Origin of the sequence: Candidatus Limnocylindrus sp. (assembly GCF_040397215.1) — a bacterium.
Taxonomy (GTDB): domain Bacteria; phylum Chloroflexota; class Limnocylindria; order Limnocylindrales; family Limnocylindraceae; genus Limnocylindrus.
The window spans coordinates 57,672-111,769 of record NZ_JBBAWK010000001.1 but is presented as its reverse complement, the minus strand read 5'-3'; the positions used below and the strand labels follow the sequence as shown (position 1 = coordinate 111,769).

Here is a 54,098-nt window from a genome sequence, read left to right as displayed (position 1 = left end):
CCACCGGCGAAGTCGAAGAGCTCGGCCGCCGTGGGGAGCCCAGGGGTGAGGCTGGTCGAGATCGGGGGGAGGGCGGGGGCGATGGGTACGAGGGTCTCGCTCATGGCCCCATCCTAGCCGAGGGGCGGGCGTAGACTGAGCGCATGAGCAGTAGCGCACCACTCTTCCAGAGCAGCACCCCGGGCCGCCCCCTAAAGGAGGCCTGGATCGTTGAGGCGCTGCGCACCCCCTTCGGTCGCTACGGCGGCGCGCTCGCTGGCGTTCGCCCCGACGACCTTGCCGCTACCGTCCTCGAGGCGCTCGTTGCCCGCAGCGGCATCAACGCCGCCGACATCGATGATGTGATCTTGGGCTGCGCCAACCAGGCCGGCGAAGACAATCGTAACGTGGCGCGCATGGCGCTCCTTGTTGCCGGATACCCCGTTGAGGTTCCAGGGCAAACGGTAAATCGACTCTGCGGCTCCGGCTTGCAGGCACTCGCCGCCGCAGCGAACGCCATTGCCGTTGGCGATGCTGAGGTGGTGGTGGCAGGCGGCGTAGAGAGCATGAGCCGTGCGCCACTCGTCACCCTGAAGCCTGAGAGTGGCCTTGAGCGCGGCAATCGTGAGCTCGTCGACACCACCATCGGTTGGCGCTTTGTGAATCCGCGACTCCATGCCAAGTATCCAGCGATCTCACTTGGCGAAACGGCGGAGCGGGTTGCCGCTCAGTGGCACGTTTCGCGCGAGGCGCAAGACGAACTCGCCCTCGCATCACAGCAGCGCGCCGCAGCCGCCGCCGCGAGCGGCATCTTTGCAGAAGAGATCGTGCCCGTCTCCATCCCACAGCGCTCCGGCGCGCCGATCGTTGTTGATCGCGATGAGCATCCGCGACCCGATAGCAGTGCCGCCGCACTCGCAAAGCTGAAGCCCGCCTTCGCCGCCGATGGCACCGTAACCGCAGGGAATGCCTCCGGCATCAATGATGGCGCTGCAGCACTCCTCGTTGTGGAGTCGGAGCGCGCGCGAGCCCTCGGCTTGAAGCCGTACGCGCGCATCGTTGCAACGGCGGTTGCCGGCGTGGATCCGTCGGTGATGGGCGCAGGGCCGATCCCAGCGATCCGCAAGCTGCTCGAGCGCACCGGGCTCACCGTCGCCGACATCGACCGCGTGGAGCTCAATGAGGCGTTCGCCAGCCAGGCGGTCGCCTGTATCACCGAACTCGGGCTCGACCCGGCAAAGACCAATGTGCACGGCGGCGCTATCGCCCTCGGGCACCCCCTCGGCGCCTCTGGGGCCCGAATGGCCACAACCCTGGTCCGCGAGCTGCGCCGCAGCGGTGGTCGCTACGGGATCGCCGCCATGTGCGTGGGGGTGGGTCAGGGGATCGCCATGCTGGTTGAGCGCGTAGAGGCGTAGGCGCGCTAGAATCTGGATCAGAGCAGCGGCAGATGCCGAAGGAGGAGCGATGTTGAACCAGGAGCCACAGGTCGCCAACGAGGCGCCAGCCGGAGCACCCGTTCTCGCCCTCACCGACACCGCCGCCGCCAAGGTTGTTGAGCTCGCTAAGGGCGAGACGAACCCACTAATCGGCCTGCGCGTCTATATCGTTTCGGGCGGCTGCAGCGGCTATCGCTACGGCATGATGCTCGACGATGTCGAGAACCCAGGCGACAGCGTCTTCATGGCGAACGGCGTGCGCGTCTACGTTGACGAGAAGGCCGTGCCGCTAATTCAAGGCTCAACTGTTGACTACGTTGACGCGATGATGGGCGCCGGCTTCGTCGTGGAGAATCCGAACTCTGTTGGCGGCTGCGGCTGCGGCTCCAGCTTCCGCACGGCGGATTCGGCGGGACAGGCCTCGGCCTGCAGCCACTGACCTGGAGCAGAACGGCGACGCGCCGAAACTGATCCCGCTCTTCCCGCTACAACTCGTTCTCTTCCCTGGCGTTGCCCTACCGCTGCATATCTTTGAACCGCGCTATCGCCTGATGGTGAAGCGCTGCCTTGAACTCAACCAGCCATTCGGGGTGATTCGCTCCGGAAACGACGGCCTCTCTGAGATCGGCACCCTCGCCGAGATTCGCGAGGCGACGCGCTACATCGATGGGCGCTGGGACATCGTGGGGCTCGGCACGCAGCGCTTCCGCGTTACGAACTTTGATCGCAGTGCCCCATATCTACAGGCCGAGATCGAGCTCCTCGACGAGGCGGTGGGCGAATCGGCTGAGCGCGTGCGCGCCACGGCGGAGCGCGTCTCTGATTTGTTCATTGACTATCTTGAGCTGCTGCGCGGCGTCGATGAGGGGGAGCACGATCACGACCATGACGACGACGATCAAGAGGAGGAGGGCGAATTCATCGAGGACGATGAGGTAACCCCCGAAGCGATTACCGAGGCGCTCGAAGAGGAGCAGGGTGCGGCACTCAGCCAAGAGGTGGTCTCTGAGATCGAGCGTCTCCTTGTGGCGTCAAACACTGCAGTTGGGCCGACCAAGATCACCGAATACAACACTGGCGATGACGAGTCTCCCGACGACGAGGGTGACCCTGATGGCGAACTACTTGCTACGGCCATCGATCGACTCTCAGGGAGCGACGATCCGGTCGGCCTCTCGCACGTGGTTGGCGGTGTTGTGCAGCTGAGCCTTGAGCAGCGCCAAGCGCTCCTCGAAGCCCCTGATGCGCTGGCACGCCTCACCCTGCTCGCCGCACATCTCGATCGCGAGAATCTGCTCCTCGCCGAGGGGATTCGACCGTGGCAGGCCGACCCCGCCGCGCTTTCAGAACGCCGCAACTAATCCGTTCGAGCAGCAGATACGATGCGCGCATGAGCCCAACCCGCCGCATGTGGATCGATACCGATACTGCCTCAGATGACGTCGTGGCGATCGTCATGGCACTAAAGCATCCGAACACCGAAGTCGTTGGCATGTCGGTTGTGATCGGCAATGTTCCGGTGGAGCTCGGCGTGCAAAACGCCCTCTACACCGTTGAACTGTGCGGCAAGAGCATTCCCTTACATGCCGGTGCTGAGATGCCGCTCGTGCGGGCGTTTGCCACTGCGCAGCATGTGCACGGCGCCGACGGCATGGGTGACATCGGACTACCGCTGAAGGGCCGCAAAGCAACAAGTAACGACGCGGTACACGCCATGATCGACGCATTCCGCAAAGAGCCAGGCGAGCTAGAACTCGTCGCGCTCGGCCCGCTCACCAACCTTGCCATCGCCATTCGCATTGAACCAAAGTTCGCTAGCTGGGTGAAGCGCTGCGTGATCATGGGCGGCACGGGCGTGCTCCCTGGCAACATCACGCCGCTCGCCGAATTCAACTGGTGGGTCGACCCAGAGGCGGTGCACATCGTCTTAGAGTCCGGCATGAAGGTGGAGATGGTCGGCTGGGATGTCTCTGTGGCCGACGCGGTCATTGAGGATGATCTTGCTGCAGAGCTGCGCGCGCTCGGGCCGCTCGGCCAGTACAGCATCGACATTCAGCGCGCCTTGCGAAAGTTCTGCGAAGAGTCATCAAAGCTGAAGGGCTTTGACTGGCCAGATCCAATCGCCATGGCGGTGGCGCTTGAGCCCGACATCGCGACCAGCGAAGCGCACCTTCGTGTTGAGGTGTCGCTCGGCCTTGGACATGAGCGCGGACAAACCATCGTTGATCACCTGGGCAACACGAAGCGCGAGCCGAACTGCCGGGTGGTCTATCGCGTTGATCGCGAGCGATTCATTGAGATGACCCGAAAGGCGTTCCGCGCCTAGATTCGCTCTCTATGACGCGTCGGTTGCGAGGAGTCCCATCTGAATTTCGTCCCAGCGCCGTCCATCGCGCGTGATCGCATCGCGCATGCGCCCCTCTTCGGTGAAGCCCGCCTTGGTGTAGCAGCGCAGCGCCGCCTCGTTGAAGGCGAAGAGGGTGAGGCTGATGCGATGAAGACCAAGGGCCTCAAAGGCGAACTTGGTAACGAGTCGCGTCGCCTCGCTGCCAAGACCGCGTCCGCGGGCGGCAGGCTCGCCGATCATCAAGTGGAAGCTTGCAGCCCCGTTCTCAATATCGAGATTCGCCAGTGTGCAGCTGCCAATTAACTGCTCGGTAGCGCCGACACGTTCATAGAGGGCGAAGGCGAGCATCTGGGCGGTACTGAAGCGGTCGCGGACCATGCGCTCCACCTCATCTCCGGTGAGTGGCTCGTTGCGGTGACGGGCGAGGCGCACTAGCTCTGGATCGGCGTACCAACGCTTGAGCGCTGGGAGGGTATCGGCGGTGTGTGGGCGCAGCGCCACGTGCTCGCCCACGAGGATTGCCTCATGTCCGCCGATTGATCTGTAGGGCTGCGATCCGATCACGCGGTCACGGTATACGATCGCCTCGATGCTTAGTTGGATGCAGTTGGCACGCAAGATCGAGGGCGCCTCGCGCACCTCGGAGAAGGCACGCCTCTTTGCGGAGGCGCTCCGTGTCGCCGATGAGGTTGACCTTGAGGTGATCTGCCGACTCCTTGGGAGCCGGGGCACCGCGCAAGCGGGCGCCGTCTCATGGTCGGCACTCGCCAAGGCGGTCGAGGAGGTCGTGGTCGCACCGGCCGGTTCGCTCGCCAAGATCCTCGACGAGACCGGTGATATTGGCCTTGCCGTTGAGGAGCTCCTCGAGAGCGAGCGTCCCATTGCCGGTGAGGCTGCCGCCAGCGAGGAGCGCCACGCGCAGGTGCGCAGCAGCGCCATTGCCAGCGCCACAGGGATCTTGCCCGTGGCAGGAGCCAGCTCAGCACCGACCCTCCGCTCGCTCCCCGCTGCCTTCGCCGCAATTCGTGGCGCCAGTGGCCAGCGCCGTCACGATCTGCTGATGCAGCTCTTCTACGGCACCTCACCAATCGCAGGGAAGTACATCGTGCGCATGCTCTCTGGTGACGTGCAGATTGGCCTGCGCGACGGCCTCCTCGAAGGCGCGATCGCCGCAGCCTTCGGTGCGGATGTAAGCGCTGTGCGTTGGGCGATGACCCTTGAGGGGGACGCCGGCCGCGTGGCGCTTCTGGCGAAGCGCGGCGCCCTCGCCGAGGCGAAGCTCCGCTACTTTCATCCAATCCCAGCCATGCTCGCCGCTCCCGCCGCCAGTGCCGCCGATGCGGTGGAGCGACTGAGCGAGATCGCGGCTGGCGCTATTGCCGTGGAAGACAAGTACGACGGCATTCGCGCGCAACTGCATATCGCCGATGGACAGGTCGCACTCTACGGGCGAGACGCCAACGAGATCACAGTGGCGCTCCCCGAGATCGCCGCCGCAGCCGCGCAACTATCGGGGTCGCTGGTACTCGATGGCGAGATCATCGCCTTTGAAGGGGGACACCCTCTTCCAGTGAGTGCGGTGCAATCACGGCTGAGCGGTGCAGAGACCACGCTGCACGAGCGTGAGCGCACCGCCGTGCAATTCATTGCCTTCGACCTCATCGCCCAGAACGATCAACTCCTGATCGGCACGCCACTCCACGAGCGATATGCCGCCCTCTCTAGGATTGGCGTCACGGAGCAATGTGGCGGTGTGATTCATGTTGCACCACAGCGAATGGTTAGCGGTATTGAAGAGATTGAGGCGGAGTTCATTGCCGCGCGCATGCGTGGCTCTGAAGGGGTCGTACTGAAGTCCACCACCGCCGCATACGCCCCAGGTCGGCGCGGCTCAGCATGGCTCAAGTTGACGAATCCGATTGATAGCGTTGATTGCGTGGTGGTTGGCGTGGAGTACGGCGTGGGTCGTCGCCGAACGCTCTTGTCGGAGTTGACCTTCGCCGTGCGCGACGATCTCTCGGGGCGGCTCACAACCCTTGGGCGCGCCTCGGCACAGTTCGGCGAACACGAGATGAGCGAGATGGGGCGCTGGTTTGAAGAGCACACCGTTGCGCAGCTCGGCAACTATCGCAGCGTTGAGCCGCGCACCGTTGTAGAGGTTTCATTCGATGAGCTGCGCCGCAGTCATCGCAGCGGTTCGGGCTACACCCTCCGCGGCCCACGCATCGTGCGCTTCCGCACCGACCTCGGTCCCGATCAGATCGCCTCGCTCTCGGCGATCGAAGCGCGCTGCCGCGCCTCTAATGGATCGGCAGGGGAGACGGAATGAGCGAGCACGAGAAGGTCGCCGAGCTGCGCAAGATGATGCCCTCGACAGAGGCGAGCATCTACCTCAACGCTGGCAGCAACGGACCGGTGCCCGCGGAGGTCGACGCGGCGATGCGCGCAGTGCACGACCAAGAGCTACAGACCGGGCGCGCCACCGAACACGCCATGGATGACGTTGAGGAGCGCGCCAACGAGTTGCGCGGCGTCTTCGCCGGCGTGCTCGCCACTGATCTGGAACTTGTCGCCATTGGTCACAGCACCACCGAGTCGGTACTTCGACCGATCCTCGGCATGGAGTGGCGCGCCGGCGACCGCATCATTACGTTCGACGAAGAGTACCCGGCAATTCGCGGCAGCATCGCCGCACTTGCATCGCGCACCGGCGTTCTGATTCAGACGCTCTCACTCTGCAACGCCGACAGCCAACCGCTCAGTGACGATGAGATCGTGGCGAGCGTCCTTCCACTACTAAACGCGCCGACGAAGCTGCTCTTGCTCTCGCGCGTCTCATGGATCAGCGGCCGAGTGCTGCCAGTGGCGCCACTGCTCGCAGCAGCACGTGCCGCGGGCATCACCACCGTGCTCGACAGTGCTCAAGGGGTTGGCGCCCTGCGTGATGATGTCGACGCGCTGAACCCCGACCTGCTCGCCTTCCCCTCGCAGAAGTGGCTCCTCGGCGTCGAGGGGCTCGCTGGGGTTCGCCTCTCACCTCAGGCACTTGCCGCTGAAACCTTCCGACCTGTCATCGGGGGCTATATGGCGTTTGACGGGCAGCCACTGAATGGGGTGGGGACCCTCCGCTCCGATGCGCGCCGCTACCAGGTCTCAGGGTTCAGCCGTCCATCACTAGCGGGGGCTGCCCGAGCGGCGGGCTGGCTCTCAATGCAGGTTGGCCTGCCGTGGGCCACCGATCGTGCCCAGCGCCTCGCCGCCGAGTTCCATGCCGCCGTGCGCGACCTGCCAGGGGTACAGATGCTCGCCCCGGCTGGCGGGCACGCCACGATCGTCTCCCTCCGCGTGGCTGGCTGGAAGCCCGAACAGCTCGTGGAGGAGCTCACCCGACGCGCCTTCGCTATCACGCGCCGCGTGCCGAGCCTCCCAGCCATCGACGGCCGCCCAGGCTCTGCCGCCGCACTTCGCACCTCGTGGGGCTTCTGGAACACCGAGGCCGAGGTGGCGCGCATCGCCGAGCTGATCGCCCTCTTCGCCGCCCACACCCCGGAGACGTTGCCGAAGCGGCCAACCATAGAAATCTTGCATGGCTAAGGCACGCCAACCACGCGGCTTCATTGGCCGTCGCATCTACCAGCTGCTCCATGCGCCGAAGCCAGTCTTTCGCGCCGTCTTCTCGAACGTCTCTATCGCTGCAGTCCTGACGCTCGCGTACCTCCTCTACGACCTACAGGTGGAGCGCGCGCTGCGCAGCAGCGCTGACTTGAGCGGCGTCATCGGCGGACGAGACCTGCGCACCGAAGCGGCGGCACTCTTGGTGCTTGGCACGGTGATTCTTGGCAGCCTCATCACCTACCTGATCGTTCCACAACCGCGCGCAGACGGCAACGGTACTGAGCGGTCTGGGTGGTCAGCAGTGCTCGGTCTCTTCGCGAGTTTTCCCGTGGCATACATCGCTCTCGTCATCGAGAGCCAGTTCCTGAAACCGCTCTTCGCGTAGCGGTAGCGGAGCGTTACGCCTGGCGCGTGCCAATCAGGCGGTAGCCGATGCCGCGAACGCTCACCAAGATCTGTGGGCGACGTTGGTTTTCTTCAAACTTCTTGCGGATGCGATTCACGGCAACGCGGAGTGCCTCATCGCCACCGGCCCAGTTCTCGCCCCACACGTAATCTCGAATCTCTTGATGTGAGACCGCATCGCCGAGTCGCTCAATCAAGAGCGAGAGGAGTCGTAGCTCGGTGCCAGTGAGGGTGATGGTTCGCTCAGCAAGTCGCAACGCGCCACTGGCGCGATCGATCGCGATGGGCGTCGGCTCTACAAGTGGTACATCAGTCATGGGAGAGCGATAGTAGCGGGTCTGTAACAGTTCGTCTACGACACTCTGCCCAGGGCGATCGCAGCGGTTGCGATGCCCGCCAATCCAATTCCTAATCCTTGGCGAGCGGTCACCCGTTCGCCCAGTAGTAGGGCGGCAAAGATCACGGTGGTGATCGGCGCAATCGATGTGAAGACCGCCGCTACGGCCACGCCGCTCTCCTCTTTCGAGAGGAAGAAGAAGAGGTTCCCCGCGGTTTCGCATGTGCCTGCCACGGTAAGGAGCAGCAGCAGGCGCAGTCGTGGCAGTAGCCCTACAGGAACCGCGCCATCGCGAATCGGCTCATCGCCAGGTGGCCGACGGCCAACCAGGCGAGCCACAACGAAGACCAGTGCCAACGCGGAGACACTGGCAATTCGAAGGATGGTGATGAGCCACACGGTTGCGTCGGATTCAACACCGGCGAAGATCAGGCTGAATCCTGCAAAGCAGATACCGGCGGTGATGCCGTAGATCGCACCACCGCGAGCCGCCGCGCCACTCGATGCATCGGCGTGTGCCCCCGCCTCGCCAGCAACCGCATGCTCAACAGAGCTCGTCGAGACGATGATGATCGCAACAATGGCCGCCAAGAATCCAAAGAGTCGAAGCAGTGATGGAATCTCACCCTGCAGGATGCTGACCCCAACGGGAATCAGTGCAGAGAGTGTGCCGGCGATGCTGGCAACAATGGAGATACGCCCGTGTGCAAACCCGTGATAGAGCAAGAGCACACCAGTGCCACCAACGATGCCGGCGATCGCCGTGGTGAGCAGAGCAGAGCCAGTCGGCGGAACGCCCCCTGTGATGAGTGCCGCGGGGATAAGGAGCGCAAGCGTCGCCGTCTGACTTGCGGCGACAACGAGGAATGTTGGAAGACGACGGCTAGCGAGCCCGCCCAGGAAGTCGCCACCACCCCAGGAGAAGGCGGCGATCACGCCGAAGAGTGCGCCGATCATCGGGCAACCCAGCGCATGCGCTGGTGTGGGCCGACCTCGGGAAACTCAAAGCGTTCCCCCTCGGCGACAAAGCCGAGGCGCTGATAGAGGGTGATAGCGGCCACCCGTGCGTTGCACCAGAGGTCGCGCGGGGCGCTCTCGTCGGCCCACCAGGCGGCGATGGCGGCGCGCATCAGCGCCTCGCCAATCCCTTGGCTGCGCCAGTGGGGGGCGGTCGCCGCCCCTCGCAGCTGAGTGCTTGGCCCCTCTACGGCATAGAGCGAGACGCAGGAGGCGAGTTCGCCGCCGCTCCAGGCGCCCCAGTGCGCGCCAGCGCCAGCCTCATCACCCGGGTAGTGGGCACTCTCCAGCGGCCTCCCCGCGCGCAGCACTTCGTGGCGCAGGTTCAGGATCTCCTCGAAGGTCGCAGGTCGAATTTCCAGCATGCGCACAGGCTACCTGCTCCCCCCGCGCATGTATTACCGTTCTCACATGCCCGACCTATCCGCTCGCGAACAGCGCCCCGCCTATCCGCCGCTGCCGACCACCGACCCCCTGACGGGCGAGCCGTTCAGCATGGATCTGAAGGCGGTGAAAGATGCGGTCCAGCGCACCGCGGGGAAACTGCACATCACGCCAATCCTCTCCTCGGTCGGTGCCGCTGACGCAATTCGCCGCAGTGGGGGTCCGCTCCTTGGCGACGGACGCGTGCGATTTAAGTCCGAGCATCTGCAGCGCAGCGGCTCGTACAAGGTTCGCGGCATGTTGAATCGCGTCGCACGACTTGTTGAGTTCTTCGGCATCGACGAGGTGAAGCGCCGCGGGATCATCACATTTAGTGCGGGCAACGCCGCCGCCGCATATGCCTGGGCGGGCCGCGCCTACGGCATCCCTGTCGAGGTGGTCATGCCGGCGAAGGCTGTGCCCGCAAAGATTGCCGCCTGCAAAGCGTACGGTGCAACGGTGCACCTTGTTGAGGGCAACATGGGCACCGCTGGCGAGCTCAAGAGCAAGCTTGTCGCAGAGCGCGGTCTCATCGATGCTCACCCGTTTGATGATCCGTTTGTGATTGCCGGCCACGGCAGCATGGGCATTGAGATCCTTGAGCAGATTCCCGAAGTTGATGTGGTCATTGGCGGACTTGGTGGCGGCGGCATGCTCTGCGGCGCATCCGTTGCGCTTCGCGCACTCAAGCCCGAGATTCGCCTCTACGGCGTTGAGCCCGACGGCTCGTCTGCGGTGAAGCAAGCCGTGGATTCAGGCGGAATAGTTCCAGTAACCCCCGACACCATCGCTGACGGACTCGGCGCACCTTATGCGGGATCCTGGACCCTTCCAATCGCGTCGTCACATCTCGACGCTCTGATTACCCTCCCCGACGAAGAGATTCTCGGCGGCCTTAAATTCGCCATGGAGCGGCTCAAGCAGGTCATTGAGCCTGCCGGCGCCGCCGCACTTGCCGCACTCCTCTTTGGCCGCATCCCCGTGATCCCTGGCGACCGGGTTGTTGTGATTCTGAGTGGCGGAAACGTTGATCTCACACGCATCCCCGAGTTCCTCGAACGTGCAGCTCCCGTTCCGGGCGCGTAATTCACCACATCGGCTTCCCCGCTGTGCCAAACAGTCGGCACACTGATCAGGCAAGATGGCGGGCATGAACGATCTACTCGTCCCAATCGCCGCACTCTTCACCGGAGTTGCCGCCGTCGCATCGATCTATGCAGCGCTCCGCGCTGGGCGCCCAACTCCGCCCGACCAGAGTGCCGCCATTCAGGCCGCACAGCTCGCCGCCATGGTGCAGGGACTCGTCACGCAGTCCAATCGCGATCGAGAGAGCGTGCAGCAGGCGCTAGCGGCTGGCGCAAAGGGCACCACAGAGCAGCTTCAGCAGGTTGGCGAACGCCTCGGCATCATTGATCGGGCCCAGCAGCAGATCGAAGAGTTGAAGGGCCAGGTTGTCGACCTGGTCGGCATCCTCGGCAGCAACCAGGCGCGCGGCGCGTTTGGCGAGGTCCGCCTGGAGCAGATCGTTGAAGATGTGCTCCCCGCCGAGCTCTACGAATTCCAGGCAACCCTCTCAAATCGTGCCCGCGTTGACTGCCTCATCCGCTTCGGTGAGCGTGGCGGTGACCTCGCTGTTGATTCAAAGTTTCCACTTGACTCGTATCGCAGCATGCTCGCCGCTAGTGACGACGCCACGCGGATCGTTGCTGAGCGCCAGTTCAAGGTCGACGTAAAGAAGCATATTGACGACATCTCGTCGAAATACCTCATCAAGGGCGAAACGCGCGACCTCGCCCTGATGTTCATCCCGGCGGAGTCCATCTACGGCGAGCTGCTGCAGCACTTTGCCGATCTGGTGGAGTACGCGAGCAAGAAGCGCGTCTACCTCGCCAGCCCGAATACGATTCATGGTTGGCTGACCAATCTCCGCTCGGTCTACATCGACACCAAGATCGCCGCGCAGGCCTCCCTCATTCAGCGTGAGGTGCGCCTCATCCTCGACGACGTGGGCAGGCTCGGCGAGCGCGTAGAGAGCCTTGAAACGCACTTCGGGCAGGCGAGCAAGGACATCGAGCAGATCAAGATCTCCTCAAAGAAGGTGCTTGACCGAGGCGAGAGGATTGAGCGGGTAGAACTCAGCGCTGGCGACGATCCGGCAGCCCCAGCCCTTAACGATTGAGTTATATCGGTGAATCGGCTACCGTTTTCAGCAGGGCTGAAGTTCAGCTCAGACGTTAGGGAGGAAACATGGATTCGAAGAACCTGTACATCTTGGCTGCAGTAGCCAGCCTCGCACTTTCACTCGCGCACTATTTTGGTGTCGGCTTTGTCCAGAACACCCAGACCTCAATCTACATCGGCCTGTGGGTTCCAGCGATCCTTTCGCTCGGCACCCTGCTCGCCAAGAAGAGCAAGTGAACGACCCGATCGTCTTCGTGCTTGGTTTCTTGGTAAGTCTTCCAGTTCTCTGGGCGGCGTATAAGGATCTTCGCAGCTAACGCTGACGATCAGATAAGGGCGCCTCGTTGTGGCTTATGCCGCGGCGGGGCGTTTTTATTTGCCAATGTTCTCCGGGCCGAAGGAGTTAGGCAGGAGCAGATCGAACGGGTAGCGATTGATTCGCAGGATCCCGAGCCGCTCGTCAAGGTTGACGGCAACGATCGGAATTGAAAGCGACGCCGCGAACTCGCGAATTCTCTGGCGGCAGATGCCGCACGGCGCCGGCGCCTCCGCTGGTGATTGCACCGCAAACGCGAGAGCGACGGCACGTGCATCGGTGGCTAGGCGCATTGCATTCATCGTGTGCTGTTCAGCGTGCACCGTAAGGGTGTAGTCGACACCCTCCATGTTTGCACCAACGTGAATGCCGCCGTTCTCGTCGGCTGCGGCAGCGCCAACCGTGTAACCGGAGTACGGCGCGTATGCGCGCGGACGAATGGCACGCGCCGCGGCAACGAGCTTCACTTCAATCGGCGTGAGATCTGCTTCGGTGATTAACATCAGTTGCGAATCGTAGCGCGCAGCGCGAGAACGGTAATGACAGACACCAACATGCCGATGAGGAGGCTGCCTCGCCAGCGGCCCGCAGCACCGCCAGCGAACACGGCGACCGCTTCCGGACCGACGGCGAACGTACCGCCCTGCACAAACACTGATGCCGCAGCGATTGCGCCCAGCACCGCTGGGCCGATCAGCCGCAGGTACTCGAGAACGACGGGCGGCAGGCGATCAATGCCAGGGACCAGCATCGGCAGTGCGCGCGCGACATACGTGCCGAGCCCACCAAGGATCGCGAGTGGAACCAGGTCAGTGCTCAAGAGGTCGTTGTTCACGCGTGCCTCCGAAAGAGTGCGAGCCCTGCGAGTGGCCCAACCAGGCCACCGATCATGATTGCTGCACTCGGATCAATCACGAGCGCCGCAGCGACTGCGCTGACACAACCAACGAGCAGTGCAACAAGCGCAGCACGATCCTTCACAAGGCCGATGGCGAGCCCAGCCATCGCCGCGGGGAAGACCACATCGAGACCGATGGTGGCGGGATCAGGCAGTGCTGCACCGGCAAGCCATCCGGCGATTGTCGCGAGGTTCCAAGGGATGAAGATCGTGAACCCTGCATACCAGGCGCCTCTCACGTCAATACGCCCAAGGCGCGCAATGTGTGCCGTCGTGAGGGCGAACGCTTCGTCGGTGAGCAGATAGGCGAGCCCCGCCCGAAGCTTCAGCGAGAGCTTCGTGGTGTACGGAGCGACAGAGGCGGAGTAGAGGAGGTGCCGTGCATTGAGTAGCCACACCAGCAGCACGATCGATGGCCACGGCGTGTTGACGACCAGGAGCCCAACGGCGGCAAATTGCGACGCGCCAGCAAAGAGGATCGAACTAAAGGCGATTGCCTCAACGAGAGAGAGCCCACCCTGGCGCGCGGTAAAGCCGAAGATGCCGCCAACGATGATGGCGATGGCCCAGATGCCAAGCGAGTCAACTACGAGGCGCGTGCGCGCCGTGCTCAGTGCGGCAGCAGCCCCGCTCATTTAGGCGTTGGCTCAAGAATGACAACCGGAATCTCACGCGACGTCTTCCGCGCATACGCTGCATAAACGCCGTACGTCGCATCGTCCGTTGCGCGCAGGTAGCTCAGGCGTTCCTCGCCAACGGCAATGCGCGCGCGATACGGGCGTCGGAAGCGCTTGTAGATGATCGTCACGGTCGCCTCGGCCTCAATGTTGCGATACCAGGCGGGATGCCCTTTGCGACCGTAGTTGCTCGCGATCACCACAATGCGCTCACCGTCAGGGAGATAGGTCAGTACTACGCGACGTGGCGTACCGCTCCGTCGCCCGATCGTCTCCAAGATGATTCCCGGCCGTCCACCAAGGTTGGGTGACACCCAACCGTTGGTAGCAAGCGCCAGGCGTGCGTGGAACGGCGCAACGAGTCCAATCAGTCGACCGAGCCAGCGCTGTGCCCCCTTCAGCCACGAAGGGCGCCGTGCCGCCCAATCGTCGCCTGGCATTTAGCGCTCGGCGAAGAGGTAGCGAACGGAGAGCGCGGCGACGACCGCGCCGATGAGCGGCCCCACGATGTAGACGACGGCGGCCGATAGGTCGCCAAGCGCCAACGCAGGGCCGAACCAGCGCGCCGGGTTCATTGCCGCGCCGGTGAGCGGTCCGCCCACCATGATTTCGGCGATAATCACGCCGCCAATGAGGAGTGCACCGAGCTGTGGGGCGCGCTTATCAACGGCGGTTAGCAGTACGGCGTAGACCAACACGGCAGTGAGGACCGCCTCGATGGCGATCGCCGTGGCCTGGGTCAGGCCAGCAGCAACAGCGGGTGATCCGCCACCTGCAATCGACCAGGCGGTGTCACCCGACTCGAAGCCGCCAAAGGCGAGCTTGAGGGCGAACCCAGCGGCGACGGCGCCGACCAGTTGGGCCACGATGTAGCGAATCCCCTCAATGGTTCGGACCTTGCCAACCAGCCAGAGGGCCACGGTTACCACCGGGTTGAACTGCCCGCCACTGATGGGGGCGAAGGCGGTGCCAAGGGCGGCGAGGGCGAGGCCGTGGGCGAGGGCGATGCCGATCAGGCCGACCTCCCCGCCGGTCTGGGCATTCATGATCACCGCGCCCGCTCCGAGCACGAAGAAGAGGAAGGTGCCGATCGCCTCAGCGGCGAGTGCGGCGACGAGGGTTCGACTGGGCATTCGTAGGGACCTCCACGAGTCTTCGGGGGGCCAGCGGCACCCCGTTGGGCCTGATCATAGGGCAGCCCCTATGAGAGATGAGCGGGATGCCGTATGCTACGGAGGTTCCCCGGGCTTCGGTGGACATAAGCACGCACGCACGCGACCGAGATCAGTCAACCGTTCCCATCCAGGGCTCGCGAGACCAGCATCGGACCACGAGGCGAGCCAGCACTAGGAGTGAACGGAATGTACACAGACAAGAACTTGGTCTGCATGGATTGCAGCCAGGAATTCGTATTCACAGCGCGGGACCAGGAGTTCTACGCTGAGCGCGGCTTCACGGAGCCAAAGCGCTGCACACCATGCCGCAATGCCCGTAAGGCGCAGCGCGAGGGTGGTTCAGCGGGTGGCGGCTTCGGCGGCTACACCGGTGGCAGCTCTTACAGCGCCGGCGGCTACGGCGCCCCACGCGCACCTCGCGGACCACGCGAGTTGCACCCAGCAACCTGCTCGGATTGCGGCAAGGAGACCATGGTCCCCTTCCTGCCAACCAGCGGCAAGCCGGTTTACTGCGACAACTGCTTCTCGACCCGACGCCCAGCGCGCTGAGTCCAGTAGCTCTTTGAGCAACCCGGACGGCCGGGACCCTTCGGGGTCTCGGCCGTTCGATTTATCCCCGAGTTTCTAATTGAGCGAGTCGGTCAACGAGTAGTGCTGCATGCACCGTTGCGGCGCCGTAGTCAAAGAGCTTGAGCAGCGCGCCGCTGCTGAGTGCAGCGGCAATGCTGGCATCTGCCAGACACACTTCATGTAGCTGTCGGTTGCCATCGCGCGCGCTCGTCGCCGCAGCTTGCACAATTGAATAGGCGGCATCGCGCTGCATCCCCGCATCAACGAGTGCCGTGAGTAGCCGCGATGCGGCGTGCAGCCCGAGCCCAGCCGTAAGGTTCTCCTTCATCCGCTCGCGGCGAATCTCTGCGCCATCGATTACACCGTTGAGCGAATCCGCCATGAAGGCGAGGAGCGAGGTTGCATCGGGCAGAAGGATTCGCTCGGCGGAGCTGTGGCTGATGTCGCGCTCGTGCCAGAGTGGCTGGTTCTCCATTGCCGCTGCGGCGTAGCCACGCAGGAGGCGAGCGAGACCGGCTATCCGTTCGCTCTTGATCGGATTGCGCTTCTGCGGCATTGCTGAGCTACCAGCCTGACCAGTGCGGAACGGCTCGCGCATCTCATCCACCTCGGAACGCTGCAGATGGCGGATCTCGGTAGCGATTCGCTCAAGCGTGCCACCGGCGATGGCAATCGCACTCACGAAGGCGGCGTGTCGGTCGCGCTGCACAATCTGGGTGCTGGCCTGATCGGCGCGTAGGCCGAGCGTCGCCAATGCGATCTGCTCAATCTCAGGGTTGATCTGGCTGTAGGTGCCGACAGGCCCGGAGATCTTTCCCGTCGCCGCTTCGGCGGTCGCAAGCGTGATGCGCTCACGTGCCCGTGCAACTTCAAAGGCCCAGTTCGCCATCTTGGCGCCCATGGTGGTTGGCTCTGCGTGCATGCCGTGCGTGCGCCCAATGATGATCGTGTCGCTCTCCTCACGCGCACGGCGAATGATCGTTGCGAGTAGAGTTGCGAGACCTGCATCAATGAGCGCAGCGGCCTCACGCATCTGCAGTGCGAGCGCGGTGTCCACAACGTCGCTGCTGGTGAGGCCGTGGTGAATCCACCGCCCCTCTGGGCCAACGCTCTCCGCCAGCTGGTTCACGAAGGCGACGACGTCATGATCAGTAGTTCGCTCCAACTCGTTGATGCGTGCGACGTTAACCTTCGCCTTGGCACGAATCACTGCGACGGCTTCGGCTGGGACTTCACCCGATGCAGCCTGCGCGTCAAGCACCGCAAGTTCAACCTGTAGTGCTGCACTCCAGCGAGCCTCATCGCTCCAGACCGCCGTCATTGACGGCGTGGCGTAGCGGGGGATCATCGCTTGGCGTGGCGTAACGGGCGCCAGGCGCGCTCAATGGTTTGCGTGCGCTCGGGGCCAACAGAGAGGAGCACGATCGGCGCACTGGCAATCTCTTCAAGTGCCGTGACATAGCGACGGGCGGTCTCAGGGAGGTCGGCCATCGCGCGAACGCTGGTGATCTCCTGTTCCCAGCCAGGGAACGTTTCGTAGATTGGCTTCGCGCGTGCAAGCTCAGCACTCGACGTTGGCCAGCGCTCAACGCGCTTGCCGTCGATCTCATACGCAACGCAGAGCAGAATTTCAGGAATGCCCGAGAGCACGTCAAGCTTGTTCAACATGATGCTCGAGACGCCATTCAACTCAAAGGCGTAGCGGAGTGGAACGGCATCGTTCCAACCGACACGGCGACGGCGACCAGTGGTCGTGCCAACCTCATGACCAGTGACGGCGATGCGCTCGCCGATTGCGTCGGTGAGTTCGGTGACGAATGGGCCAGATCCGACACGTGTGGCGTATGCCTTCATGACGCCCATCACCTCATCAATCTGGAGTGGAGCGATGCCGCCTCCAGTGGTGGCGCCTCCCGCAATTGGATGCGACGAGGTGACGAATGGGTAGGAGCCGTGATCGAGGTCGAGCATCGCCCCCTGAGCGCCTTCAAAGAGGAGGTGCTCCTTACGGGCGTAGGCACGCTGCACCAGGTCGTTCGTGTCGGCGATGTGTGGACGGAGTCGCTCGCCCCAGGTGGTAATGAGCGCAGCAATCGCGTCGGCGTCAACCGCGTCGGCGTAGTCGACGACGCCGAGCGCGGCGAGGAGTGCGCGCTTCTCAGGGAGCACGCGTGAGAGGCGCGTCGCGGCTGAGGCTGGATCCAAGAGATCCTCAACGCGAAGGCCGAGTCGAGCGGCGCGATCCTCATAGGCAGGTCCGATGCCACGCTGGGTGGTGCCCACCTTGTCTCCAGCGAGCGCGCTCTCACGGGCTTTGTCGAGCGCCACGTGATACGGCAGGATCAGGTGTGCTGCGTGGCTGACGCGCACCTTCGAGATATCGATGCCACGACTGATCAGCCCATCAAACTCCCGAATTAGCGTGGCGGGGTTGACGACCACCCCTGGCCCGATGATCGGGGTGATGTGCCCATAGAGGACGCCCGAGGGGACCAGGTGCAGCCTGAAGGTGTCGCCGCCGATGACGATCGTGTGGCCAGCGTTATCGCCACCCTGATAGCGAACGACCGTCGAAACCTGCTCGGCGAGGAAGTCTGTGGTCTTCCCCTTCCCCTCGTCGCCCCACTGGAGTCCGACGATCACGCTCGCAGGCATAGCCCCCCGCTCTCGGTTGCTTGGATGCTGCCGGGCAACGCACGGCGGGGGGATCGTACCCCGTCACCGCCCCGAGAGGGAGCCCCGCGGCGCGGGTAAGGTGCGATGATCTACCGACGATGCCACACCCCCCAGTGATCCTTTGGTTCCGCCGAGACCTTCGCCTTGCCGATCACCCCGCACTGGTGGCGGCGGTGGCAGCAGCCAAGGAGCGGGGCGCACCCCTCTTGCCGATCTTCATCTGGGAACCCGGCCTCATTACTGGCAAGCTGTCGAGCGCCAACCGCACCTGGTTCCTGCGCGAGAGCGTCACAGAACTCGCCGCCAGCCTGCGCGCCATCGGCTCGGACCTCATTGAACTGCAGGGGCCAGCCACTACCGCACTCCCACTGTTGGTTAGCGAGTTGCGTGCCGCAGGCGGCACTGGAGAAATTGACCTCTTCATGACGCGCGACCACACTCCGTTCGCGCGAGAGCGCGATCACGCCGTTGCGGATCTGCTCACACCACTCGGCGTGAAACTGCATGCGAAGCGTGGCCTCGTTGTGGTGGAGCCAGAGGAGTTGCTGACCGGTGGCGGCACACCATACGGCGTCTACACGCCGTATTTCCGCCGATGGCTCGAGCAGGTTGACGCGAGCGCGCCACTCCCAGCGCCGAAGAAGCTTCCACCACTACCAACACCAACTCCAACTTCCACCGTTGATCGGACGCTCCTTGATGCGCATGCGGTGCCAACCGCGCAGATTGATCAACTCCCTGTGCCAGGTGAACGCGCTGCGCGCAAATACGCCGATGCGTGGCGCAAATCAATTGACAAGTATGCAGACCGGCGCAACACGTTGGCCGACAACTCTGGAACTAGCCGCCTCTCGGCGGCGCTGCATATTGGGCTCCTCTCCGCGCGTGAACTTGTTGTGCGACAACTTCCACTACCGCCAGTGCAAGAGGGTGAACGATCTGGTGAGCGAGTCTGGGTGAGCCAGATCGCCTGGCGTGACTTCTATACACAGGTGCTTTGGCACGCGCCGCATGCCGCGAGCAGCGCGTGGCGTCCAAGCTACGACGCAATCAAGTGGAGCAGCGATCAGCGCTTACTGGAGGCGTGGAAAAGCGGCAAGACCGGCTACCCCGTTGTTGATGCAGGGATGCGCCAACTCGCAGCGACCGGCTTCATGCACAACCGCGCGCGCATGATCACCGCATCATTCCTAACAAAAGACCTGCTGATTGATTGGCGTGAGGGGGAGGCGCACTTCTTGCGACATCTTGTCGACGGTGATATTGCCGCCAACAATGGTGGCTGGCAGTGGTGTGCGGGGAGTGGCACTGATGCGCAACCGTACTTCCGCATCTTCAATCCGGTGACGCAGGCGGGAAACTTTGATCCCGATGGTGAATATGTGCGCCGCTGGGTGCCAGAGCTTGCAGCTCTGCAAGCGCCCGCGATCCATGCGCCGTGGGCGCATCCAAAGGCGCTTGCAGAGGCCGGGATCACCCTCGGCGAACAGTATCCAGGGCCGATCGTCGATCACGCCGAGGCGCGTCAACGAACGCTTGCGGCGTACAGCGCGGCGCTGAAGCCAGAGAGTGGCCAATAGCTGTGGGCGGCGCACGACGTGAACCACGGCAGCCGCATCGACCGCCGAGCGAACGCCCAGAAAAGATTTGCGTGGTGTGCGGCCGACCGTTCCAGTGGCGCAAGCGCTGGGAGCGTGTTTGGGACGAGGTGAAGTATTGCAGTGACGCCTGTCGTCGCAGGCGGTCGTAGCGTGAACCACCTCGTAGTTCTAGGAGATCAGCTCACTGACCAGGTTGGCCCACTTCGCGCGTATCTTGATGGCAGCGCCAAGTTCGCCGATCCAATCCTCGTCTTAGAGATCACGGGCGTGCGGCACGAGGCACGACACGTGCAGGCCGTGGTGCTGCAGGTCGCGGCGCTACGAGGGTTTGCGGCAGAGCTTCAGGGGCGCGGGGCTCCAACCGAGGTCATCAAGGCTCCCACCCTGGGCGAGGCACTCGCCGCCGCCCAGGAGCGGTATCGGCCGTCCGGCGTCACCCTGATGGACCCTGCGCAGCCTCAGGACCTCGAGGCGATTCAGGCATGGTCCGCTGCGAGCGGTACGCCCGTGGAGGTCGTCGAAAATCAGCTCTGGCTCACCACCGTGGCTGAATGGGAGGCGTTCAAGTCGGGCCGAAAAGAGCTCCGCATGGAGTACTGGTATCGACGTGTGCGCAGTGCGCGTGGCTGGCTGATGGAGGAGAGCGCGGGGAAGAGCGAACCGATTGGCGGCACATGGAACCTCGACAAGGAGAATCGGAAGCGCCTCGTCCCTGGCACCGACGTGCCGACACCGCCGTATGCAGCAGTCACGCCACTCGTACAGTCGGTGATTGATGAAGTACTTAAGGAGTCCTCAACGCTCTTTGGCGAGTCAACCACACTGATCTGGCCGACAACCCGGCGTGAGGCACTCGCTGCACTCGACGCATTTTGTGACGATCGGCTGGCCAACTTTGGCCCATACGAAGATGCTATGTCGAAAGAGCATGAGCATCTCTTTCACTCGCTCCTGTCACCAGCGCTCAACCTTGGCCTGATCACTCCTGCCGAAGTCTGCGAGCGTGCAATACAAACGCATGCCGATCGGAAGAAAGAGATCCCCCTCTCGAGCATCGAAGGGTTCATCCGCCAGATCCTCGGTTGGCGCGAATTCATGCGCCACGCATATCGCGAGTATTGGCGAGAGTGGCAGACCGACAACGGCCTGAACGCCCATGAGGAGCTGCCTGAGCTCTACTGGTCGGGAGAGACGAAGATGGCCTGCATGTCGCGCATCGTCAAAACGCTGCAGCGAACGGGACACGTCCACCACATCGAGCGCCTCATGGTGCTCGGCAACTTTGCACTCCTCTTCGGCGTGCAACCGCAGCAGGTTGACTCTTGGTTCCTGGAGGCATTTGTCGATGCGCTGCCGTGGGTCGTTACGCCAAACGTCGTGGCCATGAGTCAGTTTGCGGATCTGGGTCGCATCACGAGTAAGCCGTACATCTGTGGCGGCGCATACATCTCGCGTATGGGCGACGACTGCAAATCGTGTTTCTACAACCCAACCGAATCGGTGGGCGAAACGGCCTGTCCGTTTACCACCATGTACTGGGAGTTCATTGATCGTCACTCGGCACGGTTCGCGAAGAATCCACGCATGGCAACACAGGTTCGCTCCTGGTCTGCGCGGCCAGCGGGTGTCCGCAAAGAGATCCTGGTACGCGCAGCCGACGTTCGTAGCCGTGCTAAGGCTGGTGATCTCTGATCCGAACCAGCACGATCCCGTGGCAGCGGATCGTCACCATCTACGTGCTGGTGCAATTCGCTGAGATCTTCGGCGTCGCCATGATCTATGCCTACCTTCCGCTCGCACTTGAAGGGGCTGGGGTACCACTGCGTGATATCGCGACAGTGTCGGGCGCAGCGACAGCGGGTATCTTTATCGTTGGTGCACCGCAGGTGCCGATCTGGCTGGCCATCGCCGAGTTGCGATCGCGTCGACTCGTCATCGTGCGCAGTGGACTGATTGCGCTGATCGCACTTATCGCCTTCGCCCTCGCGCAAGAGGCGTGGCAGTTGATCGCCGCAACGCTCGCCCTCGGCTTCTGGCTCGGCAACACCGGCGTCATGCTGGCGACGATTCGTGAGGTTTCGCCAGAGCACGCACGCACCAGGTCGATCGCTCTCTTTAGCGCCGCGGCACCGATGGGCTTCGCACTGGGGCCACTCCTCGCCGGCGCAATGATTGACGGCCTGGGCCTCTCGCTTGCGGCACCGATCATGGTCGCGGCGCTGCTCAATGCTGCACTCATCGTGGCCAACATCGTGGCAATCCCTGACGTACGACCGCACCACCCGCCGACGGGAGGCGTGCTCGAGGTGGCCCGCCGTGGCCTTCGCGAGGTCTTCGCCGACCGCAAGATTCGTGCGGGATACCTGGTGCTTGGCCTGGCTATCGCCGGGGAGCGCATGCTCCGCCCTGTCTTCCCGCTACGGATTGCCGAGGTGGTGATTGGCCCCTCGATTACGGGAATAGCCGAACCGCTCGCCGCCCCTGGCGTGGCGGGCGCCGTTGGCCTACTGACAGGACTCTCGGCGCTGGGGGGCGCCCTCGTTGCGCCGCTCCTCGCTACACGCCTGGTGCCGCGCATCGGCGCCCCGCGAGTGATGGCGCTCGGCTTCGCCGCCGCGGCGGTTGCCGCTGGCACAATGATCGTTGTCTCAACGGCGTTCGGCCTTGCCCTCTCGAATACGCTCCTTGCTGCGGCATCGGCGCTGCTGCAGGCGATGGTCTTCACCTGGCTGGCCAACTCCGTCACCGAGCGCCGTCGCACCGCCGCGCTGAGCCTCTCGCTCTTCCCCCTCTACGCCGGTGCCGTCGTTGGGCCACTGATCTCATCAGCCGCCGCGCTCATTGGCACGCCACGGCCGGGTGATGCGCTTGCACTCACCCCCATCTTTCTTGGGTCGGTGCTGCTTCTCGCGCTCGGGATCGTCGCCGTGCGCCGCCTCCCCGCGGGAGACCACAACGCACGCTAGTCTGCGCACATGAAGCAGGTAGAGAGCGTTCTTGGCCCCATCAGCTCCGCAGACCTCGGTCTGACGCTGACTCACGAACATCTTCTGAACGACGTCCTCTCCTGGTGGCATCCGCCACTCGACGATTCAGCGCGATCGCGCGAACTGGTCGACGAGAAGGTTTCCATCACCAACATCTGGGAGCTGAAGCACGACCCGTTCATCAATAAAGACAACTGCTCCATGCAAGACATTGAATTGGCCATCAAGGAGGTGCAGCGATTCGTTGATCAGGGCGGAAAAACGATCATCGAGACGAGCGCCGACGGCAACGGCCGTAGCCCCGAAGGGCTTGCCACGATCAGCAAACGAACCGGCCTCAACATCATCATGGGGACGGGCTACTACCTCGACGGATCGCAGCCAGAAGCGAACGACGCTAAGAGTGAGCATGACATTGCTAACGAGCTGATTCGCGACATTACCGAAGGGGCACGCGGCACAGGGATCAAGTCGGGGATCATTGGTGAGATTGGCGTCGGCAGTGAGTTCACCGCGCGTGAGCGCAAGTCACTCGCCGGTGCCTGCATCGCCCAGCGCGAGACGCATATCCCAATGCAGGTGCACATGCCCGCCTGGTTCCGCTACGGCGATGAGGTGCTCGATTTCTGCGCAGCCCACGGCGTGCCAATGGAGAGCATCGTGCTCTGCCACTCCAATCCGAGTGGTGACGATCACGAATACCAGACGCGTCTGCTGAAGCGTGGTGCCTATCTGCAGTACGACATGATCGGCATGCAGGTCTTCTACGCCGACCAACAGGCCTCGTGCACGAGTGACGAAGATGACGCGCGCAACATTGCACGCCTAGTGCGTGACGGCTTCGGTCAGAAGGTGCTGATGTCGCAAGACATCTTCCTCAAGAGCCTCCTGCGCTCCTACGGCGGCCCAGGCTACGGGCACATGGTTGAGTTCTTCCTGCCGCGACTCGCCCGACACGGCGTGCCACTGGAGCAGGGAATCGCGATGATGACCGCGAATCCGCGTCAACTCTTCGAATCGGCGAGCTAGCCGCCATGGTCAAGATCCGAACCGTCACCGGCGAGATAGATAGCGCCGACATGGGCCTCACCCTCACGCACGAGCACCTACTCGGCGACGTGACCTCCTGGTGGCACCCGCCATTCGACGATTCAGCGCGATCGCGCGAGCTTGTCGACGAGAAGGTCTCCATCAGCAACATCTGGGAGCTCAAGCACGACCCGTTCATCAATAAAGACAACCTCATTGTTCAAGACGTTGAACTTGCCATCAAAGAGGTGCAGCGGTTTGCAGACCAGGGCGGCAAGACGATCATCGAGACGAGTGGCTATAACGATGGTCGTAATCCTGAGGGGCTTGCCACGATCAGCACACGCACCGGACTCAACATCATCATGGGAACGGGTTACTACCTTGACGGGTCACAATCCGAAGCGAACGACGCCAAGAGCGAACGCGACATCGCCAACGATCTCATTCGCGACATTACGGAGGGTGCACCTGGCACCAAGGTGAAGTCGGGAATCATTGGTGAGATTGGTGTGGGTAGTGAGTTCACGGCACGAGAGCGCAAGTCACTTGCTGGTTCGTGCATTGCACAGCGCGAGACGCACCTACCGATGCAGATCCACATGCCCGCCTGGTTCCGCTTAGGCGACGAGGTGCTCGACCTCTGCGCGGCACACGGCGTGCCGATGGAGAGCATCGTGCTCTGCCACTCCAACCCGAGTGGCGACGACCATGAGTATCAGACGCGTCTGCTCAAGCGCGGCGCCTATCTGCAGTACGACATGATTGGCATGCAGGTCTTTTACGCGGATCAGCAGGCGTCGTGCAGCAGCGACGAAGACGATGCGCGCAACATTGCCCGCCTGGTGCGTGATGGGTTCGGCCAGAAGGTGCTGATGTCGCAAGACATCGGCTTGAAGACGCTGCTGCGCTCGTACGGCGGTCCAGGCTACGGCCATCTGGTCGAGTTCTTCCTGCCGCGACTCGCCCGGCACGGCGTGCCGCTCGAGCAGGGAATTAGCATGATGACCGCGAGCCCACGTCGGCTCTTTGAAGAGGCAAGCTAACCACATGGTCAAGATTCAAACGGTCACCGGTGAGATCGAGAGCGCCGAGATGGGGCTCACCCTCACGCACGAGCACCTCTTCAACATCGTCACGCCGTGGTGGCATCCGCCCTACGACGATTCTGCTCGCTCCATGGAGCTTGTCGACGAGAAGGTCTCCATCACCAACGTCTGGGAGCTGCGCCACGACCCATTCCTCAACAAGGACAACTGTGTGCTCGACGATATCGAGTCGGCAATCGTTGAGGTGAAGCGCTTCGCCGCCCAGGGTGGCCGCACGATCCTTGAGGCCTGCGCCGATAAGGGGAACGGTCGCGACCCCGAGGGGCTGGCACGCATCAGCCGCGAGTCGGGGTTGAACGTGGTGATGGGGAGCGGCATCTTCCTCGACCCCGTTCATGGCCCAGAACACCTCGACGGCAGCGTGCGTGAGATCGCCGATCGCATCGTGCGTGACCTCACCGTCGGCGCACAGGGAACCAACATCCGCGCCGGCTTCATCGGCGAGATCTTCGTTGGCCAGCCGTTCACCAATCGCGAGCGCAACTCGCTCGCCGGTGCCTGTCTGGCGCAGCGCGAGACGGGTGTGCCGATCCAGATCCACATGCCGGGCTGGTATCGCCTCGGCGACGAGGTGCTCGACTTCGTTGCGGCGCAGGGGGTGCCGATGCAGAGCGTGGTGCTCTGTCACTCCAACCCGAGCGGTGATGACTACGAGTACCAAACGCGCCTGCTGAAGCGCGGCATCTATCTGCAGTACGACATGATCGGCATGCAAGTCTTCTACGCCGACCAGCAGGCCGCCTGCACCAGCGACGAAGATGATGCGCGCAACATCGCACGGCTCGTTACGGATGGGTACGGCGATCGCGTGCTGATGTCGCAGGACATTTTCATGAAGATCCTGCTGCGCGCGAACGGTGGGCCAGGCTACGGGCACATCGTGGAGTTCTTCCTGCCACGGCTGGTGCGCCATGGCGTGTCGCTCAAGCAGGGAATTGCAATGATGACGGATAATCCGCGTCGGCTATTTGAGGAGGCGCGCTAGCGCCAGAAGGGGGAGCTCATGGGAAAGCGCGTTCTGCTCGTTGGGGAGTCGTGGGTATCTGAGGCAACGCACTACAAGGGGTTTGACTCCTTCACCAGCGTCACCTTCCACTCCGGTGCCGATTGGTACAACGGCGCCCTTCGCTCCAAGGGCCACGAGGTTGAGCAGATGTACGCGCACGATGTGCCAGCAAAGTTCTCGCACACCGCAGCAGAGCTGAGCAAGTACGACGTGATCGTGCTCTCCGACATCGGCACTAACTCGTTCCTTCTCCCAATTGAAACGTGGCTGCACGGGAAGTCAACGCCGAATCGCTTGAAGCTCCTCGCCGAGTGGGTGGAGAACGGCGGCGCGTTGATCATGGCCGGCGGCTATCTCAGCTTCCAAGGCTTTGAGGCGAAGGCGCGCTTCGCTGGCAGCGCCGTCGAGCGCGTGCTTCCAGTGACCTGCCTCACCCACGATGATCGCGTTGAGGCACCAGAGGGTGCGCAGCCCGTGATCGTTGATGCAAACCATCCAGTGCTCGCCGGTGTTCCTGCTGGCATGCCAGCACTGCTTGGCTACAACAAGGTGGTGCTGAAGCCTGGCGCAACACTTGTTGCCTCAGTCGGTGGCGATCCACTCATCGCTACGACACAGGTTGGCAAGGGCCGATCACTGGTGTGGACCTCGGACATCGGACCGCACTGGTGCCCAGAGCCATTCGTGCAATGGAACGGCTTTGCGCCACTGATGTCGAACATGATCGATTGGGTCACTGGCAAGTGAGTTTCGCCGAACGCGTCGCGGCCTATCAGGCGGCAACGAAAGCGTTCGAAGAGCAGGTTGCCGCACTCGATCACCTGAAGCTCGACGCCAAGCACCCAGAGGGTTGGTCGCCGCGTCAGGTGATCCACCACTTGGCCGACAGCGAGGCGCAGTCATACGCGCGACTGCGACGCCTGGTTGCAGAGCCAGCTGGCTCCCTTATTCAGGGATACGACGAGGGCGCCTGGGCGGCGAGCCCAGCGCTCGGCTATGAGACCGATCCCATTGAGACGTCACTCGCGGTCTTCTCGGCGGTGCGGGCGGGCACGTTCAACGTGCTCCAGCACCTCACGGAGGCAGACTTGACCCGCTATGCGGAGCACAGCGAGCGCGGGCGCTTCACGCTTGACGACCTGCTGCGGATCTACTCCAAGCACCCCCTCGACCACGGCGAGCAGCTCGCCAAGGCGCTCCGCGGAGAGCTCTAGGCGGGGAACCGATCCCGCCTCCCGGGCGTTTAGGTGGCGAAGGGTCCTTTGGGCCCGTAACCGTAGGAGGCAGCTATGACTCAGGTATTCACCGCCGTTCTGATGCTTGGACTACTGATCTCACCAAGCGCGCGCCCCGTAGCCGCCGCAGACGAGGTCACCCCGGTACCCGCCTCTTCAGGCGTGGAGTGCCCACCCGTCAACGTCGTCGACGGCGTCGCGGTAATCCCTGAAGGTGCGCCAGCCGAATGCGTCTATATCCAGACGGTCGTCGCAGAAGACCCATGTGCACCTGATCCCACCGGCGCGGCGCCCGTGATGTGCCAGTCAGGGCTCCCAGTGGATCCTCCTGTTGGCGGTGACGCCTGCTGGATGACAGCAGACGGCAGCACGATCTGCGCGCGAACCGGCGGTGAGATCGTCCCATCGTTCGGTCGCCAGTTCGCCATCCTCGCGGTATCACTCAGTGGTGTTCGCTACGAAGTGATCGCTGGCCAGATGTATTTTGGTGATAACGGCAGCTTCAGCGCAACGGTCGGATGCAATCAGCTTGGCGGCACTGTGACCACCAATAGCGATGGCACGTTCACCGTGACCGATCTTCTCTCCACGAAGATGTTCTGCGAGGAGTTAAACGCGGCAGAGACAACGTTCAGCGCAATCCTCCTCGGTGGCGCGCTGACCTTTAGCCAAACTGAGGCGGGCCTCGTTGCCCAGAACAGCGTTGGCACACTCGAGCTCGCTGAGGCGATGTATGACGCGATGCCGATTAACGGTGAAGAGCGAGCAAACGTTGGCGGCGTAGGCACGACAAGTGACCTAAGCACCCTGCTCATAGCCATCGCACTGTTTGGTATCCCGGCACTCGTCGGCGCAGCCGGCCTGAGCGCGGGGCTCTCGCGCCGAGACTAATTGACTGACAAACCCGCCGGCGCGCCGTTTGGCGCGATCTTGTTAGGGACTGGTAAGGAGCGCTACAAGCCTCATATCGGTAGTTGAGGGCTGTACTCGCAATCTGGGTGACAGCAAGGCCGTTTTTGGGGTGTGAACCTTGCCCAATACCGTGGTGAACGCTAGTCGTAGGTTGGCCTTGGCGACGGCCTGCTCTAGGCTTTTTGGATGAGCACCATACGGGTAAGCAAACGTTACCGGAGCAACACCAAGCCAAGTGGTCAGCTGGTCTTGCGCCTGGAGAACCTCGTTCGTGATGTACGCCGTTGATTTCTTTGAAACATCTATATGGGTCAGTGTGTGATTTCCGATCTCCATGCCACTAGTAGCCATCTCTTGCAACTGTGTGACAGTCAGGTACTCGCTTCGGGCAACTCTGCCAGTGATCACATAGTAGGTCGCAACAAAACCAAGCTTTTGCAAGATTGGAAAAGCGTATGTGTATCCGTCAATTCGCCCATCGTCAATGGTGATTACCATCGTCTTCTTCGGGAGCGGCTCCCCCGTTCCAAGATGTTCGGCAAGCGTCGCCGCGGTCACTGTTGCCCAACCTGCGCGCTTCAGCGCAGTTAGCTGGGATTCAAACTGGGACGGTGAAATCACGAGGTCTGGAAGGCTGTTCCCAATCTCGCTACTAGGGGCGATGCGGTGGTACATAAGGACAGGAACCCGCAGGCTGATTGAGCGCAGTTTTCGGGGCGTGGCCCGAACCGCCTTTGCGCTCGCCGGGACCAAGGCGAGAAGGAGAAAGAGTGACGCGTCTAGTAAAAACTTGCGCCGTGTGCGCATTACGGAAGATGTCGCTCCGCGTGGCCGATGTACTTTGCGTCTGGGCGAATCAGCTTGTCGACGCCAGCCTGCTCGATCGCATGCGCTGACCAACCGGCGATGCGCGCCAGCGCGAATGTTGCCGGGAAGAGATCAGGCATAAGGCCAACACCCTGCAGCACGGCGGCGGCGTAGAACTCAACGTTGGTCTTCATCGCGCGGCCCGGCTTCATCTCTTCAAAGACCTTGAGAATCTGCTCCTCGGCGCCGATGGCGAGCTCCAGCCAGGCTGGCCTCGTTGGCATCGCCTCGGCAACCTTGCGCAGCGCAGCGGCACGCGGGTCGTACGCGCGGTAGACGCGGTGGCCGAAGCCCATGATCAACTCCTTGCGGGAGAGCTTGCCGCGCGCCCAGTCCTCGGCGCGATCTATGGAGCCGATCTCACCGAGCTGGCCGATGACCTCGGCGGGTGCACCGCCGTGGAGCGGCCCCTTCATCGCGCCAACGGCGCCGCAGATTGCCGAAGCAATGTCTGATCGCGTGGCAATGATCACGCGCGCGGTGAAGGTGCTGGCGTTCAGACCGTGCTCCGCGCCCACCATCAAGTAGGCGTCAAGCGCGCGGGCGGTCGCCGGCTCGGGCTCCTTGTCGTGCAGCTGCTGTAAGAACGCCGCCGCGATGCCAAGTCCATGCTGCGGATCAACGGGCTCGAGCCCTTGTCGAAGTCGTGCAAATGCGGCGAGCGCCGATGGCGCAAACGCGGCAATGCGCTTCGCCTCGTCAGCGGTTGGCGGCCAGCCGAGTCGCTCACCTGCGCCCCAGACCGAGATGGCGGTGCGCAGTGCATCCATTGGATGGGCGTGGGCGGGGAGCAGTCGAAGTGCGGCGAGAACGGCTGGAGGAACCTTCTCGGGAGCAAGCTGTGCGTTCGGGTGCCACTCGCCAGTGAGCAGGAGATCGAGGACGTTGGCGTAGTTCCCCTTGGTGACGACCTCTTCAATGGGGTAGCCGCGATAGAGAAGGCGACCCGCGGCACCGTCGACGTAACCGACTGCCGTCTCGGCGCCAACGACGCCGGCAAGGCCAGGGCTGAACGGCTTCTCGACGATCTTCTCGTCACTCATCGTCGCGGGCGCCGATCCACGAATTCGAGTGCCAGGCGCAAGATCACCGATCCGAGTAGCGCCACGAAGACCGATCCAGTGAATCCGCCTGGGTCGCCGTAGCCCGCACCCTTGGCGAGGGTGCCACCCACGATGCCGCCGAGGATGCCAACCAGAATGTTCGGGAGGCAGCCCCGCGCGGCACGGCCGCCAACGAGTATTGAGGAGAGCCCGCCGGCCAGAAGGCCGACGAAGGTCCAGCCGATCGGATCAAGGTCAAAGAAGCTCATCGGCGCGATCGTACGCCCGTAGGCAGAAACGCGCCGCCCGCGTCGCGCGGCTAGACTCGCAACATGTCTGAAGGAGTCCTCTCTGCACGAATCAGCGATGCGCCAACCGATCCGATCTTCGGGATCGTTGAGCTCCACCGTGCCGACGCACGCCCGCACAAGATCAACCTCGCCGCTGGTGTCTATATGGATGAGCAGGGTGTCACCCCGATCCTGCCGAGCGTCCGCGCTGCGGAAGAGCGCCTGCTCGCCTCAACCACCTCAAAGCTCTATATGCCGATTAGTGGTGACCCCGCCTTTTTAGCGGCGGCCAAATCACTCCTCTTCCGCACCGTAGGCGGGGCATGGGGAGAGATAGAGCCCGCCGCTACCGAACGCGTGCAGATGATCCATACGCCAGGCGGCACCGGCGCAGTGCGCCTTGCAGTTGACCTCGTTTCGCGACTTCGGCCCGGCGCGGAGATTTGGGTGGGCGAACCAACCTGGCCAAACCACACGCAGATCATTGAGTCATCGCGCATCACGGCGCGACGACACGACTGGATCACCGACGATGCGCGATCGCTGAACACCAGTGCACTCTTCGATGCGATCGCTGCGGCAAAGGGTGGCGACGCGATGATCCTGCACGGCGCCTGCCACAACCCAACGGGGATCGAACCAACGCCCGAGCAGTGGAGCGAGATCGCAGGCCAGATTGCCCATCGCGGCATCCTGCCGATCCTCGACTTTGCGTATCAGGGATTCGGTGAAGGGCTGATTGAAGATGCCGCATCGCTGCGCGCCTTCTTGGCGACTGGCTGCGAGGTGCTCGTCGCCAGCAGCTCCTCCAAGAACTTCGCCCTCTATAACGAGCGCGTCGGCAGCCTGGCAATCATTGGAGCCGATGGTGCTGCAGCGGCCTCGATCGCATCACATGCGCGCATGGCGGTCCGCACGATGTGGTCGAACCCACCGGCGCATGGCGGCGCCATCGTGGCCACCATCCTTGGCGATGCAACCCTCCGCGCACAGTGGGAGGGCGAGGTCAGTGGCATGCGCACCCGCATTGCAAATAGTCGTGCCGCCTTCGCCGCTGCGCTCACCGCCGCTGGCGCAGGCGACTTCTCGTACCTGCTTGACCATCACGGCATGTTCTCGCTCCTTGGCCTCACCGACGACCAGCTGAAGCGCCTCCGCGACGAGCACGCGGTCTACCTCGTCGCCCGTGGTCGTATCAATATGGCCGGCCTCTCCACCGCAAAGATCCCCGTCGTGGCCAAGGCGGTCGCGAGCGTGCTCGCCTGAAGGGCGCGATCACCCCCTTCGAGGCGGGATCCCTCGCCTAGACTCTCTCCATGAAAATGTCTGCACCGCGCGACACGCACATCCTCTCGCCCCGCCTCGTTGGGCGCGTGTGGGGTGGTGACCGACTCCGAGCACTCGCCCCCGACGCGGCGCCGAGTGGCCCAATTGGCGAGGCGTGGTTCGGTGATGCCGACGAACAGCCTGGCGGCGTGCTGGTGAAGTTGCTCGACGTGCAGGACCGACTCTCGGTGCAGGTGCACCCCGACGACACCTTGGCCAAGGTGATGCACGGCCCCGATGCAATCGGCAAGCATGAGGCGTGGGTTGTCCTTGAAGCTGCGCCTGGGGCCGAGTTGCTGCTTGGGCGCTCTCCATCAGTCACCGGTGCCAACATCACGAGTGCGCTGGCCTCTGGCGGGGACATCACCCCACTGCTGGCGCGGCACACTGCGCATCGCGGCGATGTGTTCGACGTGCCGACCGGCTGCCTCCATGCGCTGATGCCCGGCCTCTTTATTTGGGAGGTGCAGCAGCGCTCCGACCGAACCTATCGTGTCGCCGACTGGGGGCGCAACGACCCGTCGCGGCCGCTTCACTCCGAGGAGGCGATCCGTGCGACTGATGCGGAGCATCAGGCCACGCGCACCACCGCGATCGATTGGCAGCTGGCAGGCGAGCAGACCCTCGTCGCATCGCCGCACTTCTATGCCCGCGCCGTTGTGGGCCCATGGATGGGGAGCATCTCTATCGGCCCCCGAGGCGCCACCGCCACGGCAACCGGCCCAACAGTTGCAGGCGGATTACGGCTGGGGGCTTTGGCGACCGCCCACCTAGCGGCGGGCGAGATTGCCCTGGAGGTTGCCGAAGGGGCAACCCTTCTGATCGCTGAAGGGCGTTAGCCAAAAGATTCGGATTCCTTAACCTTCCCCCTCCTGAGCACGGCACCGCACAGTGCGCCGCACAGAAAAGGTTGCACACAGGCGCGTGCTCGTTCATGATTAACTTCCTCGACTGCATCGGACGCAGCCGCACTGTCAGATCTACTTCGGTAGATGAGACGTGATCACGTAGTCCGAAACAGAGGCGAGCCCAGCCGGAACGGTTGGGAATAGTAGATAGGAGGACCTCATGAAGGTCTTTAACAAGAAGGGTCTCAGTGCCCTTGCAGCGGTTGCGATTCTCGCAGCTGCATGCGGTGGTTCAACCGGAGGCAAGACGCTGACGATCGGGATCAGCTTCCCGCTCAACGGTGCTTCACTTGCCTCAGCGGGCCCGGCCCGTGACGGCGCGCTCCTAGCAATCAAGGAAGCGACGATTGAGGGCTACACCCTTAAGTCGAAGGTTCTTGACCATGCTGTCGACGGCAAGAAGAACCCAGAGCTGGGCGCTGCAGACATGCTGACCTTCGTCGGTGACGAAACAGTTGTCGCCGTGGTTGGCCCGTTCAACTCGTCCGTAGCTCTGGCACAGATTCCTGTCTCGTCAGAGGCCGGACTTCTTCAGTGCTCGCCATCAAACACGAACCCAGACCTCACGAAGGGTGATGCCGGTGCAGCCCTCCGCGGCGGCCGACCAGTGAACTACATTCGCCTCGCGACGACGGACGACCTTCAGGGTCCAGCCGTTGCTGTGTACGCTCTTGAGAACGGCGCGAAGAAGGTCTACATCGTTGACTCCACCGACGCCTATGGCGTGGGGATTGCGAATGCCTTCCATGACGAGTTCGTCGCTGGCGGCGGCACCGTGGTAGGCCATCAGGGCCAGGCCGCAACCGAGACCGACTTCTCCGCTGTAGCTGCGGCTGCAAAGGCAGCCGGCGCTGACTCGATCTTCTACGGTGGTGTGACGTCAGACGGCGCTCCACTCTTCCGTAACGCCCTTGCCCAGGCGGGCCTTGGCGCGCTGCCGTTCTACGGCGGCGATGGCATCTACGACGGCGCCGGTGAAGGTTCCTACATTGCAACCGCTGGTATGAACGCTGAGAACAGCTACGCATCACAGGCTGCAATCGAGAACATTCCTGGCAAGGATGCCTTCAACGTGAAGTTCAAGGCTGAGTACAGCCACGATGCTGAGGGCTATGCCTTCGCCGGCTACGCCTGCGCACAGATCATCATCGAGGGGATCAAGGCTGCCGTCGCCGGTGGCACTGTGACCCGCGAGACGGTCCGTTCAGCCATCATTCACCCAGGTACCAAGTATGAGACGGTCCTCGGACCAGTTTCATTCGACGACGTTGGAGACACTTCACAGCACATCATCTCCCTGTACAAGGTTGACGGTGGTGCTTGGAAGTTCGTCAAGCAGATCGACTACGGCAAGTAGAACTAGGAGCGTGGGGAGACCCGCGCGCCTGTTTTAGGCACCGTAAGGGCCCCCATCACCCGAAAGGGTGGTGGGGGTCTTTAAATTGCGAGGCGGCTGGCACCCTCTTGCCGAATCCCGTGCTGGGCGGCACTATCTAACTAATGAGTCTGCAGCCCATCCGGGTTGCCAATGCAGGGGGAGGGAACATGGCCGCAGCCAGCGTGACAAGCCCGAGCCCGAGCCGCCTCGTAGGCAGTCTCCGTCTACCGGCAACCATCCTCATCTTCCTCAGCCTTGCCTTCGGGGTTCTCGGTATCGACCAATTTGTGAACGCCATGACCCTTGGTGCCATTTATGCCCTTGTGGCCCTCGGGTACACCATGGTGTACGGCATTATTGAGCTCATCAACTTCGCCCACGGTGACGTGTTTATGGTTGGCTCATTCGTCGCCATGTTTATTAGCAAAAGTCTGCTCGGAAACACAGGTGGCATTAGCGACATACCGCTCCTGCTACTGAACGTGATTGTGGTGTTTCCGTTGACAATTGGGTGCATGGCGCTGGTCGGCGCGCTGATTGAGCGACTTGCCTACCGTCCGCTCCGACGTGCCCCCAAGCTTGCCCCGTTGATTACTGCAATTGGCGTGAGTTTTATCCTGCAAAATATTATCCAGTTCTTCTTTGGCTCAACCATCATCACAGTGCCCCAGCTGGTTCCGATTGAATGGGCATTCCAAGTCGGGGGGGCTCGAATACCACTCCTCAATTTGTTTGTGATCGCCACCTCAATCATCCTTATGGCTGGGTTGCAAATCTTCGTCTCGCGAACCCGCACAGGTCGCGCCATGCGCACAACCTCAATGGATCGTGACGCGTCATCGCTAATGGGCGTTGACATTAATCGCACGATCATGATCACCTTCCTGATCGGCTCTGGTCTCGCTGGGGCAGCAGGGGTGATCCACGGCTTTTACTACGGCAACACCAACTCTAGCCTCGGGTTTGCCTCCGGCCTAAAGGCGTTTACCGCCGCCGTTCTTGGCGGAATCGGTAACACGGCAGGCGCGGCGCTCGGAGGATTCTTAATTGCCTTCGTTGAGGTTGGTGCTGCGGCATTCGGCTATGGCCGCTGGGGCGGCGCAATCGTCTTCTCGCTCCTCGTCATCTTTTTGGTCTTCCGCCCAACGGGCCTTCTCGGCTCGCACACGGGCGACCGCGCATGAGCGGGGTAATCGCTGCGCTGAACGCTCAATTCGCGCCGGTACGTGCGTATTTCCGCCTTCACCGCAGCCTCGGCATCCTTGTTGGGGTCTTGCTGTTAAGCATCGCCCTGCCGCTCATCACGCGCGTGCCGCCATTTGACGGCATTCAATCAACAAATGCGTGGGTGAATGCTTTCACGAACGCAGCAATTTACGCCATGTTGGCGATGGGTCTCAACGTGGTCATTGGATTCGCGGGACTTCTCGATCTCGGCTACGCAGCGTTCTTTGCGCTCGGCGGCTACACCTACGCCTTCGTCGCGGCGCCATTCACTGGCATTCATCTGCCGTTCTGGCCAATGTTGCTCGCCGGTGGCATGGTTGGGGCGATCTTCGGAATATTGCTCGGTGCTCCAACGTTACGACTTCGTGGTGACTACCTCGCGATTGTGACCCTCGGCTTTGGAGAGATTGTGCCGATCACCTTGCAGAACTCCGACAGATTCACGAATGGTGTGAACGGGATCGGCGGCATCGACAAGCCAAACATTCCAGGGCTCTTACAGTTCACCCTCATTAACCCGTGGCCAATGTACGGACTGGTCATTGCACTCTTTACGTTGATCATGGTCATGATCTTCCGTCTTCAGGATTCGCGCCTTGGCCGCACCTGGGACGCTATTCGCGAAGACGAGCTCGCCGCAGAGTCTTCCGGAGTGAATATCGTGATCGCCAAGCTCCAGGCGTTCGCCGTTGGCGCTTCGATCGCTGGAATCATTGGCGTCGTAAGCGTCGCGAAGCTCACGATCGTGACACCAGAACAATTCCGGTTTTCCGTCTCCATTAGTGTCCTCGCCGCCGTCGTTCTTGGTGGTATGGGTAACACGATTGGCGTAGCAACAGGTGCCTTCATCATCTATTTGTTCCAGAGCATCCTGCTGAAGCAGCTAAATGTCCTCGTAGAAAACTTCAATATTCCAGTGCTCAACCAGATTAACTTCTTGGATTTCCAGTACGTGCTCTACGGCATTGTGCTGGTGCTGATGATGCTCAAGCGCCCACAGGGAATCTTCCCCGTTCGTCGACGCATGCGCGAATTCGCCCCACTGAAGATCGGGAAGCGAGGCCTCAAGTGAACACAGCGAAGGGTGGGCCAATGCTGAAGGCTCGCGGCGTTACGCGAAAGTTTGGTGGCCTTGTTGCCGTGAATGGCGTTGACTTTGAGATTCCCCGCGGCTCCATTAGCGCGATTATTGGGCCAAACGGGGCGGGGAAGACCACATTCTTTAACGTCATTGCGGGCATCTACGCGCCAACATCGGGCACCATCGAACTCGACGGGAAGCCGCTCATCTCGCCCCCGACCGGGTCTGGCCGAGAGCCGATCCTCCTCATCCTGCCAACCATTCCATTTATTGCTCTCGCGATCTACTCCCTCCTTGTTGTAGGTGGCGACACAGGCCTCGTCGAGGGGGTTGCCTCTGTTGCCGCAGCGCTCCTCGGCTTTGTCGGCGCACTGCTCCTGAACATCGTTCGCCCGGCCTGGTACAACCGCCTCATCAAGCGCATCGGCGTCACGCGACCTGCGCGACCGAACGACATGGTGGTGGCTGGCCTTGCGCGCACCTTCCAGAACATTCGCCTCTACAAGAGCCTGACAACGCTTGAGAACATCCTGATCGGCATGCACGTGCACCTGCACAGCAGCCTGCTTGGGGCACTCTTTATCCCGCGAAGCGTGCGCGAGGAGGAGGCAGCCGCTGAGCAGCGCGCCCGTGAGCTCCTTGCCTTCGTTGACCTCGCTGGGATGGAGAACGAGTTGGCGGCCAACCTGCCGTACGGCAAGCAGCGCCTGCTCGAGATTGCCCGCGCGATTGCCAGCCGACCGAAGCTCCTCTTGCTTGACGAGCCGGCGGCCGGCATGAATCCAAAAGAGACCGAAGAGATGACCGCACTCATCCGCCGCATTCGCGACGAGCTTGGCATCACCGTGCTGCTTATTGAGCACGACATGCGCGTGGTCATGGGGATCTCGGATCACATCACCGTGCTCGACCATGGCGAGAAGATTGCCGAGGGCCTACCGAAAGAGATCCGCACCAACCCGAAGGTGATCGAGGCCTACCTCGGCCGCGGCGCCGCAGCGGGACACTGAGAGGAGTACGGCGATGGCACCACTGCTTGAACTAACAGATGTGCACACGTACTACGGTGCGGTGCACGCGCTTCGCGGCGTCTCACTGAAGGTCGAAGAGGGCGAGATCGTCACGCTGATCGGCTCCAACGGCGCCGGTAAGACGACAACGCTACGCACCATCTCCGGCCTTGAGCGTGCTCGTTCGGGGAGCATCAAGCTGAAGGGGAAGTCGATTGAGTCTGCGGCGCCGCACGAGATCGTCAAACTCGGCGTGGGGCACAGCCCTGAAGGTCGTCGCGTCTTCTCCCGTATGTCGGTACGCGAGAACCTCGAGATGGGTGCGTTCCTGCGCAAGTCGGGTCCCGACGTGCAGAAGGATTTCAAGAAGGTCTTTGATCTCTTCCCGCGCTTGAAGGAGCGCGAGAGCCAGGCCGCCGGCACCATGTCGGGCGGCGAGCAGCAGATGCTCGCAATCGGTCGCGCTCTAATGGCGCAGCCAAAGATCCTGCTACTTGACGAGCCTTCGATGGGCCTTGCGCCGATCTTGGTCGAGCAGATCTTTGACATCATCACCGAGATCAACTCGCGCGGCACCGCGGTGCTGCTGGTGGAGCAGAACGCCATGATGGCGCTCGGCATCGCCAAGCGCGGCTACATTCTGCAGATTGGCGAGGTCACCCTTGAAGACAGCTGCGCGAAGTTGGCGAAGAACCCGAAGGTGCGCGAAGCCTACCTCGGCGTCTAGCCGGCGATCTTGCGGAGCGCCCTGAACAAGGTACGCCCGTCACTCCGATCGGCAATCTCCTTCGGCATCTGACCCGCTGTTGACCCAAGCAACCGTTGGTGCGCGGCAATGGCGTTCGCCAACCCGGCAATGTGACGCGTGGGCTTTGCGCCCCGCTCCCACCAGAGGCCATCAATGGCGAGCGCACCTGTCTCCTTGACACGTCGCAGCTGAATGCGTCCGACGAGCCCGTCACCCGCATGGATCGGCATCACGTACGGGCCATAGACTCGCCTCTTCTCGGGGGTGTAGATCTCCCAGCGGTAGTGGAAGTTGTAGAGCGTCTCGAGGCGCTTCCGATCGTGGATGAGCGGGTCGAGCGGCGAGAGGAGCGTGACGGCGTTCGGATCGGCGGCCACTGGGCGCGTGCCAGCCGTTGCGCGCATCGCCGCCTCAAGGGCGAAGCGTTCACCACCAGGAATACGCCACGGCCCTGGCAGTCCGTCAATCTCAATCTCAAGCAGCGCACCACGCTCAGTGAGTCGACGCACCAGCTCCTTGCGCTTCAGCGGCCAGTCGGTCTGCACCCAGACGCCGTTGGCAGAGGCGAGGCCAAGGTCGCGGTGTCGTGCGAGGAAGGTGTGTTCGATCTGCTCCTCTTCGCTAACGCGGCGCTCCAGCACGTTGCGCGGGATCAGCCGTTCGGCAAGGTCGAACCAGCGGCGCGATCCGTCACGGCGCGCGAGGTGCAGCAACCCAGCGAGTTGCAGCATCTCGAGGGCGGCGCGATAGGCGGGAGTTTGCCCCCAAGACCAGGCAACGGACTTTGAGGGGCCAAAGTCGGCGGCGCTGAGCGGCCCCTCGGCGCTGATGCGCGCCATGACGGTGTCGGCCCAGGGCTTGAGTCGCTTATACGTGCCATCGCGCCAGTAGCGCTCACGGCGCTTGTCGGCAGGTCGACGATAGTAGGGGAGCTCACTCGTTGGCACGATGACCAGCACACCATTGTACTGCTCCACCAGGGCACGGTGGGCGGGCACCTTGGCGTAGAGGAGCTCATCGACCCAGCGCGGCTCAAACCCATCGATACGGGCGTGGCAGACGATCTCATGGCTGCGGCCTGCAAGGTCCACTGGGTCGAACTGTAGCGAGCCAAGCCGCTCAACAAGCGCCAACACCGATCCCTTGCTGGCGGGGAGCTGGCGCGGCGGGAGGAGCATGTGGCGTTCGGCGAGGAAGCGGCGAGCCGCCGCCCTTGAGACGCGCAGTGGCGCGTCGCCTGCGCTCATCTCAGTGTGACGCGGCCCCGCGTGCGATCGCGCGATTTCGTGCCGTCACCATGATCGCCACCCCGGCAACAACCACGGCACCACCGGCGATGAGTTGTGCCGAGATCGGCTCGCTCAAGATGAAGCTGCCTGCGAGTACGGCGACGACTGGGTTCACGTAGGCGTAGGTAGAGACGAGTCCGAAGGGCGCCACGCGCAGCAGCCAGGTATAGATGTTGTAGGCAATGAGGCTTCCCACCACGATGAGGTAGGCGAGTGCGAAGATGACGTCGCTCCCGAGCGCACCAAACTGCACGCCACCCCACTCGCCGAGGATCGTAGCGATGATGGCGCCACCAACGGAGCCGGCGAGCATCTGAATCGCCACGGCGACCCGCGAGTCGGCTGGTGTTGCGGCGCGGCGCTGACTCCAGATCGAACCACCACCCCAGCTGAGTGGGCTAAAGAGGATGCAGGCGAGGCCGAGCGGATCAAGGCCAGCGTCACCAGTATCAGGCGAGATAAGGATCACCACGCCGATGATGCCGACAGCGATCCCGAGGATGCTGAGCGGCGCGATGCGGTCCTTGTAAACGACGCGTCCGATCACGGCGACCCAGATCGGTAGGAGGGCGATCAGCAGTGCGGTGATGCCCGAGGGGATCGTCTGCTCGCCGAATGAGGTCACACCGAGCCCGCCGACGTTGAGGGCAAGGCCCACGATCGCCTGGTCGCGAATCTGCGCGCGGGTCAGCGAGCGCAGCGCATCACGGGCGAAGAGAGCGACAAGCGCCAGCATGGCGAGACCGGCGAAGGCGAAGCGCATGGCAACCATCGCGAATGGCGGGATCCCCACACCCTGATCGGGGTCAACGACGACGCGGATGGCGAGATAGGTCGTGCCCCAAATGATGTAAATAGCAAGCATCGCGAGGGCGATTGCCAGTGGAGTGGCGGCGGTGAGTCGAGGAGCTGCCTTTGAAACCGTTTTTGCCATAGCGTTGATGCTAGACGAGACGGATCAGGCCTGCCCCGCTGCGCTCGCGTATCCTTCCCCGATGCGTTCAAGTCGTCTCCCATGGATTCTCATCGTTGGCATCTCGGCGATCGGCTATGGGTCAGGCTCACTTTTTGCGAAGGCGATCTACCCAACGGGCTTTGACTGGCTCGACCTGCTCGTATGGCGTCACCTGCTCGCCGTGCTCATTCTTGGGGCTGTGGTGCTCGCGCTGCCCGCGGGACGCGCAGCGCTCCGCGGCCTCACCCGCGAACGTGCACTCCGCTCCTTTGCGATCGGGCTCTTCTTCACCGGCAACGCCGCCACTTACTATGGGAGCCTCACCTACATTGATGCTTCGCTCGCAGGGCTCATGACCTACGCCTTCCCAGCGATCGTCGCCGTGCTCTCCATCTTCTTTGCGCACGCACCGTCGGGTCCGCGCCCCTGGATCGCCCTCGCCATCGCCACCACGGGCGTCGTCCTTGGCGTGGGCGGTATCCCCGAAGCGAAAGAGCCGGCGTTGATTGGTCTCGTGCTCGGCGTCGCCTCACCGATCATCTACAGCTGCTACATCATCCTCGCCGCACGCCTCGGCGGTGAGACGAAGAGCGGCACCGGCGCCTCAGGCGGTGGCGGCACCTCACCACTCGCCGCCATCCCGCTCAGCCTCCTCGGTACCGCGGTGGGGATGTTCGTGCTGCGCGCCGCGCTCGGACGCGAGCTCTTGCCACTACCCATCCCCGACAGTGCCCTACTGCCGATCATCGGGGTCGCCACCATTGCGGGCATCATTCCGATTGGCGCCTTCTACATTGGCGCGCAGCGCCTTGGCGCCGCTCGTGCAGCACTGATCAGCACCGTAGAGCCGATCTTCACGATCGTGGCGGCCGGCTACCTCTTTAGCGAGAGCCTGACCGCGATTCAGCTGGTTGGTGGGGCGCTGATCCTCGGCGCCGTGCTGGTGGCGGAGTGGGGGGCGATTCGATCTGTGAGCCCGCGCCGAAGCCCAGCGCGAAAGCCAACGCGCTAGGCGATCACCTCGTGGCAGGCGCGGCAGCGCGCCTCGTACGTGTCATCACCAGCCATGCCGCCGATCACGATCAGTTCATCGTCGGCGCGTGCCGGCTTGCCATCGCGCAGCCGCTGGGTGCGCGTTGCCTCGTTTCCGCACACCACGCAGATCGCCGAGAGCTTTGTTACTTCGTCAGCTCGGGCCATTAGGTCGGGAATCGTGGCGAATGGCCGACCGGCGAAGTCTTGATCAAGGCCACTCACGATCACGGTTCGCGGTGCCCCAACGATCTCTTCAATAATGGCGGGAAGCTCTGGCCCGAAGAACTGGGCCTCCTCGATCGCCACCGCATCGGGGTTCAGGCGAGCCACCTCGTTGCGGATCGCCTCAGCATCTGGCGCCACCACGCTCGGGAAGCGGGTGCCCGTGCGGCTCACGACCTCTCCCGGGGCCAGGCGGGTGTCGCGGGCGGGGGTGATCAGGAGCACGCTCTGGCCAGCGATCTGCCGACGGGTGAGGAGGCGGACGACCTCGGCCGTCTTGCCACTGCTCATGCAGCCCGCAATCACGTGGAGCCAGGGTCGACGCGGAATAGGCATGGGCGGGATAGTAGCCGATCCCGTAACAATCGTCTTTTGTGGATAACCCGCCACAGAATTAACAGAGCGGTAACCAGTTGATTACGAAGCGTTGACGACGTCAGCAGAGGATGGTCTCGCGCCGAGTAATCGGCGGGTATGTGGCGCCTAGCCACAGTGAGTAACGAAGGAGTTGAACGTGAAGCTCAAGTCTCGCTTCAAGTTCGCCGTCACAGCAGCATTGACCCTCTCGGTCATGCTCAGCGGTGTCGCGAGCGCAACAGCACCAACCATCGACATTAACGCCGGCCCTGCCGGGGGGGACACAGAGGGCAAGATCGAAGGATCTGGCGCAACGTTCCCATGGGAGCAGTACAAGAGCTGGTTCACCTCGTTTACCGATGAGAATGCACTCTGCAATACAACCAGCTCCGACACCTGCACCGGCTACGAATTTTTCCACACCTCTGACGCGGACGGCCTCATCCTTGGCTACTCGGGCGGCGGCTCAGGCGCCGGCGAGAGCAACTTCTATGGCGCAAATCGCATGACCCAAACGCAGATGTTCTCTGGCACGGACGGCGTCCTCTCCCAGGCAACGAGGACCTCGATCGGAGCCGTAACGAACATTGGCACGAACTACACGGTCATCCCCGCAACTGCAGGGCCACTTGCCGTGGTCTACAACCTCCCAGGACTGAAGCAGAAGGTCTCTTCGACATCAACGAAGACGACCGCAGCAACGCTGCGCCTGAACGGCGAAGTGATGTGCGGAATCTATTCTGGCCAGATCCAGAAGTGGAACAACGCCAAGATCAAGGCGCTGAACCCGCTCGTTACGAATCTGCCATCGAGCGACATCAAGGTTGTTGGCCGAAGCGACAGCTCGGGCACGACATACGTCTTCACCTCGTATCTGGGTAAGGCCGCCACTGCTGCGCAGAAGCAGTGCGGTATGCACAGCAACTTTACCTCCAACACCGAAGCAGACTTCAATGACAGTCCAGCGTCTGGCACCGACTTTGCACCAACTAAGGTGCAGCCTGGGACGTATTTTGCAGCCATGCGAACTGCGGCTGGTGTCGCGGCAATCGTTGGCAAGAGCGGCAACGGTGGCATCGCTCCATATGTGAAGAACACGGTGGACTCAATCTCCTATGTTGAGAGCTCGTTCGCTGACAAGTATTCCTTGTCGACCGCTGCACTTGAGACGAAGAGCAAGTTCACGAGTGGTACGAACAAGAACAAGTTCAACTACCTGAAGCCAACCGCTGCTGGTGCAGTGGCCGCCCTTACCGCGCAAGCAGCCGTAGCCGGCCAGGATCCAATCAATCCAACCACGAGCTACGTTCAGCCAGTCTTTGCAACCGGCACTTCGTCGTACCCAATCGTTGGGTACTCGTGGTTGCTGCTCTACACAGACTTCCAGTCATCTACAAGTACGAATGTTGGTAAGGGCCAGGTCCAGGGCCTCGTGGCCTTCTTGAACTGGGCACTCACCTCCGGCCAGACTTCGACGTACCTCGCGCGGGGATACGTAGCACTGCCGGCCTCCGTGACGACCACGGCGATTGCGCAGCTGAAGACGATCAAGTGGGACGGGACCGCCGTCTGGCCATAAGTTCACGCTAGCCCGCGGAGTGCGGGCCTCTGGAGGGGTGGGCGATCGTCGCCCGCCCCTCCAGTCATCTACGGACTAACCGCACGAGCGACATCACGAACCGTTGATGGGAAGGAGTTGAAATGGCTGGACTGGAGCTACGACGAACCAGCGGGCTGTCGGCAGACAGCCTCTTTCGTCGCATCACTGGAACCGGCCTCCTCGTTCTCTTCATTGTGCTCATCGGCCTGGTCGTGGCCTTTGTCGGTTACAGCAATCCCCTGTGGACCATCCAGAGCCCTATCGACTTTCTGACCAGTTCAACCTGGTCAGCAGGGACGATTGATGAGAACGGTCAAGTGGCGAATGCCCTTTATGGGGCACTCGGCGCCATCTTCGGAACCGTCGCGACGAGTCTTATCGCGGTCCTCTTTGCGGCACCAATCGGAATCTTCGCGGCCATCTTCCTCGTGGAGTTCGCTCCGCCCCGCCTTGCTGCACCACTCACCTTCATTGTGGAGTTGATCGCTGCCATCCCTTCCGTGGTCTTTGGGCTTTGGGCGGCTGGTGATCTCTCAAATCGACTCCGCGACACGATCGAGTGGTGGATTGCGTCGTCATTCGGGCATTTCATCCCCTTCCTCTCAGAAGATCCGGAATCTCCTGCAGCGGACAGTGTGTTCCGCGCCGGATTCCTCTTAGCGATCATGATCCTTCCGATGGTGGTTGCCGTGAGCCGTGAATTCATCCGCTCCGTTCCAATCTCGCTCCGCGAGGGGTACATCGGCATGGGTGCCACCAAATGGGAGGTCATCCGCGACGTGATCCTTCCAACTGCGCGAATCGGCCTCATCGGCGGCATACTACTTGCGCTCGGTCGTGCCATTGGCGAAACGGTCGCCGTCACCATGGTGATTGGCAACGCGGAGGGCATCCCATCGTCGCTTTTCCAGCCTGGCCAAACAGTTGCCAGCAAGATTGCCTCCAACATTGGTGAGGCATCGGGTGAGATCGCGATCGGCGCAATCGCCGCCCTCGGCCTCTCGCTCTTCCTGCTGACAACGGTGATCAGTCTTGTGGTGCGCGTACTCGTCCGTCGATTCGCTGTGAGAGGGGGGCGAGTATGAGCATCTCTGCAGACTCAATTGCGAAGGTCTTAACCCAACCAACCTCCGGTGAACACGCGCGGCAGCGCGTCAACTGGACGATGCGCATCATCGTGGGCGTCGCCGCCATATTGGCGATCCTACCGCTCATCGCACTCATTCTCTTTGTGGTGCTCAAGGCTGCGCCGTACCTGGTTCCATCCTTCTTTTTCAACAACCCGCTCGATACGGAGCCGGGCATTCTCAATGCGATCGTCGGATCACTCCAGCTGACTGGGCTCACGGTGCTCATCAGCGGGCCGATCGGCATTGCTGGCGGGGTGTACCTTTCCGAGTTCGCCTCGCCCCGAGTGGTTGCCGTCGGCGAGACCGTGATCGATGTAATGCTTGGGGTCCCGAGCATTGTCGCTGGTGTGTTCGCCTATCTCATTTTAGTGCCAGTGCTGGGCTTCTCAGGCTGGGCCGCGGTTGCAGCGCTCTCCATCCTCACGGTGCCGATCATGATGCGCTCAACCCAAGAGGTGCTGCGGCTGGTGCCGCAGGCGATTCGCGAGGCCTCGTTGGCGCTCGGCGTGCCAGTGTGGAAAACCGCCCTCTTCGTGAGCGTACGGACTGCACTTCCTGGCATCCTCACCGGCGTGATTCTCGCCTTTAGCCGTGCCCTCGGCGAAACGGCGCCGCTTCTGATGACGGCCCGAGGCACCAACGCGGAGAACTGGCTCGATTTCAGCACCACTATGAACGCGATGCCGATTGTGATCTATCAGTATGCTGCCGCGGCGAGCGATCTTCTGATCGGGCAGGCGTGGGCAACGGCGCTGATCTTGATGGTCATCGCACTCACCATTAACGTGCTGGTTCGAGGCCGAACCGTCAATAGCAGAACAGCGTAAGGAGGGGCAACATGGCAACCGAGAAGCGAAGCACCAATTCTTCACCAGCGGGTGCAAAAGACGAACTCGCCCAGGCTGCGGCACGACCCGCAGCGCAGGCAACCTCCCGTGCTGCCGCCAGCGAGACTGATGCCGGCCGCCTGGTCCTTGAGAACGTCTCAGCACGGTACGGCGCGTTCCGCGCTGTGAAGGATGTGACGTTGGCGGTTCGACCAAAGAGCGTCACCGCTCTCATCGGGCCATCGGGCTGCGGAAAGTCCACGCTGATTCGTACGATCAATCGCATGCACGAGACGCTCCCAGGTGCAACCGTCTCTGGCTCCATCTCGCTTGACGGCGTTGACCTCTACAGCTCAAACGTGGATCCCGTTCGTGCCCGCCGGGTCGTGGGGATGGTCTTCCAGAAGCCGAACCCGTTCCCAACGATGTCGATTAGCGAGAACGTTTCGAGTGGACTTCGCCTGACCGGCGGAACGTCAAAATCCGAGATTGAGGGGATCGTCGAGGATTCGCTCCGCCGCGCAGCGCTCTGGGACGAGGTAAAGGAGAAGCTCAAGCAACCTGGGACATCCCTCTCAGGCGGGCAGCAGCAGCGTCTCTGCATTGCGCGCACCATTGCGGTGAAGCCGCGTGTCGTGTTGATGGACGAGCCGTGCTCGGCGCTTGATCCGGTCGCCACCCTCAAGATCGAGGAGCTGATCCGTGATCTTGCTGCGGAGTACACGATCGTGATCGTCACGCACAACATGCAGCAGGCGTCGCGCGTCTCCGATGAGACCGCCTTCTTCTCGATGGACGACGATCGAGCGGGTTACCTCGTTGAGACTGGCCCAACCGCAGAGATGTTCACGAATCCGAAGCAGGCGCTGACCGAAGGCTACATTCAGGGGCGATTCGGGTGACCAAACGTCACAGCATCGTCGCTCTTCTCTCCATCGCGCTGATCGCAGTTGCGTGCCGACCCCCAGTCGGTGGGAGCGTGGAGCCGTCTGCCTCATCGATCGCCGGTGAGCTTCGCCCCTCCAAAGAGATTGCCGTAACGGTGCATTTGCCTGGCGCCCCAGACGTGTTGACGGCGCCACTCGCCTACGCCGCCGCCTCCGAAACGATTGCTGCGGCAGGCATCACGCTGGACCAGGTTGCTCCAACCGCTGGCGAGGCCCCATTCCCCCTCGTGGCCTCCAAGTCGCGTCTCCAGCTGTACATCGCCACGCCAGATGCCGTGGTCGCATCTGCAACCGCACGCGAGTCGTTGGTCATGATCGCCAATCTGCAGCAGAAAACTTCAATGGTGCTCGTTGCCCCCGCCTCAGGAGCCGCCACCGCGGCGGATCTGAGCGGCTCGACGATTCTGGTTCAGGGCATTGTTGGCGACGAGGTGCCGCTCCTGGCTCTGCTCGCGCGTGAGGGTGCCGAGAACGTGACTGCAAAATTCCCAGCGGACTCGTCTGTTCCCCTTGACCTCACCCCGCTCTATGACGGGACCTACGCCGCCGCCTTTCTGACGCAGTACGACGGCCTCGCACGTGCCCAAGAATTCATCTCACGAAAGAGCGGGCTCCCCGTTGGCCCTGACGGCATCAACGTGATTAATCTCGGTGACACTTCCGGCGTTCGCGGCCTTGCGATCTGGATGGAGAAGAGCGCCATCGCAGATGAAGATTTCAGCATCGCAGCAGCGCTTATTCTGATTGGGCTCACCGACGGACTCGCCTTCTGCAGAGATCAACCGAGTGAGTGCGCGGCAGTCTTCGAACAGGGTGGTGAGACGGATCGATTCGGCGACAGCCTCGCCTGGTCAATCGACCAATTCAACGCCTCCATCTGGCCGGCGCCACAGGGTGTCCTTGACGTGTCAACAGTTGCCATCAGCGGACTTGCGGTGAACAAGACCATTCTCGAGCGTGCCATCGCCAACCTACCGGCAGAGATCGATCGTATCGGCGAGAGCTGGGCACCAAGCGGGATCGCACTACCGCTGGAGTAGCTCATCGGCGTTATCCACTGGGTACACCAATTCGCTTAGGATCTGCGCCCGCCTAATAACCCGCTCGTAGGAGTCGGTATGCAAACACAGGGAGTTCTCTTGACGTCACGTCACGCCGTGCGGGCGGTGGTGGTGGCGGGTGCGCTCGTAATTGGCGCAACGGTCGGTCGAACCAGCGCCGCATTCACTGCGACGACGCCCGTCACTGGCGGAGCCACCTCGGGAGTCGTCTCGTTGAGTACGGTTGGCGTCCAGCAGCTCACCTTCGGTGGCGCAACGCTGACCAACATTGGCCCGGGCGCCACCTTCACGCAAACCATCACGGTGCTGAATGAATCTACCGTGACGACGCCATCAAACCTGACCGAGATCGCGGTATGGAGTGATATCACTGGTACGTCACCCGCCCCCTCTGGACTTGGCGCTGCACTGCAGGTAACGATCACGCGCAGCATTGGCGGTGGGGGCGCGGAGACGCTCTATTCCGGCGCACTGAACGGTCTCTCGGCGTACGGCTCATTTGCAGCGCCGATCGGTGCGGTATGGAGCTCACAGAATGGTGGTGCGGTGACTGGTGTGACGGCAAAGAGTGCGGCCTACACGTTCACCTTCACGTTGCCAGCAAGTGCCACTACAGGCGCTGACTCTTCGGTTGCTGCGACCTTCACCTTCGAGGCGCGCAACAAGACCCAGTGAGCAGAGCCCGCTGGTGCGCCGCCGCGCTCACGCTTCTCCTTGCAACGCAGCTTGCCGGACTGCGAATGCTCGTTATTTCAGGAAACTCAATGTCGCCAAGCATTCGCGATGGTGACCTGGTCCTCACCGCGCGACTGTGGCGAGGCGGTGAGGTGGGCGATGTGGTGTTGGTGGAGCGACCGAGTGATGGTCAGTTGCTTCTACACCGCGTCATTCAGCGGGGTGCGGGGTGGCGTCGAACACAGGGTGACGCCAGCCTCAGCCCCGACGCCGAGCGCATCTCCGACGCGGCGGTGCTAGGTGGGCTCGCCGCCGTCATCCCCACCGGCCTCATCACCTCGTTCCCGCTCGACCTCGTTGCGGCACAGTTCAGCGCCGGGAGGCGCATCAACGTGGGCATCACCTCCGCGCTAGGGGCGCGCGTGGAGATGAGCGGCCCAATGTTGGTGGGTGCCGATGCGCACGGCCAGCTCCTCCCTGGAGGACGGGCAACGTGGACGCTGACGCTCACGCCGTGCCCAACGGGGGTGGCGGGCGAGTGTGCTGGCACCACCAATACACTGCGCGTTGATCCGGACCGATTCGCGCCGATCGCGACGAGTGGCATGGCCCGATCACTGCGGCTTACCAGCACCTGTCGCCCAGTTGGCAGCACAACCTGGACCGCTTCCGCTGACCTCTTCACTGCAGCGTGGAGTGCGGCGAATCTTGCAACGGGGCGACTCGCGTCACTCTCTGCGGGCGCCGCCGCGAGCGAGTGCCAGATCCAAGTAACCCTCCTCGGGAGTATCACTGCCGCCAATGCGACCATCTCACTCCCGCTGCGCTGGGGGCCAGAGTGAGTCGGCACCGTTTGTGGCTGCGAGTTGCCGTGCCACTCGCGCTCATCGCCCTAGCAACCTCGGGCGCCGCCTGGTCGCCTCGGCTCGACCTATCGCTCACCTCTGGCGCGTGGGGCGCTCCTGGTGGCGTCAACAGCGGGCTCCTCCTCTGGTACGACACCGCAGAGGCGGGAACCATGGCGCTCTCGTCGCGCCTTCGCTACTGGTTCGACAAGTCGGGCCAAGCGCAACACGCGCCCGTAAGCGCAGGACCATATCAACCCTACCCAACGGCGACAGCGGGAGTGACCGGCCTGCAGTTCAGCGGTGCGGCGGTGCAGTTGCCAGCCAGCATCCCCTTAGAGCCGATGACGGTAATGCTGGTCTTTCGACAAAGCAACGATGGGCTCAGCCATCCGCTCATGGGGAGCAGGACTCGCTTCTCTGGTATCACCATGGAGTCCGGTCGGCTACGGATGTACAGCAATGGTCAATCGGTTGGCGCGACAACTGCTCGTACTGTCACCGGACTGACCATCACTACGGTGCGCACCACTGCAGGAGCGGCTGACGCCTTTCAGTACAACGGTGGGGCGGAGACGGCCTTCAACATCACAACGACAGAGAGCATGAACTGGATCGGCGGGATGTTCGTTGCGGGGACAGCGAAGTATTTCGTCGGCACCATCATGGAGGTGGTGATTTGGGGGCGGTCGCTTTCACCGAGTGAGCTGCAGGCGGCACATCGCGCGCTTGGTGCGAAGTGGGGGATCAGCGTCCCTTGAAGGGCCGTCAAAGGCTATGAGGGCAAGATCGCGGCCGAGGCCGTATCGAGGAGCCATATTGCCGTTGGGACCAGCGCCGCCTTCGCTGGCGCGTCGATGACTGCTGTTGTGCTGTTGAAGATGCGCGCAAGCGCTTCGGCCTTCCCAGCGCCAGGGGCCAGGGCAAGCACCGCACGGGCGCCCGTGATCGCGCCGAGCGAGAAGGAGAGGCGCGGCAGGTGTGGCTCAATGTGGGTGGGGGCTGGGACACCCGCGGCGACCGGCGCCCCGTCGAGGGCGAGGGGCGAACCAGGGAAGACGCTCAGGCAGTGGCCGTCGCCGCCAATGCCGATGAGCACCAGATCGAAGATGGGGAAGCCCGCCGACGTATGCGGCACCCCAGCGCCACGCAGCTCCTCGAGGTAGGCGCTCACGGCGGTTGGTGCGTCAGCGGCGCTTGTTGGCCAAGGGTGCACGGCGCTTGGCGAAAGCGGTGAGGGAGCGCCATCGGCGCTTGCACTCAGCATCTGGGTGTCGAGCGGGTAGATGTTCGAGAGCGGGTCGGCACGTGGCACAAAGCGGTCATCGCCGAACCAGATCTGCGTCTGCGTCCACGGCATGCGGGCGGCTCGTGCTGGCTCACGCAGTGCGCGATAGAGCGCCGCCGGAGTTGAGCCGCCAGTGGTACAGAGATGGAAGACTCCACGCGCGGCCACGGCAGTGGTTGCCGCTTCAATCACTCGGTCCGCAGCTGCCTCTGCAACGCCCTGAGCGTCGCGCAGGATACGAACCGTCGGGCCGCTCATCCGATTAGCAGGCTCATGGTGCGGAGAATTGCCGGAGAGAGTGGGTCCACTTCGCCGAACTCGAGCGACTCACTCAGTAGGGATGACTCGGTCCAACGTGGTGCCTGGAAGGTTCGCTCATGTACCACTGCTCCGTTGATCTTGGCGATTGCACGGGTGGAGGTTGAGTCGGCACGAACCTCAAGATCAAAGTGATCACCACGTCGATCCGCAGCAATGCGCACGGCGATCGTTGTGCCCGTACCGAGCACCGAATCAACAGGGTTCAACTCAACCGCGATTGGCTGTCGCGCTGGATCGCGGAGCTTGGCACGCCACCCAGCGTCATCGCCCAGGTGCAGCGGCGTCTGGATTGAGGCCTTGATCCGCGAGGCGAGCCACGCCACGTGATACGCAGGGCGCACGACGTTGATGGAGGCACTGTCCCCCTTCCCTCCCGAGTAGTCAATAGAGATCGTGTTGATGGCGTTCAGGAAGGGTGCGGCTGATACGTCGTCAAACATGGTGGCGATAGAGTCACGCCACCGCCCCTGGCGCAGGAGCGCAAAGTCCGTGAGTGCAACTCCAGCGTTTTCAGCCGCCGCGGAGAGAGAACGAATCGTTGCAAGTCCGTCGCCTGGCTGCGTGGCGCCGTCAATGATGACGCGGTCAACACCGCGAAGGAGCTGCCGCACATCACTCTCTGCCGCGTTTACTGGGGCATCCCACCAGAGAAGTGTCGGCAGGTCATGGAGCGAGAGTGGTGGCACGATGCTGGCGAGATGATGCGCCGCGGGACCGCCAACATCGATCCAGAGCAGCTCGGTGCAGGCGGAGGTGCCGTCACCACGCGGCGTGACGGCGCAGAAGACCTCAAGTCGGGCGGCAAAGGTGGCTGGACCCTCTGGGTCGCGCGGAACGATGAAGAGGGTGCGCGACGGGTTGCGCGGTAGCGTCGCCATGATGGATGCCGCGTGCGTAGCGCGCTCTGCACCGCTGGCAACCACGGCAAGGTTCATCACACCGGTACGCACGGCGAGCGGTTCGCCTGTGGTTGAATCTGCAGGTGAGTCAGAGACAAGGAAGCGGCGCGCCTCGCTGCTCGCCCAGAGCTTAGCGAGGAGCTCCTCGGCTTCAGCGACGGTGGTGGCGCTCGAGGTCCAACGCAGTGTTGAGGCGAGGATGGAGTTAAGGCCCATCAGTGTCTCGCCCCCGCCGGCTTAGAGGCGGCGCCAGCGGCGCCCCTCTCGTGTAAGGAGCTCGTCTGCCGCCTCGGGACCCCAGGTCCCCGACGTGTAGTTCGGCATCTCTGGCTCTGGGCCGGCCACCCAGGCATCGATGATCGGATCAACGATCCGCCAGGCCGCCTCAACCTCGTCGGCGCGCGTGAAGAGCGACGCATCGCCCAACAGTGCGTCAAGGATCAGCGTCTCGTAGGCGTCGGGGCTCTCCACAGTGAAGGCGGAGCCGTAGGCGAAGTCCATGTTTACTGGGCGAACGTCGATCCCCAAGCCAGGGACCTTCGCTGCGAAGCGGAGTTGAATTCCCTCGTCAGGCTGAATGCGAATGACGAGCAGGTTCGGCTCCGGCTCATCCCCAACCGTGGGAAAGAGACGCTGCGGTACATCCTTGAACTGGATGGCGATCTCGGTGGCCCGCTTCGGGAGGCGCTTTCCGGCGCGCAGGTAGAAGGGGACGCCCGCCCAACGCCAGTCGTCAATCTCAAGTCGAGCGGCAACGAACGTTTCGGTTTCGCTGGCGGAGTCGACCGCTGGCTCGCTGCGGTAGCCGGGCGTTTCGGTGGCACCAACCCAACCTGGGCCGTACTGACCGCGAACCACCGATTGATCAACCTCCTCAATTGGGATCTGCCGAATCGCACGGAGCACCTTCACCTTCTCATCGCGCAGGGCTTCAGCCTCGAGATTCGCTGGTGGCTCCATCGCCACAAGGGTGAGCAGCTGAAGGAGGTGGTTCTGCAAGATGTCGCGCAGCGCGCCCGTCTCCTCGTAGAAGGCGCCACGCCCCTCAACGCCGATTGACTCTGCCACGGTGATCTGCACATGGTCGATATAGCGGCGATGCCAGATCGGCTCAAAGATCAGGTTGCCGAAGCGGAAGATCAAGATGTTGCGCACCGTCTCCTTGCCAAGGTAGTGGTCGATGCGATAGACCTGCGACTCGCGGAACACCTTGCCAACCTCGCGGTTGAGCTTTACCGCCGTCTCAAGGTCACGGCCGAACGGCTTCTCAATAACGATGCGACGCCAGCCACTATCGGCCTTCTCGTGATCGAGCCCTGCAGCACCAAGCCCTCGCACGATCTCTGGGAACGATGAGGCCGGAGTGGCGAGGTAGTAGAGGCGATTCCCATCTGTGCCGGACTCCGTGTCGATGGCGGCAAGTTTCGTTGACAGCGATGCGTATGCATCTGGTTCATCGAATCCGCCCTGGTGGTAGGTGATGCGCGAAGCGAACGCCGCCCACCGCTCATCGTCTACAGGGGTGATGCGCGCATGCTTATCGAGAGAGGTACGTAACGCCGTACGAATCTCTTGATCGCTGAACGGTCGTCGACCAAAACAGACGAGTGCGAATCGCTCTGGCAGCAGGTTGCCGATCCAGAGGTGGAAGAGTGCGGGCACCACCTTTCGGTGTGCAAGGTCACCCGTCGCGCCGAAGAGGACCACCACATGGGGATCAGGGACACGCTCAATGCGTAGACCGACGCGCAGGGGGTTCTTCTTACCCCTCTTTGCCGCAGGCTTTCGCGTCTTGCGGCCGAGCCGCAAATCACGAATTGTCGCGTGTCCATCTGCGGGAGTTTGCGGACTCACTCCGACTTTACCGAGTGGCCACCGAACTGATTGCGCAGCGCAGCGAGCACCTTGGCCGAGTACGAGTCGTCCTGTCGCGAACGGAAGCGTGTCAGCAGTGAAAGGGTGATGAGCGGGGCTGGCACATCAAGGTCGATTGCCTCCTGTACCGTCCAACGGCCCTCGCCCGAGTCGGCGACCCAGCCCTTGATCCCCTTCAGGTCGCTACCTTCGGCGCGGAAGGCGCGCGCGGCGAGCTCAAGGAGCCAGCTGCGGACGACCGAGCCCTGCATCCAGAGGTCGCTCACCTTGGCGAGATCGAGCTTGTAGCGCGACTTCGCGAGGATCTCAAACCCCTCGGCGTACGACTGCATCATCCCGTACTCAATACCGTTGTGCACCATCTTCACGTAGTGGCCAGCGCCCGAGCCGCCGCAGTGCATGTAGCCGTCCTTTGGCGCGAGAGTGATGAAAATTGGCTCAAGCGCCTTTACTGGCTCAGCGTCGCCGCCGACCATCATGCAGTAGCCGTTCTCGAGGCCCCACACGCCACCAGAGGTTCCAGCGTCAATGAAGTGAATGCCGTGACCGGCGAGCTTCTCGTGTCGGCGGATGGTGTCGTGGAAGTTGGAGTTGCCGCCATCAATGATGGTGTCGCCCTTAGTGAGAAGGGGGATCAACTCATCGATCATCGCCTCGGTGGCATCACCGCTCGGCACCATGACCCAGACGCGCTTTGGGGAGGTCAGGCTGTCAACCAGCTCCTTCACGGTGTAGGTCGGCTTGGCACCCTCTTTTGCGACCTCATCGGTCTTCTCACGGGAGCGGTTCCAAATTGCCACGTCGTGGCCGCTTCGGACCAGTCGCCTCACCATGTTGGCGCCCATCTTGCCGAGGCCGATAAATCCGATCTGCATGTTCTCCCCCTTCACTATTGGTCTTCGTACCTACCGATGCTAGCGAACTGCGAGCACCCGTTCGATGAGCGCCGTAAGGCGCGTG

60 protein-coding genes (2 of these 60 cut by a window edge) are annotated in these 54,098 nt (G+C 62.6%); 37 read left to right on the top strand and 23 right to left on the bottom strand.

Annotated features, from left to right (window positions below):
• Window positions 1–104, bottom strand: the 5' end (the start) of a protein-coding gene (locus AC3LCN_RS00555; protein ID WP_488648144.1) for a hypothetical protein. Its footprint begins 637 nt before the window's first position; 104 of the gene's 741 nt are visible here — the first part of the coding sequence; its start codon is at window positions 102–104; the stop codon falls past the left edge of the window.
• Between the two features lie 39 nt (window positions 105–143).
• Between AC3LCN_RS00555 and AC3LCN_RS00550 the strand changes: the two genes are divergently transcribed.
• The 4 genes from AC3LCN_RS00550 to AC3LCN_RS00535 are packed head-to-tail and all read left to right on the top strand — an operon-like array spanning window position 144 to window position 3,744.
• Window positions 144–1,397 carry an acetyl-CoA C-acyltransferase gene (locus tag AC3LCN_RS00550; RefSeq protein WP_488648143.1) on the top strand — a complete coding sequence of 418 codons (1,254 nt, stop codon included), beginning with the start codon at window positions 144–146 and terminating at the stop codon, window positions 1,395–1,397.
• 49 nt (window positions 1,398–1,446) lie between these two features.
• Complete coding sequence (locus AC3LCN_RS00545) at window positions 1,447–1,857, top strand: HesB/IscA family protein (RefSeq protein WP_488648142.1); 411 nt, start codon at window positions 1,447–1,449, stop codon at window positions 1,855–1,857.
• The gene (locus tag AC3LCN_RS00540; protein WP_488648141.1) at window positions 1,784–2,779 is read left to right on the top strand and encodes an LON peptidase substrate-binding domain-containing protein; all 996 of its coding nucleotides are present in this window, start codon (window positions 1,784–1,786) and stop codon (window positions 2,777–2,779) included. The genes AC3LCN_RS00545 and AC3LCN_RS00540 overlap by 74 nt, the downstream gene beginning before the upstream one ends.
• Window positions 2,780–2,808: 29 nt before the next feature.
• Window positions 2,809–3,744: a nucleoside hydrolase gene (locus tag AC3LCN_RS00535; protein WP_488648140.1), complete on the top strand. Its 936-nt coding sequence runs from the start codon at window positions 2,809–2,811 to the stop codon at window positions 3,742–3,744.
• 9 nt (window positions 3,745–3,753) lie between these two features.
• Here AC3LCN_RS00535 and AC3LCN_RS00530 read toward each other — a convergent pair whose 3' ends face one another.
• Window positions 3,754–4,329 carry a GNAT family N-acetyltransferase gene (locus AC3LCN_RS00530; RefSeq protein WP_488648139.1) on the bottom strand — a complete coding sequence of 192 codons (576 nt, stop codon included), beginning with the start codon at window positions 4,327–4,329 and terminating at the stop codon, window positions 3,754–3,756.
• A 25-nt stretch (window positions 4,330–4,354) separates the two neighbouring features.
• On the opposite strand from AC3LCN_RS00530, the gene AC3LCN_RS00525 reads away from it, so the two are divergent.
• Genes AC3LCN_RS00525 through AC3LCN_RS00515 form a run of 3 tightly spaced genes read left to right on the top strand, consistent with a single transcriptional unit; the run spans window position 4,355 to window position 7,765 of the window.
• The gene (locus tag AC3LCN_RS00525; protein ID WP_488648138.1) at window positions 4,355–6,094 is read left to right on the top strand and encodes an ATP-dependent DNA ligase; all 1,740 of its coding nucleotides are present in this window, start codon (window positions 4,355–4,357) and stop codon (window positions 6,092–6,094) included.
• Complete coding sequence (locus AC3LCN_RS00520; RefSeq protein ID WP_488648137.1) at window positions 6,091–7,359, top strand: aminotransferase class V-fold PLP-dependent enzyme; 1,269 nt, start codon at window positions 6,091–6,093, stop codon at window positions 7,357–7,359. The genes AC3LCN_RS00525 and AC3LCN_RS00520 overlap by 4 nt, the downstream gene beginning before the upstream one ends.
• On the top strand, window positions 7,352–7,765 hold the full coding sequence (locus AC3LCN_RS00515) for a hypothetical protein (protein ID WP_488648136.1): 414 nt from the start codon (window positions 7,352–7,354) through the stop codon (window positions 7,763–7,765). The genes AC3LCN_RS00520 and AC3LCN_RS00515 overlap by 8 nt, the downstream gene beginning before the upstream one ends.
• Window positions 7,766–7,778: 13 nt before the next feature.
• Here AC3LCN_RS00515 and AC3LCN_RS00510 read toward each other — a convergent pair whose 3' ends face one another.
• The 3 genes from AC3LCN_RS00510 to AC3LCN_RS00500 are packed head-to-tail and all read right to left on the bottom strand — an operon-like array spanning window position 7,779 to window position 9,504.
• Window positions 7,779–8,102, bottom strand: a complete 324-nt coding sequence (locus tag AC3LCN_RS00510) for a winged helix-turn-helix domain-containing protein (RefSeq protein ID WP_488648135.1) — start codon at window positions 8,100–8,102, stop codon at window positions 7,779–7,781.
• A gap of 35 nt (window positions 8,103–8,137) precedes the next feature.
• Window positions 8,138–9,079 carry an EamA family transporter gene (locus AC3LCN_RS00505; protein WP_488648134.1) on the bottom strand — a complete coding sequence of 314 codons (942 nt, stop codon included), beginning with the start codon at window positions 9,077–9,079 and terminating at the stop codon, window positions 8,138–8,140.
• Window positions 9,076–9,504 (bottom strand): GNAT family N-acetyltransferase, encoded by a 429-nt coding sequence (locus AC3LCN_RS00500; protein WP_488648133.1) that lies wholly within the window; start codon window positions 9,502–9,504, stop codon window positions 9,076–9,078. The genes AC3LCN_RS00505 and AC3LCN_RS00500 overlap by 4 nt, the downstream gene beginning before the upstream one ends.
• 46 nt (window positions 9,505–9,550) lie before the next feature.
• Between AC3LCN_RS00500 and AC3LCN_RS00495 the strand changes: the two genes are divergently transcribed.
• From AC3LCN_RS00495 to AC3LCN_RS00485, 3 genes are all read left to right on the top strand, one after another.
• The gene (locus AC3LCN_RS00495) at window positions 9,551–10,648 is read left to right on the top strand and encodes a threonine ammonia-lyase (protein WP_488648132.1); all 1,098 of its coding nucleotides are present in this window, start codon (window positions 9,551–9,553) and stop codon (window positions 10,646–10,648) included.
• Window positions 10,649–10,712: 64 nt separating this feature from the next.
• Window positions 10,713–11,741, top strand: a complete 1,029-nt coding sequence (locus AC3LCN_RS00490) for a DNA recombination protein RmuC (protein ID WP_488648131.1) — start codon at window positions 10,713–10,715, stop codon at window positions 11,739–11,741.
• A gap of 68 nt (window positions 11,742–11,809) precedes the next feature.
• On the top strand, window positions 11,810–11,980 hold the full coding sequence (locus AC3LCN_RS00485; RefSeq protein WP_488648130.1) for a hypothetical protein: 171 nt from the start codon (window positions 11,810–11,812) through the stop codon (window positions 11,978–11,980).
• Window positions 11,981–12,115: 135 nt separating this feature from the next.
• On the opposite strand, the gene AC3LCN_RS00480 is transcribed toward AC3LCN_RS00485, so the two are convergent.
• The 5 genes from AC3LCN_RS00480 to AC3LCN_RS00460 are packed head-to-tail and all read right to left on the bottom strand — an operon-like array spanning window position 12,116 to window position 14,767.
• On the bottom strand, window positions 12,116–12,562 hold the full coding sequence (locus AC3LCN_RS00480; protein WP_488648129.1) for a cytidine deaminase: 447 nt from the start codon (window positions 12,560–12,562) through the stop codon (window positions 12,116–12,118).
• Window positions 12,562–12,894 carry an AzlD domain-containing protein gene (locus AC3LCN_RS00475; RefSeq protein WP_488648128.1) on the bottom strand — a complete coding sequence of 111 codons (333 nt, stop codon included), beginning with the start codon at window positions 12,892–12,894 and terminating at the stop codon, window positions 12,562–12,564. Before AC3LCN_RS00475 ends, AC3LCN_RS00480 begins: the two co-directional genes overlap by 1 nt.
• Window positions 12,891–13,592 carry an AzlC family ABC transporter permease gene (locus tag AC3LCN_RS00470; protein ID WP_488648127.1) on the bottom strand — a complete coding sequence of 234 codons (702 nt, stop codon included), beginning with the start codon at window positions 13,590–13,592 and terminating at the stop codon, window positions 12,891–12,893. Before AC3LCN_RS00470 ends, AC3LCN_RS00475 begins: the two co-directional genes overlap by 4 nt.
• Complete coding sequence (locus tag AC3LCN_RS00465; protein WP_488648126.1) at window positions 13,589–14,074, bottom strand: nitroreductase/quinone reductase family protein; 486 nt, start codon at window positions 14,072–14,074, stop codon at window positions 13,589–13,591. Before AC3LCN_RS00465 ends, AC3LCN_RS00470 begins: the two co-directional genes overlap by 4 nt.
• The gene (locus AC3LCN_RS00460; RefSeq protein WP_488648125.1) at window positions 14,075–14,767 is read right to left on the bottom strand and encodes an MIP/aquaporin family protein; all 693 of its coding nucleotides are present in this window, start codon (window positions 14,765–14,767) and stop codon (window positions 14,075–14,077) included.
• A 228-nt stretch (window positions 14,768–14,995) separates the two neighbouring features.
• On the opposite strand from AC3LCN_RS00460, the gene AC3LCN_RS00455 reads away from it, so the two are divergent.
• Window positions 14,996–15,358: a zinc-ribbon domain containing protein gene (locus tag AC3LCN_RS00455; RefSeq protein WP_445844399.1), complete on the top strand. Its 363-nt coding sequence runs from the start codon at window positions 14,996–14,998 to the stop codon at window positions 15,356–15,358.
• Between the two features lie 61 nt (window positions 15,359–15,419).
• Here the strand turns inward: AC3LCN_RS00455 and purB are convergent, their stop codons facing one another.
• A complete protein-coding gene (gene purB / locus AC3LCN_RS00450; RefSeq protein WP_488648124.1) occupies window positions 15,420–16,727 on the bottom strand; it encodes an adenylosuccinate lyase in 1,308 nt (435 codons plus the stop codon).
• Entirely contained in the window at window positions 16,724–18,034 is a 1,311-nt protein-coding gene (locus tag AC3LCN_RS00445) for an adenylosuccinate synthase (protein ID WP_488648123.1), read from the bottom strand. Before AC3LCN_RS00445 ends, purB begins: the two co-directional genes overlap by 4 nt.
• Window positions 18,035–18,153: 119 nt before the next feature.
• Between AC3LCN_RS00445 and AC3LCN_RS00440 the strand changes: the two genes are divergently transcribed.
• The 10 genes from AC3LCN_RS00440 to AC3LCN_RS00395 all read left to right on the top strand — a co-directional run bounded on the left by AC3LCN_RS00440 (window position 18,154) and on the right by AC3LCN_RS00395 (window position 27,913).
• On the top strand, window positions 18,154–19,635 hold the full coding sequence (locus AC3LCN_RS00440; RefSeq protein WP_488648122.1) for a cryptochrome/photolyase family protein: 1,482 nt from the start codon (window positions 18,154–18,156) through the stop codon (window positions 19,633–19,635).
• Between the two features lie 65 nt (window positions 19,636–19,700).
• Window positions 19,701–19,805 (top strand): DUF2256 domain-containing protein, encoded by a 105-nt coding sequence (locus AC3LCN_RS00435; protein ID WP_488648183.1) that lies wholly within the window; start codon window positions 19,701–19,703, stop codon window positions 19,803–19,805.
• Window positions 19,777–21,348, top strand: coding sequence for a cryptochrome/photolyase family protein (locus tag AC3LCN_RS00430; RefSeq protein WP_488648121.1), 1,572 nt, complete (start codon window positions 19,777–19,779; stop codon window positions 21,346–21,348). The genes AC3LCN_RS00435 and AC3LCN_RS00430 overlap by 29 nt, the downstream gene beginning before the upstream one ends.
• 50 nt (window positions 21,349–21,398) lie before the next feature.
• Entirely contained in the window at window positions 21,399–22,622 is a 1,224-nt protein-coding gene (locus AC3LCN_RS00425) for an MFS transporter (protein ID WP_488648120.1), read from the top strand.
• A 9-nt stretch (window positions 22,623–22,631) separates the two neighbouring features.
• Window positions 22,632–23,672: a phosphotriesterase family protein gene (locus tag AC3LCN_RS00420; protein WP_488648119.1), complete on the top strand. Its 1,041-nt coding sequence runs from the start codon at window positions 22,632–22,634 to the stop codon at window positions 23,670–23,672.
• Between the two features lie 5 nt (window positions 23,673–23,677).
• Window positions 23,678–24,718, top strand: coding sequence for a phosphotriesterase family protein (locus tag AC3LCN_RS00415; RefSeq protein ID WP_488648118.1), 1,041 nt, complete (start codon window positions 23,678–23,680; stop codon window positions 24,716–24,718).
• A gap of 4 nt (window positions 24,719–24,722) precedes the next feature.
• On the top strand, window positions 24,723–25,766 hold the full coding sequence (locus tag AC3LCN_RS00410; protein ID WP_488648117.1) for a phosphotriesterase family protein: 1,044 nt from the start codon (window positions 24,723–24,725) through the stop codon (window positions 25,764–25,766).
• A gap of 18 nt (window positions 25,767–25,784) precedes the next feature.
• On the top strand, window positions 25,785–26,534 hold the full coding sequence (locus AC3LCN_RS00405; RefSeq protein ID WP_488648116.1) for a glutamine amidotransferase: 750 nt from the start codon (window positions 25,785–25,787) through the stop codon (window positions 26,532–26,534).
• Complete coding sequence (locus tag AC3LCN_RS00400; RefSeq protein WP_488648115.1) at window positions 26,531–27,001, top strand: DinB family protein; 471 nt, start codon at window positions 26,531–26,533, stop codon at window positions 26,999–27,001. Before AC3LCN_RS00405 ends, AC3LCN_RS00400 begins: the two co-directional genes overlap by 4 nt.
• Window positions 27,002–27,076: 75 nt before the next feature.
• Window positions 27,077–27,913: an META domain-containing protein gene (locus tag AC3LCN_RS00395; protein WP_488648114.1), complete on the top strand. Its 837-nt coding sequence runs from the start codon at window positions 27,077–27,079 to the stop codon at window positions 27,911–27,913.
• Window positions 27,914–27,955: 42 nt separating this feature from the next.
• Here AC3LCN_RS00395 and AC3LCN_RS00390 read toward each other — a convergent pair whose 3' ends face one another.
• The 3 genes from AC3LCN_RS00390 to AC3LCN_RS00380 are packed head-to-tail and all read right to left on the bottom strand — an operon-like array spanning window position 27,956 to window position 30,113.
• Window positions 27,956–28,741: a polysaccharide deacetylase family protein gene (locus tag AC3LCN_RS00390; protein WP_488648113.1), complete on the bottom strand. Its 786-nt coding sequence runs from the start codon at window positions 28,739–28,741 to the stop codon at window positions 27,956–27,958.
• On the bottom strand, window positions 28,741–29,844 hold the full coding sequence (locus tag AC3LCN_RS00385) for a citrate/2-methylcitrate synthase (protein WP_488648112.1): 1,104 nt from the start codon (window positions 29,842–29,844) through the stop codon (window positions 28,741–28,743). Before AC3LCN_RS00385 ends, AC3LCN_RS00390 begins: the two co-directional genes overlap by 1 nt.
• A complete protein-coding gene (locus AC3LCN_RS00380; RefSeq protein ID WP_488648111.1) occupies window positions 29,841–30,113 on the bottom strand; it encodes a GlsB/YeaQ/YmgE family stress response membrane protein in 273 nt (90 codons plus the stop codon). Before AC3LCN_RS00380 ends, AC3LCN_RS00385 begins: the two co-directional genes overlap by 4 nt.
• A gap of 63 nt (window positions 30,114–30,176) precedes the next feature.
• On the opposite strand from AC3LCN_RS00380, the gene AC3LCN_RS00375 reads away from it, so the two are divergent.
• The 7 genes from AC3LCN_RS00375 to AC3LCN_RS00345 all read left to right on the top strand — a co-directional run bounded on the left by AC3LCN_RS00375 (window position 30,177) and on the right by AC3LCN_RS00345 (window position 37,791).
• Window positions 30,177–31,400, top strand: coding sequence for an amino acid aminotransferase (locus AC3LCN_RS00375; protein ID WP_488648110.1), 1,224 nt, complete (start codon window positions 30,177–30,179; stop codon window positions 31,398–31,400).
• Window positions 31,401–31,450: 50 nt separating this feature from the next.
• Complete coding sequence (locus AC3LCN_RS00370; protein ID WP_488648109.1) at window positions 31,451–32,299, top strand: type I phosphomannose isomerase catalytic subunit; 849 nt, start codon at window positions 31,451–31,453, stop codon at window positions 32,297–32,299.
• A 229-nt stretch (window positions 32,300–32,528) separates the two neighbouring features.
• Window positions 32,529–33,725, top strand: coding sequence for a branched-chain amino acid ABC transporter substrate-binding protein (locus AC3LCN_RS00365; RefSeq protein WP_488648108.1), 1,197 nt, complete (start codon window positions 32,529–32,531; stop codon window positions 33,723–33,725).
• A gap of 143 nt (window positions 33,726–33,868) precedes the next feature.
• Window positions 33,869–34,930, top strand: a complete 1,062-nt coding sequence (locus tag AC3LCN_RS00360) for a branched-chain amino acid ABC transporter permease (protein WP_488648107.1) — start codon at window positions 33,869–33,871, stop codon at window positions 34,928–34,930.
• The gene (locus AC3LCN_RS00355) at window positions 34,927–36,045 is read left to right on the top strand and encodes a branched-chain amino acid ABC transporter permease (RefSeq protein ID WP_488648106.1); all 1,119 of its coding nucleotides are present in this window, start codon (window positions 34,927–34,929) and stop codon (window positions 36,043–36,045) included. Before AC3LCN_RS00360 ends, AC3LCN_RS00355 begins: the two co-directional genes overlap by 4 nt.
• Entirely contained in the window at window positions 36,042–37,064 is a 1,023-nt protein-coding gene (locus AC3LCN_RS00350; protein ID WP_488648105.1) for an ABC transporter ATP-binding protein, read from the top strand. The genes AC3LCN_RS00355 and AC3LCN_RS00350 overlap by 4 nt, the downstream gene beginning before the upstream one ends.
• A gap of 13 nt (window positions 37,065–37,077) precedes the next feature.
• Window positions 37,078–37,791 carry an ABC transporter ATP-binding protein gene (locus AC3LCN_RS00345; RefSeq protein ID WP_488648104.1) on the top strand — a complete coding sequence of 238 codons (714 nt, stop codon included), beginning with the start codon at window positions 37,078–37,080 and terminating at the stop codon, window positions 37,789–37,791.
• Here the strand turns inward: AC3LCN_RS00345 and AC3LCN_RS00340 are convergent.
• Together AC3LCN_RS00340 and AC3LCN_RS00335 are read right to left on the bottom strand one after the other, a co-directional pair.
• Window positions 37,788–39,059: a DNA glycosylase AlkZ-like family protein gene (locus AC3LCN_RS00340; protein ID WP_488648103.1), complete on the bottom strand. Its 1,272-nt coding sequence runs from the start codon at window positions 39,057–39,059 to the stop codon at window positions 37,788–37,790. The two genes, AC3LCN_RS00345 and AC3LCN_RS00340, sit on opposite strands and share 4 nt — an antisense overlap.
• 1 nt (window position 39,060) lies before the next feature.
• Window positions 39,061–40,035, bottom strand: coding sequence for an EamA family transporter (locus AC3LCN_RS00335; RefSeq protein WP_488648102.1), 975 nt, complete (start codon window positions 40,033–40,035; stop codon window positions 39,061–39,063).
• Window positions 40,036–40,096: 61 nt separating this feature from the next.
• Between AC3LCN_RS00335 and AC3LCN_RS00330 the strand changes: the two genes are divergently transcribed.
• Window positions 40,097–41,068 (top strand): DMT family transporter, encoded by a 972-nt coding sequence (locus tag AC3LCN_RS00330; RefSeq protein ID WP_488648101.1) that lies wholly within the window; start codon window positions 40,097–40,099, stop codon window positions 41,066–41,068.
• Here AC3LCN_RS00330 and AC3LCN_RS00325 read toward each other — a convergent pair.
• Window positions 41,065–41,649: a thymidine kinase gene (locus AC3LCN_RS00325; protein WP_488648100.1), complete on the bottom strand. Its 585-nt coding sequence runs from the start codon at window positions 41,647–41,649 to the stop codon at window positions 41,065–41,067. The two genes, AC3LCN_RS00330 and AC3LCN_RS00325, sit on opposite strands and share 4 nt — an antisense overlap.
• 178 nt (window positions 41,650–41,827) lie before the next feature.
• On the opposite strand from AC3LCN_RS00325, the gene AC3LCN_RS00320 reads away from it, so the two are divergent.
• The 8 genes from AC3LCN_RS00320 to AC3LCN_RS00285 all read left to right on the top strand — a co-directional run bounded on the left by AC3LCN_RS00320 (window position 41,828) and on the right by AC3LCN_RS00285 (window position 49,516).
• Complete coding sequence (locus AC3LCN_RS00320) at window positions 41,828–43,249, top strand: substrate-binding domain-containing protein (protein ID WP_488648099.1); 1,422 nt, start codon at window positions 41,828–41,830, stop codon at window positions 43,247–43,249.
• Between the two features lie 122 nt (window positions 43,250–43,371).
• Complete coding sequence (gene pstC / locus AC3LCN_RS00315) at window positions 43,372–44,355, top strand: phosphate ABC transporter permease subunit PstC (RefSeq protein WP_488648098.1); 984 nt, start codon at window positions 43,372–43,374, stop codon at window positions 44,353–44,355.
• On the top strand, window positions 44,352–45,227 hold the full coding sequence (gene pstA, locus AC3LCN_RS00310; RefSeq protein ID WP_488648097.1) for a phosphate ABC transporter permease PstA: 876 nt from the start codon (window positions 44,352–44,354) through the stop codon (window positions 45,225–45,227). The genes pstC and pstA overlap by 4 nt, the downstream gene beginning before the upstream one ends.
• Window positions 45,228–45,238: 11 nt before the next feature.
• Window positions 45,239–46,129, top strand: coding sequence for a phosphate ABC transporter ATP-binding protein PstB (gene pstB / locus AC3LCN_RS00305; protein WP_488648096.1), 891 nt, complete (start codon window positions 45,239–45,241; stop codon window positions 46,127–46,129).
• Window positions 46,126–47,214, top strand: a complete 1,089-nt coding sequence (locus AC3LCN_RS00300) for an ABC transporter substrate-binding protein (protein WP_488648095.1) — start codon at window positions 46,126–46,128, stop codon at window positions 47,212–47,214. Before pstB ends, AC3LCN_RS00300 begins: the two co-directional genes overlap by 4 nt.
• Before the next feature lie 78 nt (window positions 47,215–47,292).
• Complete coding sequence (locus AC3LCN_RS00295) at window positions 47,293–47,910, top strand: hypothetical protein (RefSeq protein ID WP_488648094.1); 618 nt, start codon at window positions 47,293–47,295, stop codon at window positions 47,908–47,910.
• Window positions 47,907–48,752: a S24/S26 family peptidase gene (locus AC3LCN_RS00290; RefSeq protein ID WP_488648093.1), complete on the top strand. Its 846-nt coding sequence runs from the start codon at window positions 47,907–47,909 to the stop codon at window positions 48,750–48,752. The genes AC3LCN_RS00295 and AC3LCN_RS00290 overlap by 4 nt, the downstream gene beginning before the upstream one ends.
• On the top strand, window positions 48,749–49,516 hold the full coding sequence (locus tag AC3LCN_RS00285; RefSeq protein WP_488648092.1) for a hypothetical protein: 768 nt from the start codon (window positions 48,749–48,751) through the stop codon (window positions 49,514–49,516). The genes AC3LCN_RS00290 and AC3LCN_RS00285 overlap by 4 nt, the downstream gene beginning before the upstream one ends.
• Window positions 49,517–49,530: 14 nt before the next feature.
• Here the strand turns inward: AC3LCN_RS00285 and pgl are convergent, their stop codons facing one another.
• The 5 genes in view from pgl to AC3LCN_RS00260 are tightly spaced (at most 39 nt apart) and all read right to left on the bottom strand, a layout consistent with a single transcriptional unit that may run on beyond the window.
• Window positions 49,531–50,301, bottom strand: coding sequence for a 6-phosphogluconolactonase (gene pgl / locus AC3LCN_RS00280; RefSeq protein WP_488648091.1), 771 nt, complete (start codon window positions 50,299–50,301; stop codon window positions 49,531–49,533).
• Window positions 50,298–51,479: a glucose-6-phosphate dehydrogenase assembly protein OpcA gene (locus AC3LCN_RS00275; protein ID WP_488648090.1), complete on the bottom strand. Its 1,182-nt coding sequence runs from the start codon at window positions 51,477–51,479 to the stop codon at window positions 50,298–50,300. The genes pgl and AC3LCN_RS00275 overlap by 4 nt, the downstream gene beginning before the upstream one ends.
• A gap of 21 nt (window positions 51,480–51,500) precedes the next feature.
• A complete protein-coding gene (gene zwf, locus AC3LCN_RS00270; protein ID WP_488648089.1) occupies window positions 51,501–53,117 on the bottom strand; it encodes a glucose-6-phosphate dehydrogenase in 1,617 nt (538 codons plus the stop codon).
• Window positions 53,114–54,013, bottom strand: coding sequence for a phosphogluconate dehydrogenase (NAD(+)-dependent, decarboxylating) (gene gnd / locus AC3LCN_RS00265; protein WP_488648088.1), 900 nt, complete (start codon window positions 54,011–54,013; stop codon window positions 53,114–53,116). Before gnd ends, zwf begins: the two co-directional genes overlap by 4 nt.
• Window positions 54,014–54,052: 39 nt before the next feature.
• A protein-coding gene (locus tag AC3LCN_RS00260; RefSeq protein ID WP_488648087.1) for a glucose-6-phosphate isomerase crosses the window boundary here: on the bottom strand, window positions 54,053–54,098 show its 3' end. Its footprint extends 1,733 nt past the window's final position; only the last 46 of its 1,779 coding nucleotides appear in the window; its start codon lies beyond the right edge, outside the window — the gene reads right to left on this strand; its stop codon occupies window positions 54,053–54,055.

What these genes read in the sequence shown, in the direction of transcription:
- AC3LCN_RS00415 (WP_488648118.1), top strand. Translation starts at nt 23,678, where the DNA reads ATGGTCAAGATCCGAACCGTCACCGGCGAGATAGATAGCGCCGACATG.
- AC3LCN_RS00480 (WP_488648129.1), bottom strand. Translation starts at nt 12,562, where the DNA reads ATGTTAATCACCGAAGCAGATCTCACGCCGATTGAAGTGAAGCTCGTT.
- AC3LCN_RS00420 (WP_488648119.1), top strand. Translation starts at nt 22,632, where the DNA reads ATGAAGCAGGTAGAGAGCGTTCTTGGCCCCATCAGCTCCGCAGACCTC.
- AC3LCN_RS00500 (WP_488648133.1), bottom strand. Translation starts at nt 9,504, where the DNA reads ATGCTGGAAATTCGACCTGCGACCTTCGAGGAGATCCTGAACCTGCGC.
- AC3LCN_RS00340 (WP_488648103.1), bottom strand. Translation starts at nt 39,059, where the DNA reads ATGAGCGCAGGCGACGCGCCACTGCGCGTCTCAAGGGCGGCGGCTCGC.
- AC3LCN_RS00345 (WP_488648104.1), top strand. Translation starts at nt 37,078, where the DNA reads ATGGCACCACTGCTTGAACTAACAGATGTGCACACGTACTACGGTGCG.
- AC3LCN_RS00360 (WP_488648107.1), top strand. Translation starts at nt 33,869, where the DNA reads ATGAGTCTGCAGCCCATCCGGGTTGCCAATGCAGGGGGAGGGAACATG.
- purB (WP_488648124.1), bottom strand. Translation starts at nt 16,727, where the DNA reads ATGATCCCCCGCTACGCCACGCCGTCAATGACGGCGGTCTGGAGCGAT.
- AC3LCN_RS00380 (WP_488648111.1), bottom strand. Translation starts at nt 30,113, where the DNA reads ATGAGCTTCTTTGACCTTGATCCGATCGGCTGGACCTTCGTCGGCCTT.
- AC3LCN_RS00375 (WP_488648110.1), top strand. Translation starts at nt 30,177, where the DNA reads ATGTCTGAAGGAGTCCTCTCTGCACGAATCAGCGATGCGCCAACCGAT.
- AC3LCN_RS00410 (WP_488648117.1), top strand. Translation starts at nt 24,723, where the DNA reads ATGGTCAAGATTCAAACGGTCACCGGTGAGATCGAGAGCGCCGAGATG.
- AC3LCN_RS00365 (WP_488648108.1), top strand. Translation starts at nt 32,529, where the DNA reads ATGAAGGTCTTTAACAAGAAGGGTCTCAGTGCCCTTGCAGCGGTTGCG.
- AC3LCN_RS00535 (WP_488648140.1), top strand. Translation starts at nt 2,809, where the DNA reads ATGAGCCCAACCCGCCGCATGTGGATCGATACCGATACTGCCTCAGAT.
- AC3LCN_RS00550 (WP_488648143.1), top strand. Translation starts at nt 144, where the DNA reads ATGAGCAGTAGCGCACCACTCTTCCAGAGCAGCACCCCGGGCCGCCCC.
- AC3LCN_RS00485 (WP_488648130.1), top strand. Translation starts at nt 11,810, where the DNA reads ATGGATTCGAAGAACCTGTACATCTTGGCTGCAGTAGCCAGCCTCGCA.
- AC3LCN_RS00520 (WP_488648137.1), top strand. Translation starts at nt 6,091, where the DNA reads ATGAGCGAGCACGAGAAGGTCGCCGAGCTGCGCAAGATGATGCCCTCG.
- AC3LCN_RS00460 (WP_488648125.1), bottom strand. Translation starts at nt 14,767, where the DNA reads ATGCCCAGTCGAACCCTCGTCGCCGCACTCGCCGCTGAGGCGATCGGC.
- pstB (WP_488648096.1), top strand. Translation starts at nt 45,239, where the DNA reads ATGGCAACCGAGAAGCGAAGCACCAATTCTTCACCAGCGGGTGCAAAA.
- AC3LCN_RS00330 (WP_488648101.1), top strand. Translation starts at nt 40,097, where the DNA reads ATGCGTTCAAGTCGTCTCCCATGGATTCTCATCGTTGGCATCTCGGCG.
- AC3LCN_RS00505 (WP_488648134.1), bottom strand. Translation starts at nt 9,079, where the DNA reads ATGATCGGCGCACTCTTCGGCGTGATCGCCGCCTTCTCCTGGGGTGGT.
- AC3LCN_RS00545 (WP_488648142.1), top strand. Translation starts at nt 1,447, where the DNA reads ATGTTGAACCAGGAGCCACAGGTCGCCAACGAGGCGCCAGCCGGAGCA.
- AC3LCN_RS00295 (WP_488648094.1), top strand. Translation starts at nt 47,293, where the DNA reads ATGCAAACACAGGGAGTTCTCTTGACGTCACGTCACGCCGTGCGGGCG.
- AC3LCN_RS00355 (WP_488648106.1), top strand. Translation starts at nt 34,927, where the DNA reads ATGAGCGGGGTAATCGCTGCGCTGAACGCTCAATTCGCGCCGGTACGT.
- AC3LCN_RS00405 (WP_488648116.1), top strand. Translation starts at nt 25,785, where the DNA reads ATGGGAAAGCGCGTTCTGCTCGTTGGGGAGTCGTGGGTATCTGAGGCA.
- pstA (WP_488648097.1), top strand. Translation starts at nt 44,352, where the DNA reads ATGAGCATCTCTGCAGACTCAATTGCGAAGGTCTTAACCCAACCAACC.
- pstC (WP_488648098.1), top strand. Translation starts at nt 43,372, where the DNA reads ATGGCTGGACTGGAGCTACGACGAACCAGCGGGCTGTCGGCAGACAGC.
- AC3LCN_RS00495 (WP_488648132.1), top strand. Translation starts at nt 9,551, where the DNA reads ATGCCCGACCTATCCGCTCGCGAACAGCGCCCCGCCTATCCGCCGCTG.
- AC3LCN_RS00515 (WP_488648136.1), top strand. Translation starts at nt 7,352, where the DNA reads ATGGCTAAGGCACGCCAACCACGCGGCTTCATTGGCCGTCGCATCTAC.
- AC3LCN_RS00455 (WP_445844399.1), top strand. Translation starts at nt 14,996, where the DNA reads ATGTACACAGACAAGAACTTGGTCTGCATGGATTGCAGCCAGGAATTC.
- AC3LCN_RS00525 (WP_488648138.1), top strand. Translation starts at nt 4,355, where the DNA reads ATGCTTAGTTGGATGCAGTTGGCACGCAAGATCGAGGGCGCCTCGCGC.
- AC3LCN_RS00510 (WP_488648135.1), bottom strand. Translation starts at nt 8,102, where the DNA reads ATGACTGATGTACCACTTGTAGAGCCGACGCCCATCGCGATCGATCGC.
- AC3LCN_RS00395 (WP_488648114.1), top strand. Translation starts at nt 27,077, where the DNA reads ATGACTCAGGTATTCACCGCCGTTCTGATGCTTGGACTACTGATCTCA.
- AC3LCN_RS00490 (WP_488648131.1), top strand. Translation starts at nt 10,713, where the DNA reads ATGAACGATCTACTCGTCCCAATCGCCGCACTCTTCACCGGAGTTGCC.
- AC3LCN_RS00440 (WP_488648122.1), top strand. Translation starts at nt 18,154, where the DNA reads ATGCCACACCCCCCAGTGATCCTTTGGTTCCGCCGAGACCTTCGCCTT.
- AC3LCN_RS00470 (WP_488648127.1), bottom strand. Translation starts at nt 13,592, where the DNA reads ATGAGCGGGGCTGCTGCCGCACTGAGCACGGCGCGCACGCGCCTCGTA.
- pgl (WP_488648091.1), bottom strand. Translation starts at nt 50,301, where the DNA reads ATGAGCGGCCCGACGGTTCGTATCCTGCGCGACGCTCAGGGCGTTGCA.
- AC3LCN_RS00335 (WP_488648102.1), bottom strand. Translation starts at nt 40,035, where the DNA reads ATGGCAAAAACGGTTTCAAAGGCAGCTCCTCGACTCACCGCCGCCACT.
- AC3LCN_RS00465 (WP_488648126.1), bottom strand. Translation starts at nt 14,074, where the DNA reads ATGCCAGGCGACGATTGGGCGGCACGGCGCCCTTCGTGGCTGAAGGGG.
- AC3LCN_RS00370 (WP_488648109.1), top strand. Translation starts at nt 31,451, where the DNA reads ATGAAAATGTCTGCACCGCGCGACACGCACATCCTCTCGCCCCGCCTC.
- AC3LCN_RS00275 (WP_488648090.1), bottom strand. Translation starts at nt 51,479, where the DNA reads ATGGGCCTTAACTCCATCCTCGCCTCAACACTGCGTTGGACCTCGAGC.
- AC3LCN_RS00385 (WP_488648112.1), bottom strand. Translation starts at nt 29,844, where the DNA reads ATGAGTGACGAGAAGATCGTCGAGAAGCCGTTCAGCCCTGGCCTTGCC.
- AC3LCN_RS00445 (WP_488648123.1), bottom strand. Translation starts at nt 18,034, where the DNA reads ATGCCTGCGAGCGTGATCGTCGGACTCCAGTGGGGCGACGAGGGGAAG.
- AC3LCN_RS00390 (WP_488648113.1), bottom strand. Translation starts at nt 28,741, where the DNA reads ATGCGCACACGGCGCAAGTTTTTACTAGACGCGTCACTCTTTCTCCTT.
- AC3LCN_RS00325 (WP_488648100.1), bottom strand. Translation starts at nt 41,649, where the DNA reads ATGCCTATTCCGCGTCGACCCTGGCTCCACGTGATTGCGGGCTGCATG.
- gnd (WP_488648088.1), bottom strand. Translation starts at nt 54,013, where the DNA reads ATGCAGATCGGATTTATCGGCCTCGGCAAGATGGGCGCCAACATGGTG.